We start from the raw sequence: 57671 nt of genomic DNA, 5'->3' as shown, positions 1-57671 counted from the left end.
TTGCTCGCCGGACCTGTCGGCCTCGATTGTCGACCGGGCGATGTTCCATGCCGACAATGCCTACTACCTGGGCGATGCGACCATCAACGGCCATCGCTGCAAGACCAACACCGCGTCGAACACCGCTTACCGTGGTTTCGGCGGGCCCCAAGGCATGGTCGCCATCGAAGAGGTGATGGATGCCATCGCCCGGCACCTGGGGCTCGACCCGCTGGCGGTGCGCAAGGCCAACTACTACGGCAAGACCGAGCGCAACGTCACGCACTACTACCAGACCGTCGAGCACAACATGCTCGAGGAAATGACCGCTGAACTGGAAGAAAGCAGCCAGTACGCCGAGCGCCGCGAAGCGATCCGCCGCTACAACGCAGGCAGCCCGATCCTCAAGAAGGGCCTGGCGCTGACGCCGGTGAAGTTCGGCATTTCCTTCACCGCCAGTTTCCTCAATCAGGCCGGGGCTCTGATCCACGTCTACACCGACGGCAGCATCCACCTGAACCACGGCGGCACGGAAATGGGCCAAGGGCTCAATACCAAAGTCGCCCAGGTGGTGGCCGAGGTGTTCCAAGTGGAAATGGACCGCGTGCACATCACCGCGACCAATACCGACAAGGTCCCGAACACCTCGCCCACCGCCGCGTCCAGCGGCGCCGACCTGAACGGCAAGGCCGCGCAGAATGCCGCCGAAACCATCAAGCAACGCCTGGTGGAGTTCGCCGCGCGGCAATACAAGGTCAGCGAAGAAGACGTGGAATTCCACAACGGCCACGTGCGGATGCGCGATCACATCCTGACCTTCGAAGCGCTGGTACAACAGGCCTACTTCGCCCAGGTCTCGCTGTCGAGCACCGGGTTCTACAAGACCCCGAAAATCTACTACGACCGCAGCCAGGCCCGTGGCCGGCCGTTCTATTACTACGCCTTCGGCGCCGCGTGTGCCGAGGTGATCGTCGACACCCTCACCGGCGAATACAAGATGCTGCGCACCGACATCCTCCACGACGTTGGCGCCTCGCTGAACCCGGCCATCGACATCGGCCAGGTCGAGGGCGGTTTCATCCAGGGCATGGGCTGGCTGACCATGGAAGAACTGGTGTGGAACGACAAGGGCAAGCTGATGACCAATGGCCCGGCCAGCTACAAGATCCCGGCCGTGGCCGACATGCCGTTGGACCTGCGGGTGCGACTGGTGGAAAACCGCAAGAACCCCGAAGACACGGTGTTCCATTCCAAGGCCGTGGGCGAGCCGCCGTTCATGCTCGGCATCGCCGCGTGGTGCGCCATCAAGGACGCCGTGGCGAGCCTGGGGGATTATCGGCAGCAACCGAGAATCGACGCGCCGGCGACGCCGGAGCGGGTGTTGTGGGGATGTGAGCAGATGCGCCAGTCAAAGGCTGTGAAGCCTGCGGCAGCCGAGGCTGAGCTGGCTCCGCTTTAGACCGCGACGCGGCCTTCGCGAGCAGGCTCGCTCCCACAATGGATCGGTGTTCACAAATCCCTGTGGGAGCGAGCCTGCTCGCGAAAGCGGCCTGACAGACAACAAAGATGTCGAGGTGAATATGTACAACTGGATCAGCGCCCTCGCCGACCTGCAAACCCGCGGCGAACCCTGCGTGCTGGTGACGATCATCGAGGAGCTCGGCTCCACCCCACGCAATGCCGGCTCGAAGATGGTCATCAGCGCCCGCCAGACATTCGACACCATTGGCGGCGGTCATCTGGAATACAAGGCGATGGAGATTGCCCGGCAGAAGCTTGCCAGCGGCCAGCAGAACACCCATCTCGAGCGCTTCAGCCTCGGCGCCAGCCTGGGCCAGTGCTGCGGTGGCGTTACCGTGTTGCTGTTCGAACCCATGGGCCAGGTCCAGGCGCAGATTGCCGTGTTCGGTGCCGGTCATGTCGGCCGCGCCCTGGTGCCGCTACTGGCGAGCCTGCCTTGCCGGGTGCGCTGGATCGACTCGCGGGAAGCGGAATTTCCTGAGCAGTTGCCCCACGGCGTACAGAAAATCGTGACTGAAGACCCGCTGGACGAAGTCGATGAGCTGCCCGCCGGCAGCTACTGCATCGTCATGACTCACAATCACCAGCTCGATCTGGAACTGAGCGCCGCGATCCTCAAGCGCAACGACTTTGCCTACTTCGGCCTGATCGGCTCGAAGACCAAACGCGTCAAGTTCGAACATCGCCTGCGTGATCGCGGCTTCGACAGTGGCGCCCTGCAACGCATGCGCTGCCCGATGGGCATCGGCGAAGTCAAAGGCAAGCTGCCCGTGGAAATCGCCATCTCCATCGCCGGCGAAATCATCGCCACCTACAACGCAGATTTCGGCCAGCACACCTCCCGCGCCGAACCCATTGCCAGGTTGCTGCCGGTTTCGCGCCGCAGCCAGCGTTAACCCTGTTATCGAGAATTCCCATGCCCCTGACACGCAAAGCCTACCGCGCCGCCCTGCTCCACAGCCTCGCCGATCCGGCCGAAGTCGGTATCGAGGCGTCCTATGAGTATTTCGAGGATGGCCTGCTGGTAGTGGAAAATGGCCTGATCAGCGCTATCGGCCACGCCAGCGATCTGTTGCCGACCCTTCCGGCGGATATCGAGATCACGCACTACCAGGACGCCTTGATCACTCCCGGCTTCATCGACACCCATATCCACCTGCCGCAGACCGGCATGGTGGGCGCCTATGGCGAGCAGTTGCTGGATTGGCTCAACACCTACACGTTCCCCTGCGAAAGCCAGTTCGCCGACCCGGCCCACGCTGAGGCGGTGGCGGACATTTTCGTCAAGGAATTGCTGCGCAACGGCACCACCACAGCCCTGGTATTCGGCAGTGTGCACCCGCAATCGGTGAACGCATTTTTTGAGGTTGCCGAGAAACTCGACCTGCGGATGATCGCCGGCAAGGTCATGATGGACCGCAACGCGCCGGACTACCTGGTCGACACCGCCGAATCCAGCTACACCGAGAGCAAGGCGCTGATCGAACGCTGGCATGGCAAGGGTCGCCTGCATTACGCCGTGACCCCGCGCTTCGCGCCGACCAGCACGCCGGAGCAGCTGACCCTGGCTGGCCAGTTACTCGGCGAATACCCGGACCTGTACATGCAGACGCACATCAGCGAGAACCTGCAGGAAGTGCAATGGGTCAAGGAGCTGTTCCCCGAGCGCAAAGGCTACCTGGACGTCTACGACCACTACCAATTGCTCGGCGAGCGCTCGGTGTTCGCCCATGGCGTGCATCTGTGCGACGAAGAATGCGCACGCCTGGCGCAAACCGGCTCGGCCATCGCGTTCTGCCCGACCTCGAACCTGTTCCTGGGCAGCGGCCTGTTCAACCTGCCGATGGCCGAGAAACACAAAGTCAACGTGGGCCTTGGCACCGACGTGGGCGGCGGAACCAGTTTTTCGCTGCTGCAAACCCTGAACGAAGCCTACAAGGTCATGCAGTTGCAAGGTGCGCGACTGAGCCCGTTCAAATCGCTGTACCTGGCCACCCTTGGCGGCGCCCGCGCCTTGCGCCTGGAAGACCGGATCGGCACGTTGCAGCCGGGCACGGACGCGGATTTCCTGGTGCTGGACTACAATGCCACGCCGCTGTTGAGCTATCGCCTGAAGCAGGCCAAGGACATGGCCGAGCGGTTGTTCGTACTGATGACCCTGGGGGATGACCGGACGGTGGCGCAGACTTATGCGGCAGGCCGGTTGGTGCACCAGCGCTAACTTTCAGCGCCTGCCAGACCGCTTTCGCGAGCAGGCTCGCTCCCACAGGGTTGCCTGACCCCAGAAGCCAGATTGGTGTCCAACTTTTTGGAGACAGTCCAGGATCAGTGTGACCAACACAAATCCACTGTGGGAGCGAGCCTGCTCGCGATGGGCGCGCCTCGGCATCGCTGACTCAACTCAATCAGAGCTTGGCCGTCGACCGCCCCGGCTTCTTGCTCTGCAACAAATGCGAGAACACTGCATGCAGATCATCCGACGCGCTTTCTTCGTCGAGGTTGAGCTTGCTGTCGATGTGATCCATGTGATGCATCATCAGGTTCACCGCCAGGGCTGCGTCACGGGCCTCGATGGCGTCGATCAGCTGGGTGTGTTCGTCATAGGAACAGTGGGAACGGTTACCGCTTTCGTACTGGGCGATGATCAACGAAGTCTGTGATACCAGGCTGCGCTGAAAGCTGATCAGCGGCGCGTTTTTTGCCGCCTCGGCCAGCTTGAGGTGAAACTCGCCCGACAACCGGATGCCGGCGCCACGGTCCCCCCGGGAAAAACTGTCGCGCTCGTCGCTGACCATTTGCCGCAGCTCGGCAAGCTGTTCGGCGCTGGCGTGCTGTACCGCCAGCTCAGTGATTGCCTTCTCCACCATGCGCCGGGCAAAGAATACCTGGCGTGCCTCTTCGACACTCGGGCTGGCGACCACCGCACCGCGATTCGGGCGCAGCAGCACCACGCCTTCATGGGCCAGGCGCGACAGCGCGCGACGAATGATGGTGCGACTCACCCCGAAAATCTCCCCAAGCGCCTCTTCGCTCAACTTCGTGCCAGGCGCCAGACGCTGTTCGAGGATGGCCTCGAAAATGTGCGCGTAGACAATATCGTCCTGGGTTCCGCTGCGGCCGGCTTTGCCTGCTCGCGGTTGTTTCTTGAGGGGTTGCAACTGTTCGTTCATGGGCACTCGAGTCGGGAGAACTGCGGCGATTTAACCGTGACTGTAATACGGCACAGCGGGTCGCTGGCAAGTATCGCGTAATAAACACGGCGATTGTACACAACCTCTGATGGCAACACGACTGTACGGCTCTTTGCGGGCATGGCTGTATTGCAATCGACAACTGCGTTGAGTTTAGGCTTGATCCGGCAATCCGTGGCTCCGCCAGTCCAGCCAATCTACAACAAGGACAACCGCTCACCATGACCGAAATCAGCACCGCGCCACTTCGCCCCCTGGCCGATACCTCGCCCTCGGCCATCGTCGCCGGTTTCATCGCCATGATGACCGGCTACACCAGCTCACTGGTACTGATGTTCCAGGCCGGGCAGGCGGCGGGGCTGACCAGCGGGCAGATTTCATCCTGGATCTGGGCCATCTCCATCGGCATGGCGGTGTGCTCCATCGGCTTGTCGCTGCGCTACCGCACGCCAATCACCATCGCCTGGTCAACACCCGGCGCAGCCTTGCTGATCACCAGCCTGGGCGGCGTGAGTTATGGCGAAGCCATCGGCGCGTACATCACCTGTGCGGTGCTGGTGACGATCTGTGGCCTGACCGGCAGCTTCGAGCGCCTGGTCAAACGCATTCCGGCTTCGCTGGCGGCCGCGCTGCTGGCGGGAATCCTGTTCAAGATCGGCAGCGAAATATTTGTCGCCGCGCAACATCGCACCGGCCTGGTGCTGGGGATGTTCTTTACCTATCTGATCGTCAAGCGCCTGTCACCCCGCTATGCGGTATTGGCCGCGCTGCTGGTCGGCACCGCCTTGTCGGGCTTGCTCGGGCTTCTCGACTTCAGCGGTTTCGCCCTGGAAGTGGCGACACCGGTCTGGACCACGCCAGAATTTTCCCTGGGGGCCACCATCAGCATCGGTATCCCGCTGTTCGTGGTGGCGATGACCTCGCAGAACATGCCTGGCATCGCCGTGCTGCGCGCCGACGGCTACAACGTACCGGCCTCGCCATTGATCACCAGCACCGGCGTTGCGTCGCTGTTGCTGGCGCCATTCGGTTCCCATGGTATCAACCTCGCCGCCATCAGCGCGGCGATCTGCACCGGGCCACATGCCCATGAAGATCGCGACAAGCGCTACACGGCGGCCGTCTGGTGCGGGATTTTCTACGGCTTTGCCGGGGTTTTCGGCGCAACGCTGGCGGCGCTGTTCGCTGCGCTACCCAAGGAGTTGGTGCTGTCCATCGCGGCATTGGCGCTGTTCGGCTCGATCATCAATGGCCTGAGCATCGCCATGAGCGAAGCGAAGGAACGGGAAGCGGCGTTGATCACCTTCATGGTTACGGCGTCGGGGTTGACGCTGTTTTCCATCGGCTCGGCGTTCTGGGGGATTGTCGCGGGGGTGGTGACTTTGCTCATCCTGAACTGGCGGAGTGCCTGAATCTTGAAAGCTTCGCGAGCAGGCTCGCTCCCACATTGGGTCGGTGTTCACACATCCCCGGTGGGAGCGAGCCTGCTCGCGAAAGCGACCTGAAGGACAACAATTACCCAACCGACAGGCACAAAAAAACCGGCACCCAAACGGGTTGCCGGTTTTTTTCAGACCATCAAGCCTTGTTGATCGGCTTTTCCGGATACCAGACATCCATCAGCGGGCTGACTTCAACACTGGTCAGCTCAGGACGGGCCTTGAGCCAGGCTTCAACGGCAGCGCGCTGCTCTTCGGTCACCGAGCCACGCTTTTGCAGGCAGACCAGACCATAGTCGTCACCGCCGACATAGCCCAGGCCATTGGCTTCCATGGCTTCTTTCAGGAAAGCGTCGAGGAAAGCGTCAATAGCCTCATCGGCCAGATCTTCTTTGAAATCCAGGTTCAGTTCGAAACCCAGCTCTTGAAATTCATCCACGCACAGCTTTTTGCGCAGACGCTGGGAACGGTTAGTCGCCATTGGAACAATCCTCATAAGTAATAACGGCCGGCACTTTACCAGTTTGGTGCGTCGATTGCCCGACTGATCGGGCAAGTCCGCCTACCGCCGGTAAAAAAATACCGCTTCGCTGGGCTTGGGCACGGCACAAGCCGTTGCGCCTTGGGGCATAATGCCGACACTTTCATGACCGTTGAGGGCGTTCATTTTCATGTCCTCGTTCTTTTCCCCCTCGCCTGCAGGGTTTTATTTCACATGATCAAATCTTTGCGCCCATTGCTTCTGGCCAGCCTTCTTCTTCCTTTGGCCCTGCCTGTCTCCACCCAAGCCGCCACCATCAACACCGCCCTGTCGCCGAATGTGCAAAAGGCCCTGAAGAACAGCAAACTGCAAGACAACGCCCTGTCCCTGGTGATGGTACCGCTCAACGGCCCCGGCACCCCGACGCTGTATAACGCCGATGTCTCGGTGAACCCGGCGTCCACCATGAAGCTGGTGACGACCTACGCAGCCCTGGAAATGCTCGGGCCGAACCATCAGTGGAAAACCGAGTTCTACACCGACGGCACCCTCAGCGGGGGCATTCTCAACGGCAACCTGTACCTCAAGGGCGGCGGCGATCCCAAGCTGAACATGGAAAAGCTCTGGCTGCTGATGCGTGACCTGCGGGCCAACGGCGTGCAGCAGATCACCGGCGACCTGGTGCTGGACCGCAGCTTCTTCATCCAGCCGCAATTGCCCGAGTTCAACGACGACGGCAATGACGAAAACAAACCCTTCCTGGTCAAGCCCGATTCGCTGCTGGTCAACCTCAAGGCGCTGCGCTTCGTGGCCCGCAATGACGCTGGCCGGGTGCTGATATCGGTCGAACCGCCCATCGCCAGCATCCGCATCGAGAACGTGGTCAAGGCCGCCAACTCCAAGCAATGCACCGGTGGCGTGCGCTACAACCCGGTGGCCCAGGCGGACGGCAGCATGACCGTGACCGTCAGTGGCCAACTCGGCGAGGGTTGCAGCTCCCAGACCTACCTGTCGCTGCTCGACCATGCCACCTACACCGCTGGCGCCGTGCGAGCGATCTGGAAGGAGCTGGGCGGCAGCATCCAGGGCAGCGACCGCCTGGCCGCGACGCCGAAGAACGCCAAACTGCTGGCCCGGGCGTTCTCCCCGGACCTGGCGGAGATCATCCGCGACATCAACAAATACAGTAACAACACCATGGCCCAGCAACTGTTCCTGAGCCTGGGCGCGGAGTTTCGCAACGAGGCCGACGGCGACGATGCCAAGGCTGCGCAGCGGGTGGTGCGCCAGTGGCTGGCCAAGAAAGGCATCACCGCGCCGCACCTGGTGATGGAAAACGGCTCCGGCCTGTCCCGCGCCGAACGGGTCAGCGCCCGGGAAATGGCGGCGATGCTGCAGGCGGCATGGCGCAGCCCGTATGCGGCGGAGTTCATCAGCTCGATGCCCATCGCCGGCACGGACGGCACCATGCGCAAACGCCTCAAGACCACCGCCATGGCCGGCGAAGCGCACGTCAAGACCGGTACGTTGAACACAGTCCGCGCCATTGCCGGCTATAGCCGCGACATCAATGGCAATACCTGGGCGGTCGTGGCGATCCTCAACGATCCGAAGCCATGGGGCGCCTCCTCCGTGCTCGACCAGGTGCTGCTGGACTTGTATCGCCAGCCGAAACTGCCGCAGACGGCGTCGGTGCTCTGAGCCAGCCCCAACACAAAACCAGATGTGGGAGCGAGCCTGCTCGCGAAAGCGCCGGAACATTCAGCCTCTTCATGGACTGAATCACCGCTTCGCGAGCAAGCTCGCTCCCACATCGTCTTGGGGTGAAGTAGCTATCCCAACTGCACCTCGACCCGATCCCGCCCGGCCTGCTTCGCCGCGTACACACCTGAGTCGGCGCGCAACAGCAGCGCGTCGGCACCTTCGCCGACGCGCCAGCTGGCGATGCCAAAACTGGCGGTGATGGTGCCGATGTCGTCGATCGGCGAACGCCGCAGGCCGTCCCATAACCCCAACGCCAGGGTGTAGGCACTTTCATTGTCCGTATCCGGGCAGAGCACCACGAACTCTTCGCCGCCCAACCGGCAGAATACGTCGGTGCGGCGCAGCCGTTGGGTGATGCGCTGGCAGACCGCCTGCAACACCCGATCACCCACCGCATGGCCATGCTGGTCGTTGATGCGCTTGAAGTGATCGATGTCGAGCATGATGACCGCCAGCTCGCCGGAGCCCCGTTCAACCCGGGCCATCTCCGAAGTCAGGCGCTCCTGGAAATAGCGTCGGTTGCGAATGCCGGTCAAGGCGTCGGTGATGGACAGTGCCCGCAGTTCTTCTTCCACGCGCTTGAGGTCGGAGATGTCCGAGACATAGCCGTGCCACAACACACCGCCGCCAGGCAATTGCTCGGGCGTGGCCTCTCCGCGTACCCAGCGCAGACCGCGCTGCGGAAGTTGCACCCGGTACTCTTCGCGCCACGGGCTCAATGTATCCGCCGAGATGCGGATCGAAGCACGCACCCGCGCGCTGTCCAGCGGATGGATGCGCGAAAACACCGCTTCGGCGTGCCGTACCAGCACGTCAGGCTCCAGTTCGTAGATGTCGCGGATGCCGTCGCTGGCATAGATCACGCTGAACTCACCGGTAAAGTCCATCTTGAACTGATAGATGCCGCCGGGGACATGGGCGCTGAGTTTTTTCAACAGCAGGTCCCGTGCGGCCAAGGCTTCGTGGACGCGCTTGCGTTCGGTGACGTCGATGCAGATTGCCAGGTGCCCGACCCACAACCCTTGGTCGTCGAGCACGGGCGTGGCCAGCATGTTGACCGTAAGGTGGCTGCCGTCGCGGCGCACCAGGGTCCACTCCCGAGCCTGTTGGCCGCCCTGCTCACCGCCTTCGAGCAGCATCGCATGGCACGTCGGGATTGGCTTGCCGAAACGCACGGCCAGCTGTGCGGCCCGATGCTGCAGCTCACGCGGAACGTGAAGACTTTCCAGGGTCATGCTCTGCAAGACATCGCAACTGCGGTAGCCGAGCATCTGCTCGGCGCCGGCATTGAAGGTGGTGATGACACCGCGCAGGTCGGTGGCGATGATCGCGACTTGCGTCGCGGCGTCGAGCACGCCCTTCAGTTGGCCGTGGGTGCCGCGCAGTTCCGATTCCCGGGCGTGCAGTTCCCGGGTGCGCTGTTCCACCAGCGCCAAGGCCCGCTGTCGCTGGCTGACCAACGTATACAGCAAGACGCTGAGCATCAGGCTGAGCAGCCCGCCCAACACCGTGACGCTCACGACGCTGGAATGATTGTTCGACAGGAACGCGAGACTGGGCCGCAACTCCACGCGGAAGTCATGATCGGCCAGGCGCAACATCCGGACCGCCGACAGCTCGCTTTTACCCGGTCGATTGGATGTTTCGAACAGGACTTCCCAAGGGGTATCGTGGGAGGAATCAATCACACGCATCGTCAGACTGTCATCCTCCGCCTCCGGCAGCCCATCGGCGACCAACTGGCGCATGCTGATGGCCGCCACCACGTAGCCGAACGGCTCGCTGGCCAGAGGCTTGAGAACGGGCGCCGCCAGCATCACACCTCGGGCAAAGGCCGGATCGCTCCCGATCAGATCAATGGGCTCGGAAACTACCAGGGCGTTACGCTGGCGCGCCCGTTCCAGCGTGGCACGGCGCAGTGGATGCGAAAGCAGATCCAGGCCCAGCGGCGCGCCATAGGATGGCTGGCTCTGGATATACAGCAGCGGCGCGTATTCATTCCGCTCAGCGGCCTGGCGCAGGATTCCGGCCTCGTCTCGTTCACGAACGGTAAAGGTAGTGGATACTTCGGCTCGTGCCTGTTGCTCGAATGCCTGGCGCTCCTCCCGCAGCACCCGTGGTGCCCAGGCAAAGGCCCGGGTACGCCGCAAGAGGGCTTCGGTATAGCCATGGAATTCGGCGCCAGACACTCCCGCGGAGTTGGCAAAAAACCGCCTCAGACTGTCGAGACGTTGCTCCTGGTCCTGGAAACGCTCGTCGAGGCGGCTATAGCGTTCTTCGGCGAGCAATTCGAAGCGCTGGCGCAATTGCTGGTTGAACTGCTTCAACGTGCCCCAGGCCAACAAACCGGTCAGCAGCAGGCCTGCCATCAGGACGACGCAAGCCACGAGCCATGCTGAAACATCTTCGCTGATAAAGCCCAGGATCCTGGGACGCACCTGATGTAATGCCATAAACATGACTCAGAAAGGACCAGGCATTGGTCCAGCCCCGGTCACACACTAAGTTATAGCTATTTGCCATTACTTTTGCCAGTCCCAAAAACGCCTGCAGGCCTTGAATTTCAAGGCCTGCATGGATCCAATCGACCGCCGGTCAGCGCGCCATGATTTTCCAGGCGCGGTGAATCTTGCTGTTTCGGACAAAATCCGGGTCGATGGTCCCGGCGGTGATTTCCTCCACGGCGTAACGCTCGCCCAGGTTGTCTTCGAGCTGGAACTTGCGGAAGTTGTTGGAAAAATACAGCACGCCACCCGGCGCCAGGCGCGCCATGGCCAGGTCCAACAGCTGGACGTGGTCGCGCTGCACGTCGAACACGCCTTCCATGCGCTTGGAGTTGGAGAACGTCGGCGGATCGATGAAGATCAGGTCGTACTCGTCGCGACTGGCTTCAAGCCAGGCCATGACATCGCCCTGCTCCAAGCGGTTCTTGTCGGAAAAACCGTTGAGCGACAGGTTGCGCCGCGCCCAGTCCAGATAGGTTTTCGACAAATCAACGCTGGTGGTGCTGCGCGCCCCGCCCTTGGCGGCATGGACGCTGGCGGTCGCGGTGTAGCAGAACAGGTTGAGGAAACGCTTGCCGGCGGCCTCTTTCTGGATCCGCAAGCGCATTGGCCGGTGATCGAGGAACAACCCGGTGTCGAGGTAGTCGGTGAGGTTGACCAGCAGCTTCACGCCGCCCTCGTTGACCTCGGTGAACTTGCCCTGGGCGCTCTGGCGCTCGTACTGCTTGGTGCCGCTCTGGCGCTCGCGACGCTTGATGACAACGCGGCTCTTGTCGACATTCAAGGCTTGGGGAATGGCGGCCAGCGCATCGAACAACCGGGCCGAGGCCTTTTCCGGGTCGATGGACTTCGGCGCGACGTATTCCTGGACGTGCACCCAATCGTGGTACAGGTCGATGGCCATGGAATATTCCGGCATGTCGGCATCATAGACCCGGTAGCAGTCGACGCCTTCACGCTTGGCCCACTTGCTCAGCAGCTTGAGATTTTTCTGCAGGCGATTGGCGAACATCTGCCCGCCTTCGCTCAACCGCGCCTGCTCGACCACAGGGGCTGGCGCCGGGGCCGGTTTGATCGGGTTGCCATTCTTGTTGTACTGGCGCTCTTGCGGTACTTCAGGGGTTTGATCGTAGACAGCCTGTTCACGCTCGGCCTGGCGTTGTTCCGGGGTGCGACGCTCGCCAGTGACGAACTGATCCGGGAGCACCTTGATCAGCAGCAACTTGCACGGCAAGGCGCCGTTCCAGAACGAATACTGCTTGTGGCTGCGAATACCCATGCGCTTGCCCAGGTCCGGCGCGCCAGTGAACACCGCGGCCTCCCAGTTCAGGCAGGCCTGGCGCAGGCGTTCACCGAGATTCTGGTACAGATAGAGCAGGCTGGCTTCGTCGCCCAAACGCTCGCCGTACGGCGGGTTGCAGATCACCAGGCCCTTCTGGTTCTGGTCCGGGCGCGGCTCGAAGGTGGCGACTTCGCCCTGATAGATCTTGATCCACTCGCTCAGGCCCGCACGCTCGACGTTGTTGCGGCCCGGCTGGATCAGCCGTGGATCAGCTTCGTAGCCGCGAATCCACAACGGTGGCTTGGCCAGCCCGGCGGCGGCGCGCTCGCTGGCTTCTTCGTGGAGTTTTTTCCATAACGCCGGCACGTGGCCGAGCCAGGCGGTAAAGCCCCATTGCTGGCGACGCAGGTTCGGCGCCATGTCGGCGGCGATCATTCCGGCTTCCACCAGGAACGTGCCGACGCCGCACATCGGGTCCGCCAGTGCCCCGCCTTCGGCGGCAATGCGTGGCCAACCGGCGCGAATCAGGATGGCGGCGGCGAGGTTTTCCTTCAGCGGGGCGGCGCCCTGCTGCAAGCGATAACCACGTTGGTGCAGGCTATGGCCCGAAAGGTCGAGGGACAGGATTGCTTCGCCACGGTCCAGGCGCAGGTGGATGCGCAGGTCCGGGTTGAGCTTGTCGATGGATGGCCGCTCGCCCGACGGCGTGCGCAGCTTGTCGACAATGGCATCCTTGACCTTCAAGGCGCCGAAATGCGTGTTGTCGATGCCCGAGCCGTGACCGCTGAACTCGACCGCCAAGGTACCATCGGCGAGCATGTGGTCTTGCCAGTCGACGTCCAGCACCCCGTGGTACAGGTCTTCAGCGTCTTTCATCGCGAAGCGCTTGAGCACCAGCAATACGCGGTTCGCCAGGCGCGACCACAGGCACAGGCGATAGGCCGTTTCCATGTCGGCGATGCCGCGAACGGCCGAGGTGTGCTCGCGCGCCTCTTCAAGGCCAAGCCCGACGGCTTCCTCGAGAAGCAGGCCTTCGAGGCCCTTGGGGCAAGTGAGGAAGAGTTCGAAACGATCGGACATGGGATTCAGAGCCTTTGGCTAAGTGGGCCGGGCAACGCATTGCCGGGCCGGGTTCAATCAGGTGCTTTTCTCAAGAGCACCCGCGTGGCACGAACGTGTGCCGTTCCGTACTCGCCGCTCAGGTTCAAAGAGCTTAGATGCGAGGACAGATAAAAAATTCTGTGCAACAAATTGTGAAAAGTTGTCCCTTTCGTCGAATAGTACCCGAGTGCAACGGGGGGACATTCTCATTCGATATCGGCGACCGCCCTTCGGCGCAGGGCTGATCATACAGGGGTCTGACGCAAAAGCGGGCGCCGAACATGATGTTACTTATCGCACTAACATCTTTCTTGTTACGTGCTTATGACAAAACGATCATTCCATCCATGTGACGCTTTGGTTAGAACTCACCACAGGTTGGCGTCGCAACGGCGTCAACACCCTTGGCTCGTCACGCCGGCAACGAGCCACCAACGGCAGAATGATTCTGCCCCGGCCTCGATAGAGGTCGACGCTAAGCAACAGTCAACAAGTGAGGGCAACACCCTATGAGAAGACTTAAGCGTGATCCGTTGGAAAGAGCATTTTTACGCGGTTACCAATATGGCGTTGGTGGTAAATCCCGTGAGCTTTGCCCCTTTACTCTACCGTCGGTACGTCAAGCCTGGATCAACGGCTGGCGAGAAGGACGCGGCGACAACTGGGACGGTATGACCGGCACTGCGGGTATCCACAGACTCAACGAACTTCACGCCGTCGGCTGACACAGGGCCCTGATAATCAAAAACCCGACAATCTGACATTCAAATCGTTTTAACCACGCACGTCCCATCCGGGCGGCGGGCTACGGCCCAGAGGGCTCCCTTGAGGAGCCCTTTTTAATGGGCATGACAAAACCCATGGGATCTGCTCAGTGACCAGCCTTGGGAATCAACCCAACGCGGCAATCGCATCCACCGACTCGCGAATCAACGTCGGGCCCTTGTAGATGAACCCGGAATAAACCTGCACCAGGCTCGCCCCTGCCGTGATTTTCTCGGCGGCATGCCGGCCTTCGGTAATACCGCCCGCCGCGATGATCGGCAAGCGTCCCGCCAATTCGCCGGCCAGCACTTTCACCGTGTGGGTGCTCTTGTCGCGCACCGGAGCGCCGGACAGGCCGCCCGCCTCGTCACCATGCTCCAGGCCTTCTACACCTTCGCGGCCCAGCGTGGTGTTGGTGGCGATCACCGCATCCATGCCGGTCTCGATCAAGGCCTGGGCCACTTGGACGGTTTCTTCGTCGCTCATGTCCGGGGCAATCTTGATGGCCAGCGGCACATGCCTGCCGTGCGTCACCGCCAGTTCCGCGCGACGTCGCGCCAGGTCGGCCAGCAATTGCTTGAGCGAATCGCCGAACTGCAGGCTGCGCAGCCCTGGCGTGTTCGGCGAACTGACGTTGACGGTCACATAACTGGCGTGAGCGTAGACCTTGTCCAGGCAGATCAGGTAATCGTCGACGGCGCGCTCCACCGGCGTATCGAAGTTCTTGCCGATGTTGATCCCCAGCACACCCTTGTACTTGGCAGCAGCCACACGGGCCAGCAGATGATCGACGCCCAGGTTGTTGAAGCCCATGCGGTTGATGATTGCCTCGGCCTGCGGCAAACGGAACAGCCGTGGTTTGGGATTGCCCGGCTGCGGACGCGGCGTCACGGTGCCGATTTCAACGAAGCCGAACCCCAGCTGGGCGAACCCGTCGATGGCCGCGCCATTCTTGTCCAGGCCGGCGGCCAGGCCGACCGGGTTGGGAAATTCCAGGCCCATGACTGTCACCGGCAATTTTGCCGGGGCCTTGCACAGCAACCCGTTGAGCCCCAAACGTCCACCCGCGCCGATCAGGTCCAGGGACAGATCATGGGAAGTTTCCGGGGAAAGTTTGAACAGCAGTTCACGGGCCAGGGTGTACATGGGCGGCTTTGACTCGGGCGACGAAATGAGGCGGCGATTATAGCCGGGCAACGGCAACGCAAGCGAGGCGCCCGCACAAAACAATAGCGCTGGCATATGCCTTGCACCCTTTTGGTCATCAGCGCCCATGCCAGTGACGGAATGAGCGCCACACTGATTTAAGGGACAACGGCGTCGTCGTCCGGCTTCCTCGGCCCGGAAGCGGCGCTTTTTTATGCGGAAGGTGATGCGCGATGAACGAAATTCCAGCCACCCCCCTGGCTTGGGTCAATGGCAGCGATGCCCCGGAAAAGAGCGCGGTCAACCTCGGCTTCATGGCCCTGAGCGACTGCGCCCCGGTGGTCGTGGCCGCCACCCAGGGCTTCGCCCAGCCCTACGGCTTGACGCTGAACCTCAAGCGCCAGGCCTCCTGGGCCAACCTGAGGGACAAGCTGGTCAGCGGTGAAATCGACGCGGCCCACAGCCTGTACGGCCTGATTTATGCCGTGCACCTGGGGATCGGCGGCGTCGCGCCGACCGACATGGCCGTGCTGATGGGGCTGAACCAGAACGGCCAGAGCATCAACCTGTCCCATGGTTTGCAGGCGCAAGGCGTGACCAGTCCTGAGGCACTGGAGCAGCATGTGCACCAAACTCGCCCGAAACTGACCTTCGCCCAGACCTTTCCCACCGGCACCCATGCCATGTGGCTCTATTACTGGCTCGCCGCCCAGGGCATCCATCCGTTGTCGGATGTCGACAGCGTAGTGGTGCCACCGCCGCAGATGATCGCGCACCTGCAAGCCGGGCGCATCGATGGTTTCTGCGTCGGCGAGCCCTGGTGCGCCAGCGCCGTGAAGCAGAACCTCGGTTTTACCCTGGCGACTACCCAGACCATCTGGCCCGACCACCCGGAGAAAGTCCTGGGTTGTACCCGCGCGTTTGTCGAGCAATACCCCAACACTGCCCGCGCACTGGTGATGGCCATCCTCGAAGCCAGCCGCTTCATCGAACAAAGCACTGAAAACCGCCGCAGTACCGCGCAATTGTTGAGCGCCCCGGAATACCTGGACGCTCCGCTCGATTGCATCGAGCCGCGCCTGCTCGGGATTTATGCCGACGGCCTGGGCAACAGCTGGCAGGATCCCCACGCCATGCGCTTTCATGGGGACGGCGAGGTGAACCTGCCGTACCTGTCCGACGGGATGTGGTTCATGACCCAGTTCCGGCGCTGGGGTCTGCTGCGCGAAGACCCGGACTACCTGGCCGTGGCCCGCCAGGTCCAACAGCTCAAGCTGTATCGTGAAGCCTGCGCGGCGCTGGGCGTGACGTCGCCTCGCCAGGACATGCGCAGCAGTCAACTGATCGACGGCACGACCTGGGACGGCTCGGACCCGGTCGGGTATGCCCGCAGCTTCAAACTGCACGCCTTGAGCGATGCGGCTCCCCTTCTCGCCAGCCGCTGACAGGAGCCTCGATTATGCTGCGTATCCTGCTGATCAACGACACCGCGAAAAAAGTCGGGCGTCTCAAGGCGGCCCTGATTGAAGCCGGATTCGAGGTGATCGACGAATCCGGTTTGACCATCGACCTGCCGGCGCGCGTCGAAACGGTGCGTCCGGACGTGATCCTGATCGATACCGAGTCACCCGGGCGCGACGTCATGGAGCAAGTGGTGCTGGTCAGTCGTGACCAGCCACGACCGATCGTCATGTTTACCGACGAGCACGACCCGGATGTGATGCGCCAGGCGATCAAGTCAGGCGTCAGCGCCTACATCGTCGAAGGCATCCATGCCGCACGCCTGCAACCGATCCTCGACGTGGCCATGGCCCGCTTCGAAAGCGACCAGGCCCTGCGCGCGCAACTCCTGGCCCGGGACCAGCAACTGGCCGAACGCAAGCGCATCGAACTGGCCAAGGGCATGCTGATGAAGATGAAGGACTGCAACGAGGAACAGGCCTACACACTGATGCGCCGCCAGGCCATGAGCCGCCAGCAGAAGCTGATCCAGGTGGCGGAGCAGATCATTGCCATGAACGAGTTGCTCGGCTGAAAGCCTTGTAGCGCCTGGCCAGCCGCCTTCGCGAGCAGGCTCGCTCCCACAGTTCCGGGCACACCTCAGGTCCCTGTGGGAGCGGGCTTGCTCGCGAAAGCGGTCTTACTTCCAACATTGATATGACTGACCCACCGTCTTCGCGAGCAAGCCCGCTCCCACAGGGTTTGCGGGGTGAGCACGACATTTGCGAACAACCACAATCCCTGTGGGAGCGAGCCTGCTCGCGATAGGCCTCCCCCCAATCTCCCGGGTTGGCACAGATCTCGCTTAAGCAACCCCACAGGTAACCAACGGCGGTTGCCCCACCTACGACAAAGACGTCGCACACCCTCCTCGCCTCTCTGGCGATCCGGGTTGCGGCGTTTTTTTGTTTTGGCCCCGCGGGGCCGGTGGTGCGACCACAGACGGCGCACTGCTCAAAGCACTGACTCATTTCTCGAGACTTTTACAGCTGAGGTGCGCGATGAATTCAAGCTTCTGGAAATCCGGCCACACCCCGACATTGTTCGCGGCCTTCCTCTATTTCGACCTGAGCTTCATGGTCTGGTACCTGCTCGGCCCATTGGCGGTACAGATCTCCGCCGACCTGCACCTGACCACCCAGCAACGCGGCCTGATGGTCGCGACGCCAATCCTCGCCGGCGCCGTGCTGCGCCTGTTCATGGGCCTGCTGGCCGACCGCATTTCACCGAAGACCGCCGGCATGGTCGGCCAGGTGATCGTGATCGGCGCGCTGTTCTGCGCCTGGAAGCTGGGCATCCACAGCTACGAACAAGCCTTGCTGCTGGGCCTGTTTCTGGGCGTGGCCGGCGCTTCGTTCGCCGTGGCCCTGCCGCTGGCTTCCCAGTGGTATCCACCACAGCACCAGGGCAAGGCCATGGGCATCGCCGGTGCCGGTAACTCGGGCACCGTGCTTGCCGCGTTGATCGCTCCGGTGATGGCGGTGGCCTTCGGCTGGACCAACGTGTTCGGCTTCGCGGTGATCCCGCTGGTGATTACCCTGGTCCTGTTCGCCTGGCTGGCCAAGAACGCACCGGAGCGGCCCAAGGCCAAATCCATGGCTGACTACCTCAAGGCCCTCGGTGACCGCGACAGCTGGTGGTTCATGTTCTTCTACAGCGTGACCTTCGGCGGCTTCATCGGCCTGGCCAGCGCCCTGCCCGGCTACTTCAACGACCAGTATGGCCTGAGCCCGGTGACCGCCGGCTACTACACCGCGGCCTGCGTCTTCGGTGGCAGCCTGATGCGGCCCTTGGGTGGCGCGCTGGCGGACCGTTTCGGCGGCATCCGCACCTTGCTGGGCATGTACACCGTGGCGGCTGTCTGCATCGCCGCGGTCGGCTTCAACCTGCCGAGTTCCTACGCGGCGCTGGCCCTGTTCGTCTGCACCATGCTCGGCCTGGGTGCGGGCAACGGCGCGGTGTTCCAACTGGTGCCACAACGTTTCCGTCGCGAGATCGGCGTGATGACCGGGCTGATCGGCATGGCCGGCGGCATCGGCGGCTTCGCCCTGGCGGCGGGCATGGGCGCGATCAAGCAGAGCACCGGCAGCTACCAACTGGCGCTGTGGTTGTTCGCCAGCCTCGGTGTCCTGGCCTGGTTCGGCCTGCACGGGGTCAAGCGTCGCTGGAGGACCACCTGGGGTTCGGCAGCGGTCACCGCGGCTCGGGTATAACCTGCAACCATGAGCCTGCAACTGAGTTTTGCCGAAGCCAGCGCCACCGGTCCCCGAGAGGAAAACCAGGACGCCCTGCGCCTGGTCACTCCCGCCCCGGCCCTGGCCGCCAGCAAGGGTTACCTGTTCGCCATCGCCGACGGCGTGAGCCAATGCGCCGATGGCGGATTGGCCGCGCGTTCGACCTTGCAGGCACTCGCCTTGGACTATTACTCCACGCCGCAGACCTGGGGCGTGGCCCAGGCGCTGGACCGGCTGCTGCTGGCGCAGAATCGCTGGCTGCAAGCCAACGGCGGCGGCCAACCGCTGCTGACCACGGTCAGCGCGCTGGTCCTGCGGGGGCGGCGCTTCACCCTGGCGCACGTCGGCGATTGCCGGGTCTACCGGTGGCACGCCGACTATTTGCAACGGGTCAGCGAAGATCACGTCTGGGAACAACAGGGCATGCAACATGTGCTCAAGCGTGCCTTGGGGCTGGATCAGCATCTGATACTCGATTTCCTCGACGGTGAGCTGCGTGAAGATGAAACCTTCGTGCTGCTCAGCGATGGCGTCTGGGCGGTATTGGGAGACACGGCCATTGCCGGCATCCTGCGCGACCAGCCAGACCTGGATCGCGCGGCGCAGACGCTGGTCAACGCCGCGCACCTGGCCGGTAGCCAGGACAACGCCAGCGCGCTGTTGGTGCGGGTCGATGCGGTGGGCGAAGCGAGCATCGGCGACGCGCTGATCCAACTGCAACAGTGGCCGCTGCCCCCTTCACTGAAGGCGGGCCAGGCGTTCGAAGGCTGGCAGATCGAAAGCCTGCTCGGCCAGAGCCAGCAATCGTTGCTCTACCGGGTACACGATGGTCAGGGCCAACCCTGGCTGTTGAAAACCTTGCCCGTGCAGCTACGGGACGACACCCGCGCCGGCCAGGCGCTGTTGTCGGAGGAATGGTTTCTCAAGCGGGTCGCGGGTCGGCAGTTTCCGGAGGTGCATGGCGTCCCCCAGCGCCAACATCTGTACTACGTGATGCGTGAATACTCGGGCGTGACCCTGGCCGAGCTGTTCAACCAAAGCGGTCCGTTGCCCCTGGCTCAATGGCTGGAGCTGGCGCAGCGACTGGTGCGCGCGGTGGGCCTGTTGCATCGAAGGCAGATCTACCACCGCGACATCAAGCCGGAAAACCTGCACCAGGGCAACGATGGGGAGTTGCGCTTGCTGGATTTTGGCCTGGCGTACTGCCCCGGTTTGTCCGAAGACCAGGCCAACGTCTTGCCTGGCACCCCCAGCTACATAGCGCCGGAAGCCTTCGGCGGCGCCGCGCCGACGGCGCAACAGGACTTATATGCGGTCGGCGTGACCTTGTATTTCCTGCTGACCGGGCATTACCCCTACGGCGAAATCGAAGCGTTCCAGCGACCGCGCTTTGGTGTGCCCGTGAGCGCCAATCGTTATCGACCGGACCTGCCCGAATGGCTCGGGCAGAGCCTGGAACGCGCCGTGGCGGCAGACCCTGCGCAGCGCTTTGAAACGGCTGAAGAATGGCTGTTGCAGCTGGAACAGGGCGAGCGGCGAAGCTTGAGCGTCAGGCCCCGGCCATTGCTTGAGCGGGAGCCGCTGAAGGTCTGGCGGACGTTGGCGCTGGTGTCGTTGGTGGTGAATGTTGTGTTGTTGTTCCTGGTGTTTCACTCATAACCACCGTGGCGAGGGAGCTTGCTCCCGCTCGAGCGCGCAGCGGTCGCCGTTTTTTTGAGTCTGCTTCGCAGCCCAGCGGGAGCAAGCTCCCTCGCCACAAGAGCCTTCTCGCCAGCCCTGCCACGCTCCATTACCGGGCAACACGCTTTGATTCGGTGCAATAAATCCCCCCGCAACGCGGCCAATCCGCGCCTCCTCCAGTAAATCCAAGCCCTCGCGCCACTTGGCACAACCACTGCATAACCTCTTCCACCATACATAAAGCAACGCCTCCAACGATGAAGGCGGTGCTTCCCGAGAGAACGGGACCAGGACAAAGGCGTCCTCGCTAGTTTGCTAGCGAGACGCCTTTTTTTGTTTTCGAAAAAATTGCCGAGCCAGCCCGACCGCCGTGATGAAACGTGACGAAACCGGTCTGGGCTTGCGGAGAACCCTGATGAAAAAACTCAAACTGGTAATGATCGGCAACGGCATGGCCGGGGTTCGCACCCTCGAGGAACTGCTCAAACTGAGCAACGAGCTCTACGACATCACGGTCTTCGGCGCCGAGCCCCACACCAACTACAACCGCATCCTGCTCTCGCCGGTGCTGGCCGGAGAACAGACGTTCGAAGAAATCGTGCTCAACGACCTGAGCTGGTACCTGGATAACAACATCAAGCTGCTGCTCAACCGCAAGGTGGTAGAGATCGACCGGGTCAAGCGCCGGGTCATCGCCGAAGACGGCAGCGAAGCCGAATACGATCGCCTGCTCATCGCCACCGGCTCCACGCCGTTCATCCTGCCGATCCCTGGCAACACTCTGGATGGCGTGATCGGCTATCGCGACATCGCCGACACCCAGGCCATGATCAATACGGCCAAGACCCACAAACACGCGGTGGTCATCGGTGGCGGCCTGCTCGGCCTGGAAGCCGCCAATGGCTTGAAACTGCGCGGCATGGACGTGACCGTGGTGCACATCGGCGAATGGCTGCTGGAACGCCAACTGGACAAGACCAGCGGCCTGCTGCTGCAAACCGCCCTGGAAAACCGTGGCCTGAAATTCCGCCTCAGCGAGCAGACCCAGGCCTTGCACGACGCCGGCAACGGCCGGGTCGGCTCGGTCCAGTTCAAGAACGGCGACATCATTCCCGCCGACCTGGTGGTGATGGCTGCCGGTATCCGGCCCAATACCGAACTGGCGGAAAAATCCGGCATTCCGTGCAATCGCGGAATCCTCGTCAACGACACGATGCAAACCTATGACCCGCGCATCTACGCCATCGGCGAGTGCGCCAACCATCGCGGCACCGCCTATGGCCTGGTGGCGCCGCTGTTCGAGCAAGCCAAGGTCTGCGCCAATCACCTCGCGCAACTGGGCTTCGCCACTTACAAGGGTTCGGTGACGTCGACCAAGTTGAAAGTCACCGGCATCGACCTGTTTTCCGCCGGCGACTTCATGGGCGGCGAAGGCACCGAGACCATCACCCTTTCCGATCCGATTGGCGGCGTCTACAAGAAATTGGTGATCAAGGACGACGTGTTGGTCGGCGCCTGCCTGTACGGCGATACCGCAGACGGCGGCTGGTATTTCCGTCAGATCCGTGAGAACCACGGCATCAGCGAGATCCGCGATCACCTGATGTTTGGGGAAAACGCTTTAGGCGACGTCGGCCACCAAGGCCAGGACAAAGCCATGAGCATGGCCGACACCGCCGAAGTCTGCGGCTGCAATGGCGTGTGCAAGGGCACCATCGTCAAGGCGATCCAGGAACACGGCCTGTTCAGCGTCGATGACGTGAAAAAGCACACCAAGGCCGCGAGCTCCTGCGGCTCCTGCGCCGGCCTGGTGGAACAGATCCTGATCAACACCGTCGGCGGCGCGGCGGACGTGAAGCCGAAAAGCGAAAAAGCCATCTGCGGTTGCAGCGACCTCAACCATGGGCAGATCCGCCAGGCGATCCGCGACCAGCACCTGCTGACCATCGCCGGGACCATGGGTTACTTGAACTGGCGCACCCCGAACGGCTGCGCCACCTGCCGTCCGGCCCTGAACTACTACCTGATTTCCACCTGGCCCGGCGAAGCCCAGGATGACCCGCAGTCGCGCCTGATCAACGAACGCGCCCACGCCAACATCCAGAAAGACGGCACCTACTCGGTGGTCCCACGGATGTGGGGCGGCGTGACCAACCCATCCGAGCTGCGCCGCATCGCCGACGTGGCCGACAAATACAACGTGCCCATGGTCAAGGTCACCGGCGGCCAGCGTATCGACCTGCTGGGCATCAGGAAGCAAGACCTGCCCGGCGTCTGGAAAGACCTCGACATGCCGTCCGGCCACGCCTATGGCAAATCCATTCGCACCGTGAAGACTTGCGTGGGCAGCGAGTTCTGCCGCTTCGGCACGCAGAACTCCACCCAATTGGGCATCGAGCTGGAGCACGACCTGTTCAACATGTGGTCGCCGCACAAGGTGAAGCTGGCGGTCTCCGGTTGCCCACGCAACTGCTCGGAAGCGGGCATCAAGGACGTCGGCATCATCGGCGTAGATTCCGGCTGGGAGATGTACATCGGTGGCAACGGCGGGATCAAGACCGAAGTCGCCGAGTTTTTCGTCAAGCTCAAGACCGCCGAAGAAGTGCGCGAATACAACGGCGCCTTCCTGCAGCTGTACCGCGAAGAAGCCTTCTACCTCGAACGCACCGTGCACTACATGCAGCGCGTCGGCATGGAACACATCAAGAAAGCCGTGCTGGAAGACCCCGAGCGGCGCAAGGCCCTGCACGAGCGCTTGAAGTTTTCCCTGTCGCTGGAGCAGGACCCCTGGAAACAACGGCTGGAACAACCGCAGCTGAAAAAAGAGTTCGAGGTCATCCCCGTGAAGAACCTGGAGGTACTGGCATGAACTGGCTGGATATCTGCGCGCTGGAAGACATCAACGCCTTGGGCTCACGCATCATCAACGGGCCGAAAGGCGATATCGCGATTTTTCGCACCAGCGACGATGAAGTATTCGCACTCGACGACCGTTGCCCACACAAGGGCGGCCCGCTGTCCCAAGGCCTGATCTATGGCAAGCGCGTGGCCTGCCCGCTGCACAATTGGCAGATCGACCTGGAAACCGGCCAGGCCCAGGCCCCGGACGTGGGCTGCGCCCATCATCATTCGGCCCGCGTCGAGAACGGCCGGGTGATGCTGGCCCTGCGGGACGCAAGCTGATGAACCGCCAGACGACTGCCTCGACCTGCTGTTATTGCGGGGTCGGTTGCGGCGTGCTGATCGAACATGACGGCGAGCTCATTCTCGGCGTCAGTGGCGATCCCACCCATCCGGCCAACTTCGGCAAACTGTGCAGCAAGGGCTCGACCCTGCACTTGACCGGCGACCTCGCCGCGCGCGCCCTCTATCCCGAACTGCGGCTGGGCAAAGGCCTGGCCCGTGGCCGTACCGATTGGGACAGCGCCCTGGACCATGCCGCCAACGTCTTCGCCGACACGATTGCCGAGCACGGACCGGACAGCGTGGCCTTCTACATCTCCGGCCAACTGCTGACCGAGGATTACTACGCCTTCAACAAACTCGCCCGGGCGCTGGTCGGTACCAACAACATCGACAGTAATTCCCGGCTGTGCATGTCTTCCGCCGTGGTGGGCTACAAGCGCAGCCTGGGCGCCGACGCGCCACCGTGCAGCTATGAGGATCTGGAGCTGAGCGACTGCGTGATGATCGTCGGCAGTAACATGGCCTACGCCCATCCCATCCTGTTTCGTCGGCTCGAAGAAGCCAAATCCCGCCGGCCGCAGATGAAAGTCATCGTCATCGACCCTCGGCGCACCGACACCTGCGACCTGGCAGACCTGCACCTGGCGATCCTGCCTGGCACCGATGTCGCCTTGTTCCACGGGATCTTGCATCTGCTGCTGTGGGAAGACTGGGTCGACCGCAGCTTCATCAAGGCCCACACCGAAGGCCTGGCGGACCTGAAGAACCTGGTGCGCGACTACACCCCCGCCATGGTTGCCCAGCTGTGCGGGATCAGCGTCGAGCAACTGCACCAATGCGCCGAGTGGGTCGGCACCTCGCCAAGTTTCCTCTCGTTGTGGTGCATGGGCTTGAACCAGTCCACTGCCGGCAGCGCAAAAAACAGCGCCCTGATCAATCTGCACCTGGCCACCGGCCAGATCGGCCGACCGGGCGCGGGACCGTTCTCGCTGACCGGCCAGCCCAACGCCATGGGCGGCCGGGAAACCGGCAGCCTGTCCAACCTGCTGCCGGGCCATCGCGAAGCCGGCAATCCGGAGCATCGCGCCGAGGTCGCCAGCTATTGGGGCGTTGAGCAATTGCCGAGCACCACAGGCTTGAGCGCTATCGAATTGTTCGAGCAGGTTCGCAGCGGCAAGATCAAGGCCCTGTGGATCGCCTGCACCAACCCGGCCCAGTCGATGCCGAACCAGGCCTCTGTGCGCGAAGCCCTGCAAGCCTGCCCGTTCGTGGTATTGCAAGAGGCCTTCCGGACCACCGAAACCGCCGCCTTTGCCGACCTGCTGCTGCCGGCGGCCAGTTGGGGCGAAAAAGAAGGCTCGGTCACCAACTCCGAACGACGCATTTCCCACGTTCGCCGGGCGATAAACGCACCGGGGGAAGCACGGCCGGATTGGGCGATCACGGTAGATTTCGCGCAACGACTGGAGAAACGCATGCGCCCCGGCCAGCCCAGCCTGTTCGCCTTTGAAACCCCAGCCCATTTGTTCGATGAATACAAGCAACTGACCCGTGGCCGCGACCTGGACCTGTCCGGCATCAGCCATGACGTGATCGACCGCCTCGGCCCTCAGCAATGGCCCTTCCCGGAGGGCGCCACGGTCGGAACGGCGCGCTTGTACGGGGACGGGATTTTCCCGACTGACAGCGGCCGCGCCCGATTCGTGGCCGACCCTTATCGCGCCGCCAAGGAATTGCGCGACGCACGCTACCCCCTGACGCTGAACACCGGTCGGCTGCGCGACCAGTGGCACGGGATGAGCCGTACCGGTACCGCCGCGCAGTTGTTCGGCCATGTGAACGAAGCGGTGCTCAGCCTGCATCCCGACGAATTGCTTCGGCATCGCCTGCAGTCCGGCGACCTGGTCAGTCTGAAGAGCCGTCGCGGCAGCGTGATCGTGGCCGTGGACAGCGACGACAGCGTGCGCCCCGGCCAGGCCTTCCTGCCCATGCACTGGGGCGACCGGTTTCTCAAGGGCGGGGTCAACACCCTGACTCAACCGGCATTCGACCCGTTGTCGAAACAGCCGGAACTCAAGCACAGCGGCGTACGCCTGGAACCGGTGAACCTGCCCTGGCAGCTTTTCGCCCTGGTTGAAGGCAACGTTCAACAGCATCTGGAGGCGTTGCGTCCGCTGTGTGAGGCGTTTGCCTACGTCAGCCTTAGCCTCACCGGCCGCGACCGTCCAGCGTTGCTGATACGCGCTGCCAGCGCCGTGGCGCCCGAACCGCAGCTTTTGCAGGCGATCGACGAACAGCTGGGGCTGATCGAAGGCCCGGTCCTGGCCTATGACGACCCGCGCCGCGCCATTGGCAAGCGGGTACGGATCGAAAACAGCCGCATCACCGCCATTCGCCTGGCCGGCGAAACCCTGGCCCGGCATTGGTTGCAAAACCTCTGGTTGGAAGGGCGCGCCGACGACCAGTTGCGGCGCTGGCTGCTGGCCCCCTTGAGCGCACCGCCGGGTAACACCGGCGCCGCCACGGCTGGTGGGAAGACTCTGTGCAATTGCATGAATGTCAGCCAGCGTGCGGTTTGCGCGGGCATCGAGCGCGGCCTGGATTTGCAGGGCCTGAAAAGAGAACTGGGCTGCGGCACGCAGTGCGGTTCCTGCGTACCGGAAATCAAGCGCCTGCTGGTTGCCACCGCGCAACCGGTCGCCGCGATCTCGTGAGGAAAACACTATGAACGCAAAAGTCTGGCTGGTAGGTGCGGGTCCTGGCGACCCTGAATTGCTGACCCTCAAAGCCGTGCGCGCCCTGGGCGAGGCCGACGTGGTGTTGATCGACGACCTGGTCAACGACGCGGTGCTGGAGCATTGCCCCAGTGCGCGCATCATCGCCGTCGGCAAGCGCGGCGGCTGCCGCTCCACTCCCCAGGCGTTCATCCACCGGCTGATGTTGCGTTATGCCCGCCAAGGCAAATGCGTGGTGCGCCTCAAAGGCGGCGACCCGTGCATCTTCGGCCGGGGCGGTGAAGAAGCACAGTGGCTGCGCGAGCACGGCGTCGAGGTGGAGCTGGTCAATGGCATCACCGCCGGTCTTGCGGGCGCGACCCAGTGCGACATCCCACTGACCCTGCGCGGGGTTGCCCGGGGCGTGACCCTGGTAACGGCTCACACCCAGGACGGCAGCAGCCTGAACTGGCAAGCCCTGGCGCAAAGTGCGCACGACCCTGGTGGTGTACATGGGCGTGGCGAAACTGAGCGAGATCCGCGAGCAACTGCTGGCCGGCGGACTGGCAGCGGACACGCCGGTAGCGATGATCGAAAACGCCTCCCTGCCCCATCAACGTGACTGCCGCAGCGACCTGGCCTCGATGGAGACCGATGCCGTCGCGTTTCAACTCAAGAGCCCGGCGATCCTGGTGATTGGCGCGGTGGCCGGTGCAGCCGAACTGGCTGCCTCCCCGCCGGTCTTCGCCCAGGCATCAGCCATCTGACAGCCCTGCACAATGTGGGAGCGAGCCTGCTCGCGATGCAATGTATCAGCAACCTCACTGGTGACTGATTTACCGCATTCGCGAGCAGGCTCGCTCCCACAATGGGATTGGGATACGACTGGGAGAGATAGGCCGACTGTCAGGCCGTCTTCGCGAGCAGGCTCGCTCCCACAATGGGATTGAGGTACGACTGGGAGAGATAGGCCGACTGTCAGGCCGCCTTCGCGAGCAGGCTCGCTCCCACAGGGAAACGCGGATCCACCCAAAACCAGGTCGGCTATAAGGCCGCCTCGCGGTGGACGTTGATTTCGGCGCCCCGTTAACCACGCTGGCCGAACGCAGGCAGTGCGCAGTGGGCATCCCGGCATGGATGCCGGGATAGCCGCGCTGGGCCAGGGACGGCCCTTCGCGGCGGGCCCACGGAGCAATGCCGGAGTGAGGGCACACCGAGCCTGAGCGAGGTGCCGAGTGGTGGGGCACAGGCGTTTTGCTTACTTTTGACTGGGCCGGCTTCCGGGCCTCTTAAAAGTGAGCCGCTGTAAAAGCGGAACCATAAGCCGCCGTTACCGCAGCAACGGATACGTACCCAGTCAACAAAATCCTGGCCGACTGTCAGGCCGCCATCGCGAGCAAGCTCGCTCCCACAATAGAATCGGAGTACGACCGGTAAAGATATGCCGGTTGAAAAGCCGCATTCGCGAGCAGGCTCGCTCCCACAGGTTCCTGGTTTTTCCAGCCGGCCACTAATCCACCAAATCGCAGGCAAAGAAAAGCCCGGCCTGAGCCGGGCTTTTCCAAAGCTTTGGGCTAATTACTTAGCTTGGGCTTCAACCTGCGCTTCTACGCGACGGTTAACTGCACGACCAGCTTCAGTGGCGTTGTCAGCAACTGGGCGGGATTCGCCGTAGCCAACAGACTGAACGCGGGACGATTCAACACCGTACTGGTTGGTCAGAACCTGCTTGACGGCGTTTGCACGACGCTCGGACAGCTTCTGGTTGTAAGCGTCAGGACCGACGGAGTCAGTGTGACCTTCAACAGTGGTGCTGGTGGATGGGTACTGCTTCATGAAATCAGCCAGGTTCTTGATGTCGCCGTAGCTGTTTTCTTTAACGACCGACTTGTCGAAGTCGAACTTGACGTCCAGCTCAACACGTACGACTTCAGCAACAGCTGGGCAGCCATCAGCGTCAACGGTTACGTTGGCTGGGGTGTCAGGGCACTTGTCGACGTTGTCGCACACGCCATCGTTGTCGCTGTCGGAGCAGACTTCAGCAGGTGCTGGAACTGGAGCAGCGGCTGGCTTGGAACCGCCACCGAAGTTCACACCGATACCAACGCTAGGCGCCCACTCGGTGTCGCCCTGGTCGATGTTGTACTGAGCTTCAACGCCGGCACGGGCGTAGAAGTTGTCAGTGAAATACAGCTTGGCGCCGCCACCAACGTTGGCGAAGGTAGAACGGTTACGACCGTTGCTGCCATTCTGGTCGATGCTCTGGTCCGAGAAACCGGCAGAGACGTAAGGACGCAGCATGTCGCCTGGGTTGTTGAAGTGGTACAGAGCGTCCAGAGCGGTGTTGGCGCCCTTGACGTTAGTGCCGTCGTCGGTACGTGCGTTGTGCACTTCGTCGTAGGCCAGACGCAGTTCAACGTCGTCGGTCAGGAAGTAACCAACCGAACCGCCAAACAGGTTGCCGTTGTTCTTGAAATCACGAGCGCTGTCGAACATTTCTTTCTTGGCGAAGCCTTCGATTTCAACTGCGCCTTGGCCTTGTGCCAGAGCGCCGAACGAAGTGGCAGCAATCAAAGAACCAATGGCAAAGCCCAAGGTGTTTTTCAGTTTCATCCGTTAAATCCCCATCTGGTGATTGTGAAGCAGTCCCGCAAACCGGGGGACAACTCGGCGGCAAGTCTATCAGAACTTGCCTACACGTAAGAGATATTTGCGCCGAACTAAGTTTCGGCAATGCCTGCAAATTTCTCACGCAGCTTATCGAGCGCGCGCTTGTAACGCATTTTTGTCGCGCTCAAACCCATATGCATTATGTCTGCGATCTCCTGGAATTCCAGTTCTGCGACAAATCGTAGCACCAGAATCTCCCGATCGATCGGGTTCACATAAACCAGCCAGCGGTCGAGCCCACCCTTTTCCTCGGGCTTGGGCGCCTTTTCTTCAGACGCTTCCTCGAGGGGGTCCAGGCTCAAAGCGTCCATCAAGCGACGCTTTCGCCGTTCCTTTCGATACTGCGTGATGCATTCGTTGTAGGTGATGCTGTACAGCCAGGTCTTGAACTTCGATTTCCCCTCGAAGTTCTTCAACCCGTAAAGCACCTTCAACATCACCTCCTGACAGACATCATCAGCATCGCGATCGTTCCCAAGATATCGTGCACAAACGTTAAATAAAGTTCTCTGGTAACGGCGCATCAACTCTTCATAGGCGCGCGTGACGTGGAACAGCTCCGTATGCGCGCGCGCGACCAACTCCTCATCAGAGAGATCACGGGGGTCGTAGCGCGTGGATAGCGATTGGGGTTTGTTCAAAACAAGTCGGGCCGACAGTCTAGGTCAATGTGCGCCGCAACCCGCCGTGGCGGGCATTTTGCGGCGGCATACATTAGCAGGATTTGCCGGGTTAGCGGCTACTCACATGCTGCTCCAGCAGGATCCGATTAGACAGCGATACCAGTTCCCCCTCCTCGGTCAGCAATGTGGTTTTCACCGTGCCGATCTCTTCGATCTGGCCTTCGACCTCGCCAACACGCACTTGTTGCCCAACCTCATACAATTCACGCACATAGATTCCCGCAAGAATCTGACCGGCGATTTCCCGGCTCCCCAACCCCATTGCCAGCGCGACTGCCAGACCAACGGTAATCAGGACGATCACGATCACGTGGTTGAGCAGGTCCGTCTTGACCTCCAACTGGCTGATCGCAACCGAAATACTGATGATGATCACCAGGCCCTGGGCGATACGCCCAACGCCCGAGGCATAGTCCAGCCCGACGCCCTCGGCCGCGCCACGCACCAGCCCGTTGGCCAGTTGCGCCAGCAGTACGCCCACCAGCAGCACCAACGCCGCACCGAAGACCTTTGGCAGATAGAGCGCAAGCATGTCGAGCGTAGCCGAGACCCGCTCCAGCCCCAGGGACTCAGCCGCCGAAACCAGGAAAATAAGCAGGACGAACCAGTAGACAATCTTGCCCACCAGCGTCGAGATCGGAACCTGGATGCCACCCCGCGACAGCAACTTGGTCAGGCCGGTACCGCCCATCAGGCGGTCGAGGCCAAGTTTGGCGAGCAATTTGGAGAGCAGCGTGTCGAGGAGCTTGGCCACCACGAAACCCAGCAACAGCACCACCAGGGCGCCAAAGAGGTTGGGGATGAAGTTAGCCACCTTGGTCCACAACGCAGTCATTGCCGTGACGAGGCTCTGGGTCCAGAGATCAAGTTCCATATTCAGTCAGCCTTATCAGCGGTGCGAGTAACGGGTTTGCGACGGGAAACCGGCGAGACATGGGCCGACCCGTTGTTCAGGGCGATCATCAGCGCGGGCAGCCAGCGGCCCAGCAGGCTGAAAAGATCACCGGCGCCAACCTGACGGTTGGCGGTTTTGAGTACGCGTCCCAGGCATGCGTCGTCGTCCCGGCTGGACGGCGAAGCCTTGAGCATGTCGCGCAGAGACTGTTCAAACGGATCGTGCATACGCGCACCTCTCGTGATGTCTGTGGAAGACGCGATCAGATTTCGTCGGGTCACATGAAGCCTCGTCACACCCAGCGCAAACGGCGAAACAGCCACCACTGCCCCAGGGCCACGCACAGCATCAACAGGCAGGCAACGAGGAAACCGTAGGGGCTTTCCGAAAACGGAATGCCGCCGACATTGATCCCCAGCAGCCCGGTGAGAAAGCTCATCGGCAGGAAGATGCCGGTGATGATCCCGAAGCGATACATCGTACGGTTCATGCGCACCGAAAGACGCCGGTCCTCGGCCTCCAGCACAAGCCCCACGCGCTCCCGGGTCAATTCCAGCTCTTCCAGGTAACGGGTGAGGCTGTTGTTCAATTCATTCCAGTAGTCGCCGTCGTCCTCGACGAACCAGGGCAATTTGATCCGTGACATCTGGCCGAAGATATCCCGCTGCGGGGCCAGGAACCGCTTCAGTCCGGCCGCCCTTCGACGGATATGCAAAATGGCGTCGTGCTCGGGAGTGTACCGTTCGTCGGTATCGAGTTTTTCTTCCTCGCCGTCGACGATTTCCGAGAGACAGGTGACCAGGTCCTGGACTTTGTTGGTCAGGTATTGCGCCATATAAAGGATGAGTTCCGAAGCCGTCTTCGGCCCCTTGCCCTCGGCCAGTTCCGCCAGCAACTCATCGGTGGCGCGCAACGGGCGCAACCGCAGGGAAATCACCCGCTGGGCCGAGGCGAAGATGCGCACCGAGACCATGTCTTCCGGTTCCGCGCCCGGGTTGAGGTTGATCCCGCGAAGAAACAGCAGCAGCTCGGCATTGGGCAGCGGCAGCAGGCGCGGCCGGGTGTTCTCTTCCAGCAACAGGTCGCAATTGAATTCGCTCAGGCCGCTGGATTTGCGCAACCAAGTGTGGGTTTGCGGATGACTGCGGTCCCAATGCAGCCACAGGCTTTCATGAGCCTGCAACTGCAAGTCGTCCAGTTCGGTCCGGGCTATCGAACGCGCGCCGCCTTTACCATCCAGCACCAGGGCATGCACCAATCCCCACTGCGCGTTTTCTTCCTCGAACATCCTCATCCCTTATGGCTGTAGCGCTTCATTCAGGCATTTTCAGCGGGCTCGGCGAAACAATCACGCCGTTGTTGTCCGCATAGACATACTCGCCCGGGCGAAACGTCACGCCAGCGAAGGTCACCGGTACATTAAGATCACCAATGCCGCGCTTGTCGGTTTTCATCGGGTGGCTGGCCAGGGCCTGGACCCCGAGGTCGGTCTGGGCAATGACGTCGACATCGCGGATGCAGCCGTAGATCACCAGCCCTTCCCAGCCATTCTTCGCCGCTTTCTCGGCCAGCATGTCACCCAACAGGGCCCGCCGCAGCGAGCCGCCACCATCGACGACCAGCACTTTGCCCTTGCCTTCGAGTTCAACCTGTTCCTTGACCAGTGAGTTGTCTTCGAAGCACTTGATGGTCACGATTTCACCACCAAAGGAGTCGCGGCCACCGAAATTGCTGAACATCGGTTCCAACACCTGCACCAGGTCCGGGTAGGTATCGCACAGGTCGGGCGTGAGGTAATGGTTCATCGGGCAGCTCCTGCAAGGGTTGGACGTCTGGCTGAATGAATAACCGTTTGTGACCGAAACAACGTAGCGCGTCATATCTTAGCCGCAAGCCGACCAGAGCGGAATGCCCTTGTCAGAGCCTTCCCCTCAAACCGCTTCGGCCAGGCGAGGCTGTTCTGCCGACAGCGGCGCGCGCTGATCTTCCAGCCAGCGCGCCACCAGCGGCCAGACCTCGGCTTGCGCGGCTTTGCTGACAAGCATTTCGACATGGCCGTAATCATCACCGAAGCCCTGCGCCCGGCCCAGGCAGACAAACTGCTTGCGCTCGGAACCGATCTGCTCGAAAAGTTTTCGACACGCCCAGGTCGGATCCTGCTGATCGCCGGCAGCACTCACCGCCAGTACCGGCACTTGCACGTCCGCCAGGCCGGCCCACCAGTTCTTCTCGGCATCGCCGAAACGCCCGAACAGGCCATACCAGCGCATGCTCTCCAGGGCCAGGCCGATAGGCTCGTCTTCCGGGCCGCGCTTGAGCCTTGGGCCGGACAATTGGGAAAAACGCTTGAGAATGAAGCGCCCGCTCCACTCCACCGGGGGGATTTTCAAGGGCCAGTAAGTGCGGCTGACCTGAGTGCCGAAAAACGCCGCCGACGCCACGGCGGGCTCGCCCAGGTAATGGCCGCCCAACGCTGCCGCCAGGGTGATGCCACCCAGCGAATGGCCAATCCAGTGGGGCACTTGCCCGCTTTGCTCGCGCACAAAAGCGCCGATGGCTGGCAAGTCGTAACGGGCATAGTCCGCGACCCGGTTATTGCGGTAGCCCTGGTTGCGCTGGGATAACCCATGGCCACGCATCTCGGGAATCCAGACATCGAACCCCAGGCGCACCAGGTACGCTCCCAGCCCCAGGCCCTTGGGCGAATACCAGAAGCGCCGGTTGGAAAAACTGCCGTGGAGCAGGATCACCGGAACACCACGGACCTCGCCGGCATCGGCCATGCCCAGGCGGGTAACGGCCACTTCGACGCTGTAGTCCGGGCTGTTGCCAGGTTTCAGGCGATACACATCTTCGCTCAGATCACCGCGCCGCTCGGCGCTGATCAGGGCGACAGGAAATAGGTTGCTGCTGCTTTGCATGATCTTCTTGCACAAAAAAGGGCGGCGTCCTGGTGGAGCCCGCCCTGCTTCAAATCAAAAGGGACTGGGAGACTGGTCGCCCGCGCACCTGTGGGAGCGAGCCTGCTCGCGAAGACGATGGGTCAGTAAAACCCGTATCGGCTGACACTCCGCAATCGCGAGCAGGCTCGCTCCCACAAGGCATTCCTCGGTTTACATCACCAGCGAAGCCCCTTCACTCAATCAGACCGCAGCCTGACCCTCAGCCAGGAAGAACCAGGTTTCCAGCACGGAGTCCGGGTTCAACGAAACGCTCTCGATGCCCTGCTCCATCAGCCACTTGGCCAGATCCGGGTGGTCGGAAGGGCCCTGGCCGCAGATGCCGATGTATTTACCGGCCTTGTTACAGGCGGCAATCGCATTGGCCAGCAGCTTCTTGACCGCCGGGTTACGCTCGTCGAACAGGTGGGCGATGATCCCGGAGTCGCGGTCCAGGCCCAGGGTCAACTGGGTCAGGTCGTTGGAACCAATGGAGAAGCCGTCGAAGAACTCAAGGAACTCTTCGGCCAGGATCGCGTTGGATGGCAGCTCGCACATCATGATCACGCGCAAGCCGTTTTCGCCACGGGCCAGGCCGTTTTCCGCCAGCAGGTCGACCACCTGGCTCGCTTCGCCGAGGGTGCGCACGAACGGCACCATGATCTCGACGTTGGTCAGGCCCATCTCGTTACGCACGCGCTTCAGAGCCCGGCATTCGAGCTCGAAGCAGTCACGGAACGACTCGCTGATGTAGCGCGAAGCTCCGCGGAAGCCCAGCATCGGGTTCTCTTCTTCCGGCTCGTAGAGCTTGCCGCCGATCAGGTTGGCGTACTCGTTGGACTTGAAGTCCGACAGGCGCACGATGACTTTTTTCGGCGAGAACGCCGCCGCCAGGGTGCTGATGCCTTCCACCAGCTTCTCGACGTAGAAACCGACCGGATCGTCATAGCCTGCAATGCGCTTGTCGACGCTGTCCTTGATTTCCTGCGGCAGGCCGTCGTAGTTCAGCAGCGCCTTGGGGTGCACGCCGATCATGCGGTTGATGATGAATTCCAGGCGGGCCAGGCCCACACCGGCATTCGGCAACTGCGCGAAGTCGAAGGCGCGGTCCGGGTTGCCGACGTTCATCATGATCTTGAACGGCAGCTCCGGCATCGCGTCCACGGAGTTCTTCTTGATGTCGAAGCCCAGCTCGCCTTCGAAGATGTAGCCGGTATCGCCTTCGGCGCAGGAAACGGTGACGCCCTGGCCGTCCTTGAGCAATTGGGTGGCGTTGCCGCAACCGACCACGGCCGGGATGCCCAGCTCACGGGCGATGATCGCCGCGTGGCAGGTACGCCCGCCGCGATTGGTGACGATGGCGCTGGCGCGCTTCATGACCGGTTCCCAGTCCGGGTCGGTCATGTCGGAAACCAGTACGTCGCCGGCCTGGACCTTGTCCATCTCCGAGACGTCCTTGATGATCCGCACCTTGCCCGCGCCGATGCGCTGGCCGATGGCCCGGCCTTCCACCAGCACGGTGCCGGTTTCCTTGAGCAGGTAGCGCTCCATGACGTTGGCCTGGGTGCGGCTCTTCACGGTTTCCGGGCGGGCCTGGACGATGTACAGCTTGCCGTCGTCACCGTCCTTGGCCCACTCGATGTCCATCGGGCACTTGTAGTGTTTCTCGATGGTCATCGCCTGCTTGGCCAGTTCACTGACTTCGGCGTCGGTCAGGCAGAAGCGCGCGCGATCAGCCTTGTCCACCTCGACGGTCTTGACCGAGCGACCGGCCTTGGCCTCGTCGCCGTAGATCATCTTGATCGCCTTGCTGCCGAGGTTGCGACGCAGGATGGCGGGGCGGCCGGCTTCCAGGGTGCCTTTGTGGACATAAAATTCGTCCGGGTTCACCGCGCCCTGCACGACGGTTTCACCCAGGCCGTAGGCGCCGGTGATGAACACCACGTCACGAAAGCCCGACTCGGTGTCGAGGGTGAACATCACACCGGCGGTGCCGGTTTCGGAGCGGACCATGCGCTGCACGCCGGCGGACAGGGCGACCAGCTTGTGGTCGAAGCCCTGGTGCACGCGGTAGGAAATGGCGCGGTCGTTGAAGAGGGAGGCGAAGACTTCCTTGGCGGCCCGGATGACGTTTTCCACGCCACGGATGTTCAGGAAGGTCTCCTGCTGACCGGCGAACGAGGCGTCAGGCAGGTCTTCAGCGGTGGCCGAGGAGCGGACGGCGACGGCGATGTCGGGATTGCCTTCGGACAGCTTGGCGAAAGCAGTACGGATCTCGGCGTTGAGTTTCTCGGGGAACTCGGCTTCCATGATCCATTGGCGGATCTGGGCGCCGGTCCTGGCCAGGGCATTGACGTCATCGACGTCGAGGGCGTCGAGCGCATCGTGGATCTGCTGGTTCAGGCCGCTCAGTTCCAGGAAATCACGATATGCCTGGGCGGTCGTGGCGAAGCCACCTGGCACCGAGACACCGGCGCCGGCGAGGTTACTGATCATCTCGCCCAGGGATGCGTTCTTGCCCCCCACATGCTCTACATCATGGACGCCGAGCTTATCGAGGGAAACTACGTACTCTACCAAGGTGATCTCTCCACTGACTGTGTTGGAAAAGCTCAAGTACCGGCAGCTCCAGGGAGCAATCGCCGGCGATATGGCCTGGACCTGGAAAATAAGTGAGAATGCGGGCCATGGGCGGCCGGCAAATCGCGCCTATCATATCCAAGAATCGTTACTAGCTCACTAGCTTAAGGCCCAAGGCGCAAATGAAACGATCCGCTTTCTTTATCTCCGACGGCACCGGCATCACGGCCGAAACGCTGGGCCAGAGCTTGTTGGCGCAGTTCGAAAACATAACCTTCACCAAGCTGACACGGCCGTATATAGACAGCGTCGACAAGGCGCGGGCCATGGTACAGCAAATCAATAAAGCCGCCGAAACCGACGGTTTTCGCCCGATCATCTTCGATACCATCGTCAATCAGGACATCCGTGAGATTCTCGCAACGTCCAATGGTTTCATGATCGACATTTTTTCCACGTTCCTGGCGCCCCTGGAGCAGGAACTGAGCGAACACTCCTCCTACTCGGTCGGCAAGTCCCATTCCATTGGCCACAACTCCAACTACATGGAGCGGATCGAGGCGGTCAACTTCGCCCTGGACAACGACGACGGCGCCCGCACGCATTATTACGACAAGGCCGACCTGATCCTAGTGGGTGTGTCGCGCTGTGGTAAGACGCCGACGTGTCTGTACATGGCGATGCAATTTGGGATCCGCGCTGCCAACTATCCGCTGACCGAAGACGACATGGAGCGGCTGCAACTGCCCAACGCCTTGCGCGCCCATCAGCACAAGCTGTTCGGCCTGACCATCGACCCGGACCGGCTCACCGCGATTCGCAACGAGCGCAAGCCCAACAGCCGCTATTCGAGCTATGCCCAGTGCGAATTCGAAGTGCGCGAAGTGGAAAACCTGTTCCGGCGGGAGAATATTCCCCACATCAACTCCACGCATTTTTCCGTGGAGGAGATTTCGGCGAAGATCCTGGTGGAGAAAGGGGTGGAGCGGCGGTTCAAGTAATCTAGACGCCCAAAACCAAAACCTGTGGGAGCGAGCTTGCTCGCGATAGCGGTGGATCAGCAACATTAATGCCGGCTGACTCTCCGCTATCGCGAGCAAGCTCGCTCCCACAGGGGTGTTCTCAGAACTTCTGTATCAATGGGCCACAGTCGCCTGCTCTTCCATCTTCTTGCGCAAGCTCAACGGGCGCATGTCGGTCCAGACCTCTTCGATGTAGGCCAGGCACTCCTTCTTGAAGCCGCTCTTGCCCACGGTCCGCCAACCTTCCGGAACGGCCTTGTAGTCCGGCCAGATCGAATACTGCTCTTCGTGGTTGACCACGACCTGGAAGAGGATGTCCTCGCGGTCGAATACTGAAGTCATGGTGTTTCTCCGTCGTTGCTCAAGGTTCGCCGCGCCATGGGCGCAGCCAAGGTATGAAAAGGAACGTACCGGGCCGGATGAAAATTAGGCGTCGGCCACGGCAGCCTCCAGGGCGCGCCGGAACAGCTCGGCCACACGGTCGATTTCCACCGCCGTAATGATCAGTGGCGGCAGGAAACGCACCACGCCACCCTGCCGTCCACCCAGCTCCAGGATCAGGCCGCGCTTGAGGCATTCACGCTGCAACCGCGGCGCCAGCCGTGCGTCCACCGGAGGATGGCCCAAAGCGTCCGGCTTGCCGGCCGGGTCCACCAGCTCGACGCCGAGCATCAGGCCGCGACCGCGGATGTCGCCCAATTGCGGAAAATCCCTCTGCAGGATATGCAGGTGCTCGCTCAAGCGCTCGCCCATGGCGGCGGCGTGGGCCGGCAGGTTGTGTTCGACCAGGTAGCGCATCACCGCGCTGCCCGCCGCCATCGCCATCTGGTTACCGCGGAAGGTCCCGGCATGGGCGCCCGGCAACCAGGTGTCGAGCCAATCGCGATACACCACCACGGCCAGTGGCAGGCTGCCGCCAATGGCCTTGGACAGCACAACCACATCCGGAATGATGCCGGCGTGCTCGAACGCGAACATCTTGCCGGTGCGACCGAAACCACTCTGGATTTCATCGACGATCAGCGCCACCCCGGCCTGCTCGGTGATTCGCCGCAAGCCGCGCAGCCAATCAAGATCGGCCGGTATGACCCCGCCCTCGCCCTGCACCACCTCGACGATCACCGCCGCCGGTAACTGCACCCCGGCCTCGGGATCGTTCAGCAGGTTTTCCAGGTAATGCAGATTGGCCTTGACCCCCTCGACGCCACCAAGCCCGAACGGGCAGCGATAATCGTAGGGGTATGGCATGAACTGCACGCCGTTGCTGAGCAATGCCCCCAAGGGCTTCTTCGGCCCCAGGCTGCCCATCAGGCTCAGCGCGCCCTGGCTCATGCCGTGATATCCGCCCTGGAACGACAGTACGGTGCTACGCCCGGTGGCGGTGCGCACCAATTTGAGTGCCGCCTCCACCGCGTCGGTCCCCGTGGGGCCGCAGAACTGGATCTTCGCCTCGGCGGCGAGGCTCGCCGGCAACAGGCCGAACAGGTCCTGGACAAACCGGTCCTTGACCGGCGTGGTCAGGTCCAGGGTATGCAGGGGCAACTCGTCGGCGAGCACCTGCCGGATCGCCTCGATCACGACCGGGTGGTTGTGCCCGAGGGCCAGCGTGCCGGCGCCGGCCAGGCAATCGATGAAGGTCCGGCCTTCGACATCCTCGACGTAAAGGCCCTTGGCGCGCTTGAGGGCCAGGGGAATCCGCCGTGGATAGCTGCGGGCATTGGATTCCTGCCGGCTCTGGCGGGCCAGCAACGGTGATTCGTTGAATTGATAGAGCGTCTCGCCCGACGCGGGGCTGACCCGCGCTGGCGCTGCTTCGACAGAAGGATTGGCGACTGACATTTCTCGACCCCGCGATGAGTGACCAAACGGCACACCGGACAGGTGCGCATTCAAGGCGCACATGCAGGTTTCCTGTTGTGGAAACGCATCAGCGAGGCAAGGATTTACTATCACCCTATCCCGTGGCGAGGGAGCTTGCTCCCGCTGGGCTGCGCAGCAGCCCTCTCAAGCCAGAGCACGCGGTAGATCAGATTGACCGAGGTGAAAAGTTTGGGCCCGCTGCGCGGTCCAGCGGGAGCAAGCTCCCTCGCCACGAGATCTACTGGCCCGAAGAGACTTGCACTGGCACGGTCAGTTCGACCCGCAGCCCATCCGGGCGGCTGTCGAAATGCAGGCCGCAGCCGCAACGCTGGACGATCGCCTGGACGATCGCCAGGCCCAGACCGCAGCCGGTGCTGTGGCCGTTGCGCCAGAAGCGCTGGGTCAGGTGCTGGATATCGTCGGCGGCAATTCCGTCGCCATGATCACGCACCAGGAAACGCACGCGCTGGCCGATCATCTCCAGGCTCAGCTCAATGTCGGTATCGGCCGGGGTGTGGCGCAAGGCGTTCTCCAGCAGGTTGCGCAACGCGGCGATGGCCAGTACCGCCGGCATCTGCACCGGCGCATCGGACAGCGGCGGCGATACGTGCAGCCTGATCCGCTGGGGCGCGCCACCGGCCGCATCCTGGATTGCCAGCCGGGCGACCTGCTCGGCGTTGCATTGCACGCCATCATCAAACGAAAGGCTGCCCTCGACCCGCGCCAGCAGCAACAGTTGCTCAAGGGTGCGGTGCAAGCGGTCGGCGCCCTCCTCCGCACGGGCCAGGGACTGATCGCGCGCTACCCCCTCGGTCATGCGTGCCACTTGCAGGTGGGTCTTGATGGCGGTCAACGGGCTGCGCAATTCATGGGCGGCGTCACCGGTCAACCGGCGCTCGCGCTCGATGGTCTTGCCGATACGCTGGAACAGCTGGTTCTGGGTTTCCAGCAAGGGCCGCAGCTCGCTGGGCAGCGGATGGATCTGCAGGGGTTCGAGGGAGTCCGCGTTACGGCGCATCAACGCATCACGCATGCGATTGAGCGGCGCCAGGCCCTGTCCGATGCCCAGCCACAACAGGCACAGGCAACCGAGCAACGCCACGCCGACCGGCACCGACGCCGCCAGCAGCACCGACAGGTTCAACGCTTCGCGTTCGATCTGGCGATCGGCCGTGGTAATGCGCAAATCGCCTCGAACCAGGGTAAAGCTGCGCCATGGCGCACCGTCGATCATCTGGTCATGGAAGCCTGTCTTCTCGGCTTCCAGGGCCTGTTCCGGGTTACCGTGGCTGCGTGCCAGGATCTCGCCGCGCAAGGAACTGACCTGGCAGGCCATGCCGCCCGGGATGCTCAACTGCTCCGAGCTCAAGTGCGTGCCTTCACCTTTGCTGGGCACCGGTGGCAACTGCTCCAGCAACCCGGCGACCATCCGCGCCGAAGCCACCAGGCGCTGGTCGAGGGAAAACATCATCTGGTTGCGCAGGTCGCTGAGCATCCAGGCCGCGGCCAGGGCCCAGATCAAGGTAAAGGCCGCGCCGAGCGTCAGGCTCAGCCGTAGCCGCAGGCTCATCACTTGGAGGATTCCCCGCCATCGGCCGGCCCCAGCCGATACCCCAGGCCACGCACGGTCTCGACAATGCCGTTGCCCAGCTTGCGGCGCAGATGGTGGATATGCACGTTCAAGGCGTTGCTTTCCAGCTCGTCACTGAATCCATAGACACTGTCCTTGAGTTGCTCGGTGGACAACACACGACCGCGACTGTGCAGCAGCGCCTGCAACAGCGACTGCTCGCGGCGCGAGAGGTCCACCGGCTGGCCGCCCAGGGTGGTTTCGCGGCTGCTGGGGTCATAGGTCAGGCGACCGTGCTCGATCAGGTTGACGCTGCGCCCCGCCACGCGCCGCAGCAAGGTGTGCAGGCGTGCCGCCAGTTCCCGCAGATCGAAGGGTTTGAGCAGATAATCATCGGCCCCGGCCTGCAGGCCGTCGACCCGATCGGTCACCGAGTCCCGCGCGGTGAGGATCAACACCGGCGTCTCCAGGCCTTGCTGGCGCAATTGCTTGAGCAGCTTGAGACCATCTTCATCGGGCAGGCCAAGATCGAGCACCATGACATCGAATTCGGCGACACCCAGCATCGCCCGCGCCGCCGAGGCGGTGGCGACATGTTCGACGGTCAGGCCTTGAGCCGTGAGCCCGGCGACAATGCCGCTGGCGATCAACTCGTCGTCTTCGCAGACCAGTACGCGCATGGTAAGCCCCGTGGAAAAAGGTACATTAGGCCGCCGGCCGATTAAGTCGACATTATGCGACGAGTACGCCAGGCATGGGGGATCTTCGCTGTAAACCGGCCGTCGCCGGGTTAATCGACGGTTAATCGCCAGCCACCAATGTGCATTCCACTTGCTTCGTTCTAAGGCTTTATCCATGCGTCGATTGTTTTTGCTGTGTCTACTGCTGGTCTCGGGTCTGGCCCACGCCGCCAATCCCTTCGAGACCAAACCCGACTTCCTGCCGGTGGAAAAGGCCTTCGTCTTCACCTCCGAACGCCTGGACTCGGGTGAGACCCAGTTGTTCTGGCAGATCGCCGACGGTTACTACCTGTATCAGCAACGGCTCAAGTTCGACGGCCTGGCCGACGCGCAGAAGCCCAGGCTGCCCGAGGGCGAAGCTCACAGCGATGAGTTCTTCGGCGACCAGCAAGTCTATCGCCAGGCACTGGAGCTGAAGATTCCCGCCGGGGCCACCGGCAAGATCAAGGTCGGTTTCCAGGGTTGTGCCGACGCGGGCCTCTGCTATCCGCCCCAGACCCAGGTGGTCGACCTGGGCGGCGACGCACCGGCCACGGCCAGTGGCGAGGCGCAGGACCAGGCCCTGGCCAGCGGCCTGCAACAGCGCGCGCTGGGCTGGAGCCTGCTGGTGTTCTTCGGCCTGGGGCTGCTGCTGGCGTTTACCCCGTGCTCGCTGCCGATGCTGCCGATCCTGGCGGGGCTGGTGGTGGGCAGCGGCGCCGGGCCCCGGCGCGGCCTGGCACTGGCCGGCAGTTATGTCATCAGCATGGCGCTGGTGTACGCCGCCATGGGCGTGCTTGCTGCGCTGTTGGGCGCCAATCTTCAGGCATTGCTCCAGCAACCCTGGCTGCTGGGCACTTTCGCCGCGGTATTCGTGGTGTTGGCGCTGCCGATGTTCGGTTTCTTCGAACTGCAACTGCCGGCCGCTCTGCGTGATCGATTGGAAAATGCCGGCCGCCAGCGCCGCGGCGGCAGCCTGGTGGGCGCGGGCATTCTCGGGGCGTTGTCCGGCCTGCTGGTCGGCCCCTGCATGACCGCGCCCCTGGCCGGCGCGCTGCTGTACATCGCCCAGAGCGGCAACGCGCTGCATGGCGGGTTGATCCTGTTCACCATGGGTGTCGGCATGGGTCTGCCGCTGCTGTTGCTGGTGACCGTCGGCAATCGCTTCCTGCCCAAGCCCGGCGCCTGGATGAACCTGCTCAAGGGCGTGTTCGGTTTCCTGTTCCTGGGCACCGCGCTGCTGATGCTCCGCCCGGTCATTGATGGCTCATTGTGGATCGGACTGTGGGGCGCGTTACTGGTTGTCGCCGCCTATTGCGCCTGGCGCCAGACCCAGGGCTTCGGTCGCGCCGCCTATCTGTGGGGCAGCGTATCGCTGCTGTTCGGCCTGTGGGGTAGCGTGCTGGTGATCGGCGCCGCGGGCGGCAGCGACGATCTGTTCCGGCCGCTGCAGGTCTACAGCGGCGCCAGGGGCAGCGCCACCGTCAGCGCCCACGATGCCTTCGTCACGGTCAGCGAGCCCGCCGCCCTGCAGCGCGAACTGGACGCCGCCAAGGCGCAGGGCCAATGGGTGTTGCTCGATTACTACGCCGACTGGTGCGTGTCCTGCAAGATCATGGAAAAACAGGTGTTCGGCCGCGCCGAAGTGCTCGACGCCCTGAAAGGCGTGCGCCTGCTACGCCTGGACGTCACCGCTGACAACGCCGCCAGCCGTGAGCTGCTGGGTCGCTACAAAGTGCCGGGGCCGCCGAGCCTGTTGTGGATCGGTGCCGAGGGTGAAGAGCGCCGCAGCCAGCGGATAACCGGAGAAGTGGACGCCGAGGCGTTCCTGGAACGTTGGAACATGACCCGGAACGCACGCTGATGCTGACGTTTACCCTGGGCACCTTTGCCATCGCCCTCAATCATCTGCTGCTGATCAGCGCACTGGCCTTGGCGACTTTCGTCGGCTGGCGCGTGGCCAAGCGCGGCGGCGAGAACCCCGAGTCGGTGCTGTTCGGGCTGTTCCTGCTGGGACTGCTTGCCGCGAGAATCGGCTTCGTCGCCGCGTACTGGAACCATTACCGGGACGACCCGTGGCAGATCGTCGATTTACGCGACGGCGGATTCCTGGCCTGGCCTGGCATCATCGCCCTGCTGGTCGCCGCGCTGCTCTGGGCGCGTCGCCGACCCGCCCTGCGCCGGCCCCTGGGCTTCAGCGTCGGCAGCGGTCTGCTGTTCTGGCTGGTGGCGACGATGTCGCTGACGATCTACGAGCAAGGCACCCGGCTGCCGGAGATCGAGCTGCGCAACGCTGAAGGCGAAACCGTGAACCTCGCCGACTACCAGGGCGGCCCCTTGGTGATCAACCTGTGGGCCACCTGGTGCCCGCCTTGCCGACGGGAAATGCCGGTCCTGGAAGAGGCGCAAAAACAGCGCCCGGACCTGACGTTCCTGTTCGTCAATCAGGCCGAAAGCATGCAAAGCGTCAGCACCTACCTCGCTACCCAGGGCCTGAGCCTGACCAACGTGCTGTTCGACGGCAGTGGACGCCTCGGCCAGGCCGTCGGCTCCATGGCCCTGCCGACGACCCTGTTCTACAGCGCCGAGGGTCGCCTGCTGGGCAGCCACCTGGGCGAACTGTCGGAAGCGAGCCTGGCCCGCGCCCTGGAAAATTTCGAAACGCCGGGTTCCACCACGGCGATCCACCCCGCGACAAGGAAATTGCCATGCCCCGCCTCCACCACCTGCTGACCCTGGCATTCGCCGGCGCACTGCTACAAGCGCCGCTGCTTCAGGCCGAAGAGCTGCCCGCGGCGATCAGGAAGATCGAAGCCAAGGGCGCAAAGATCGTCGGCACCTTCGACGCACCGAACGGCTTGCGCGGCTACGCGGCGCAGTACCAGAGCCGCGGCATGACGCTCTACCTGACGCCGGACGGCCAGCATGTGCTGCTGGGCAACCTGTACAACGCCGATGGCAAGGACCTGAGCCTCGAACCCCTGAAAAAGCTGGTCTACGATCCGATGTCGAAGGAGATCTGGGCGAAGATGCAAGCCAGCAGCTGGATCGCCGACGGCAGCAAGGACGCACCGCGCACCGTGTACCTGTTCAGCGACCCGAACTGCCCGTACTGCAACATGTTCTGGGAGCAGGCGCGGCCGTGGGTCAATGCCGGCAAGGTGCAGTTGCGCCACATCATGGTGGGCATCATCCGCGAAGACAGCCCGGGGAAATCAGCCGCATTGCTAGCCGCCAAAGAGCCGGAAAAAGCCCTGGCGGACCACGAAAAGGCCGGCAAGGGCAGCCCGCTGAAACCGCTGAAAGAAATACCGCCGGCGATCCAGGCCAAACTGGACGCCAACCAGCAGTTGATGGATGAACTGGAGCTGTCCGCGACCCCGGCGATTTTCTACCTGGACGACCAGGGCGACCTGCAACAGCAGCAAGGCGCGCCCTCGCCGGACAAACTGGTGAAAATTCTCGGGCCGAAATAAAACCCCGGCCACCTGTGGCGAGGGAGCTTGCTCCCGCTGGGTTGCGCAGCAGCCCCAAAAAAGCATAGGCAATCAATCTGAAGAACCGCAGCAAGAGAACCAGGGGCTGCTGCGCAGCCCAGCGGGAGCAAGCTCCCTCGCCACGGGTTTGAGCAGCAATCAATGCCTGTGTTTCAGGAACCCCAGCAACGCCTCGGTCACAAACGCCGGGTTCTCCAGGTTGGAAATATGCCCCGCCTCGGGAATCAACACATGCTCGCAGCCGATCAATTCAGCCATCTCCAGCGCCTCGGACGGTGGCCGTGGCTTGTCCTGGTCACCACACATCACCAACGTGCGCTCGGCGTTCAACTCACGCAATTGCCCCAGGATGTCGTCCCGACCAAAGATGATCCGCCCCAGCGGCACGATACTGTCGCGCAGACGCTCGGCTGGCAACGCCGCCAAGGTGGCGCGAAACTGCTGGTAAAGCGCTGATTGCGGGTCGATGCCGGGCCGGAAGAAAATCGGCACGACGATGTCCAGCAACGGCTCAGGGATGCTACCGCTGGCCTCGATCTTGTCGAACAGCGAAAAGTAGTACAGACGGGTCGGCTCCGGTTCGACGCCCACATAGGTGTCCATCAATACCAGCGATTGCACGCGTTTGGGCGCCGCCAGCGCCAGGCGCGCGCCCCACATGCCGCCCACCGACAGCCCCACCAGGCTGAAGCAATCGATGCCCAGCTGATCGAGCAACGCCAATGCCTGGCGAGCCAGATCGTTCAGCGAGGACGTATTCTCGGGCAAACGTCCGGACTGGCCGTGGCCCCACAGTTCAGGGACGATGACCCGATAGTGCCTCGACAAGGCGTCAATCTGCGGCGCCCACATGCTGTGGTCCCACAAATAGCTGCTGCCAAGCAGCACCACCGGGCCCTGGCCCTGGTCGAGGTAATGGAGCGGTTGTCCGTCGATCGTTGCAAAGGGCATGAGTGAATTCCTTGATTGAGTCCGGAAAAACCTTCGGGAGACTGGGCCGCGATGAGCGGGTCGTCAACTTTGGGTTTTGCGTTGTTCATGCAGACGCCTTCGCGAGCAGGCTCGCTCCCACATGGATCATGTCCACCAATCCACTGTGGGAGCGAGCCTGCTCGCGAAAGGGTCCTTATAGACGCCGCAAAACTACATTCCTTCCAATTCCGCCATCAAATCATTCAGTCGATCGACTTTCTCCTCGGTGATTTCACTGGCCCCCAGCCCTGCGATGTATTCGGCCAGTTCCTGCACCGTGCTGCACTCGAACATGGCCCGGAGCGGCACGTTGCGCTGCAAGGCTTTTTGCACGCGCGAGGCGATCTGTGTGGCCAGCAATGAGTGTCCGCCCAGCTCGAAGAAGTTGTCGCGCACGCCCACCCGCTCGACCTTCAGCACCTCGGCCCAGATGTCCGCCAGGGTCTGTTCCAGCTCATTGGCCGGGGCCTGGTAATCCTGGCTTTGCAACTGGCCGATCTCCAGGGCCGGCAAGGCCTTGCGAACGAGCTTGCCGTTGGCGTTCAGGGGCAGGCGGTCGAGCCACAGCCAGTGCAGCGGCACCATGTATTCCGGCAATTCGCTGCGCAGGCGCTGCTTGATGCGATCCAGCCGCTCGGTCGGGCTCAGCGTCGCGTCGGCGGCGACCAGATAACCCACCAGATGTCTGCCATTGGCGCCTTCCTGCACGCCCACTGCCGCATCGCGTACTTCGGGCTGTTCATGCAGCCGCGCTTCGATTTCCCCCAGTTCGATGCGATAGCCGCGAATCTTCACCTGGTGGTCGATCCGCCCGACATATTCCAACACCCCATCGCTGCGGCGGCGCGCCAGGTCACCGGTGCGGTACAGCCGGTCGCCCGGCGCCCCGAACGGATCGGGCACGAACACCGGCGCAGTGCGCAGCGGATCGCCGACATAACCGCGCCCGACCCCGATGCCGGCGACGCACAACTCGCCCACCGCACCCAGCGGCACCAGCTCCAGCGCACCGTCGAGCAGGTACAGGCGGTTATTGTCGGTCGGCGTGCCGATGGGCAGGTAGCTGCCGCGCGTCGAAGCCAGGTCGACCCGGAAGAACGCCACGTCATCGGAACATTCGGCCGGACCGTAGGCATTCACCAGGCCGATGTCCGGATAACGCAACAACCATTGATGGGCCAGTTCCGGCGGCATTGCCTCGCCGGTCGGAAGCATCCAGCGCAGGCCTTCCAAGCCGATGCGTTCCTCGGCGAGCATGCCCTGGATCAACGATGGCACGCTCTCCAGCACGCTGATGCCCTGGCGTTTTACGTGCTCCAGCAGCCCTTGCGGATCGTGGGCGATGGCATTGGGCACGATGTCCACCCGAGCACCGAACAGCGGTGCGGCAAGGAACTGCCACACGGAAATGTCGAAGCTCTGCGACGCCGTCTGGGCGATCACATCCGTCTCGTCCAGCGCCAGGTATGGCACCTTGCTGAGCTGGTTATTGAGCATGCCCCGCTGTTGCACCATGACGCCCTTGGGCAAGCCGGTGGAACCGGAGGTATAGATCACGTAGGCCAGGTTGTCCGGCCCGCTGTAGAGGCGCGGATTGTCCCGCGACACATCGCTGGCCTGAACGGTTTCCCAGACCAGCAGCTTTGGCCGGCCGGCGCAGGCGAACTCTTCCAGCAAGGCCAGCGCCTGTTCATGACAGGCCTGGGTGCAGACCAGCAACGGCGTGCGGCTCAGTTCGATGATGCGGCTCAGGCGCTGGCTCGGCAGGCCCGGATCAAGCGGCAGGTAACCGCCGCCGGCCTTGAAGCTGCCGATGATCATGCCCAACAGGTCGAGATCGCGTTCGGCCAGCAGCGCCACCGGTTGGTCGAGCCCGACGCCAGCGGCGACCAACGCGTGGCCGAGGCGATTGCTGCGCTCGTTCAGCTCGGTGTAAGTGCAGCGGTCCTCCAGGCAACTGGCGGCGATGCGTTGCGGATGGGCCGCCACCTGGGCCTCGAACAGCTCGACGTAACTGCGCTCCAGCGGATAGGCGCGCTCGCTCTGGTTGCAGCCTTCGATCAGGAAGTCCTGTTCCGCGCTGCCAATCAGCGGCAGCTCGGCCACGTCACCGTGAAAACCTTCCATCAAGGCCAGCAGCAATCGCTTGAACTCGCCCAGCAGGCCCTGGACGGTGGACTCATCGAAATAGCGCTGGTCGTAAGACAGGTGCAGGCCCAGGTCATCGCCCGGATAGCAGACCGCCGTCAGCGGGAAGTTGGTGTGGGTGCGGCCCGAGTCCGAGGTGGCATTGAGACTCTGGGCACGATCCAGCACCGAGACTTCCACCGGTGCGTTCTCGAACACGAAGAGGCTGTCGAACAGCGGCTGGCCCTTGGGCAGTTCGCTGACTTCCTGGATGCTCACCAGCGGCAGGTATTCGTATTCGCGCAATTGCATGTTGCTGTCCAGCAAGCCGTTGAGCCACTGACGCACGCTGCAACGCTGTTCATCGCCCGGAATCTGCACCCGCAGAGCGACGCTGTTGATGAACAAGCCCACGGTGCGTTGCATCTGCGGCAATTCCACCGGGCGCCCGGCCACGGTGACGCCGAAGAGTACGTCCCGATCGCCGCTGACCCGGCGCAGCACCAGGGCCCATGCGGCCTGGGCGAACGTGTTCACGGTCAGCTGATGGGCCTGGGCTAGTTCTCGCAGTCGCGCGCCGTCCCGAGCGTCAAGCCGGGTGTAGCAGTCACCGACGACCATGCCGCCACTGTCACCGGCGTGTTCGCGCAGGAACGGGCGATCGGCGGGGATCGGCGTGGTCCGCTCGAAGCCTTGCAGGTTCTGCTTCCACCATTGCCGGGCTTCAGCCAGGCCCTGGCGTTGCAACCAGCCGATGTAGTCGCGATAGCGCGGCGGCACGGCCAGCCGGGGCTCGCGATATTCACCGAGGGCGGTGTAGATCTCGAAGAAATCATCCATCAACAGTGAACGGCACCATGCATCGATCAGGATGTGGTGGTTGCTCATCATGAACCAGTAGCGCGCCGCGCCGACCCGGATCAATCGCAGGTGGAACGGTGCCTCGTTGAGCAGATCGAAACCGGCCTCGCGCTCGCGCTTGAGCAGCGCCTGGAGCTTGGGCTCCTGATCGTTCTCAGGCACGTGCAGCCAGTCGAGGTATTCCACCGGCGTGCGCCCGGGCTTGTGGATGATCTGCAGCATGTCTTCGCCGACGTTCCAGCAGAACGAAGCGCGCAAGGCTTCGTGGCGGGCAATCACCGCCTGCCAGGCCTGGGCGAAACGCTGTGGGTCCAGCTCGCTGTTGATGCGGTAGCGGTCCTGCATGTAGTACAGGCCCGTGCCCGGTTCGAGCAGGGTGTGCAGCAACATGCCTTCCTGCATCGGCGTCAGCGGGTAGACATCCTCGATCTGCCCGGCCGGCACCGGCAGGTTGTCCAACTGTGCCTGGGTCAGTTTTGCCAGCGGGAAATCCGACGGCGTCAGGCCGCCCGCCTCGTCCGCCAGGCAATGTTCGATCAGCCGCTGCAACTCGTCGAGATAGGCCTCGGCCAGCGCGACGATGCTTTCACGGTCATGCCGCTCGGCGCTGAAGGTCCAGCGCAACAGCAGTTCGCCGCCGCTGACCTGACCGTCGACGCTCAGCTCGTTCGGCAGTGGCGCGTCAGGGTCATGAATGGCGCCAAGAGGCGCATCCAGCGGTTGGAACAACGCGTCCTGGCCGAGCGTATGGTCAAGCTGACCGAGGTAATTAAAAGTGATCGCCGCTTGCGGCAAACCGGCCATCGCCTGGCGTGTGCCGGCGTCCGCCAGATAACGCAGCACGCCGTAGCCGAGGCCCTTGTGGGGCACCGCGCGCAGTTGCTCCTTGATGGCTTTGATCGACGCGCCGACATCATTGGCCGCTGGGCTCAGGCGCAGCGGATAGACACTGGTGAACCAGCCCACGGTGCGCGTCAGGTCGACGTCATCAAACAGCGCCTCGCGGCCATGGCCTTCGAGCTGGATCAGCGCCGATTGCTGATTGCCTTGGCGGCACAGCACGCGGGCGAGCGCCGTGAGCAGCAGGTCGTTGACCTGGGTGCGATAGGCGCTCGGTGCCTGCTGCAACAGTTGCCGGGTACGCTCGGCGTCCAGGCGCACGCTGACGCTTGCGGCGTGTCGCTCCTGCCGCCCGCCGCCAGGGTTCGCGCAAGGCAGCGTAACGTCCGGCCCGCTCAGTTGGTCGCGCCACCAGTTCAATTCCTCGCGCAGGGATTCGCTGCCGGCGTAGGCCTGCAACCGCGCAGCCCAGTCACGCAACGGGCTGGTCTTGGCCGGTAACCGCAGCGGCTGCCCGCCGGCAGATTGGCGGTAAGCCGTCTGCAGATCGTCCATCAACACCCGCCATGAAACTCCGTCCACCACCAGGTGATGGATGGCGATCAGCAGGCGCTGCCGACCGTCCGGCAAGTCCGCCAGCACGGCGCGCAGCAACGGCCCGCTCGACAGCTGGAAGCCAAGCTGCGCCTGGGCAAACAGCGCTTCGCAGGCTTGTGTGGACTGCCCCGAAAGATGCTGCAGCAACGCCCCATCGAACAAGGGCTGGTGCTCGGCGCGCCAATGCCCGGTGGTATTGGCGAAGCCAAGGCGCAAGGCATCATGCTGCTGGAAAACAGCCTGCAGCGCCTGCTCCAGAAGCTGCGGTTCGAGCAGCGTGGTCGGCTCCAGCAGCAACGCCTGGTTCCAGTGGTGACGGTTGGGTATCTCGCTGGCAAAGAACCAATGCTGGATCGGCGTAAGCCCCGACTCACCGCTCAACAGCCCCTGCTCGACACTCACCTGCTCGCTGCGGGTGGCGATGGCGGCCAAGGCCTGCACGGTCTGGTGCTGAAACAGGTCTCGCGGCGTGAAGTGGATGCCCTGCTGCCGGGCACGGCTGACAACCTGGATCGACAGGATCGAATCGCCGCCCAACTCGAAGAAGTTGTCGTTGAGGCCAACCTGTTTGACGTTCAGCACGTCGCACCAGATCGCTGCCAGCGCTTGCTCCAAGGCATTGCTCGGCGCCACGTATTGCTGGCGATTGAGCTCCGGATCGGGCATCGGCAAGGCGCGGCGATCGAGTTTGCCGTTGGCGGTCAGCGGCATGCTCGCCAGCAGGATCAGGTGAGTCGGCACCATGTACTCCGGCAGTTGCGCCTTGAGGTGCTGCTTCAGCGCTTCGCGCAGGGCCACTTGTGCCATGGCGTCCTGCTCGGCGATGTCGCTGGCCAGATAAGCGGCCAACTGCTTGCCGCCCGGCATGTCGAGGGCCAGGACCACCGCTTCGCGCACGGCAGCGTGCTCCAGCAGGCGGTTTTCGATTTCCCCCAGTTCGATGCGGAAACCGCGAATCTTCACTTGATGATCGATTCGTCCCAGGTACTCCACTTGGCCGTCGGCACGCTGGCACACCAGGTCGCCGGTGCGGTACAGCCGACCGCCATCAGCGGCAAACGGATCGGCGACGAAGCGCTCGGCGGTCATGCCCGGACGCTGGTGATAACCCTGGGCCAGGCCGGCACCACCAACGTACAGCTCACCCGTCGCGCCTGGCGGCACCAACGCCAGGTCCGCGTCGAGAATGTAGGCCCGCCGGGCGCCGATCACGCTGCCGATCGGTACGCTGCCCGCGCCCTCCTCCAGTTGTTCCGGCGCCAGGCTCGCCAGCGGCATCACCACCGTCTCGGTCGGACCATAGGCGTTGAAAAACAGGCTCGGGCTGAACGCGGCGCGGATGCGCTGCAGGTGTTCGCCGGTCAACGCTTCGCCACCGGTGATGCACATGCGCACCGGCAACGTTTGCCCTTGGGTCGCCAGCCATTGCGCCAACTGGCTGCCATAACTCGGGGTAAAGCCAAGAATATTGATGCGGTGCTCACGGATCAGCCCGCAAATTTCCTGAGCATCCCACTGGCCCTGGGCGCGCAGCACCAACTGAGCGCCGCTGAGCAACGGCACCAGCAGGCGCTCGGTGGCCGCGTCGAAATTGATCGAATAGAAATGCAGCTCGCAGTCGTCCGGACGCATGCCGAAACGGCGGATCACCGCCTGGCAATGCATGGCGATTTCACCGTGGGACACGACCACGCCCTTGGGCTTGCCGGTGGAGCCGGAGGTGTAGATCAGGTATGCCTGGTGCTGCGGCAGATTGATTAGCGATGGCGACTGGTCCGGGTACTGCGCCAACGCCTCGCTGTCGTCCTCCAGGCACCAGCGCTGCACGCCCGGCGGCAATGGGCCGAGGGCCTGGAACATGGTCCGGTCGCTGAGCAGCAGACCGACGCCACTGTCTTCGATCATGTAGTGCAAACGGTCCAGCGGGTATTCCGGATCCAGCGGCACGTAGGCGCCACCGGCCTTGAGGATCGCCAGCAGGCCGATGACCATTTCCAGCGAGCGCTCCAGCGCCAGGCCCACCCGTACCTGCGGCCCGACGCCGCGCTCGCGCAGCATCCAGGCCAGGCGATTGGCGCGGCGTTCGAGTTCGGCATAGCTCAGGGTCTGCCCGGCGAACGTCAGCGCGGCTGCGTCGGGACGCGTCCGGGCCTGTTCTTCGAACAGCACGTGGAGGCATTGATCGAGGCGATGCTCACCGGGCTCGACGCCCAGGCTGTCGAGCATTTGCTGCTGCTCGCCGACGCCAAGCAACGGCAGTTCGCTCAGCCGCCGAGCCGGATCAACCAGCAACGCCTCCAACAGGTTGCGCCAATGACCGGCCATGCGGGCGATGCGCGGCTCATCGAACAGATCGGTGCTGTAGGTCAGGCAGCAACCCAGGCGCTGGTCGAGGTCGGTGACTTCCAGGTTGAGGTCGAACTTGGTGGCGCGGGCGTCGTTGACCAAGTAGTCGACGCTCATGCCGGCCAACGTGCGGCTCTGTTGGAATTCCCAGCGCTGGACGTTGCACATCACCTGGAACAGCGGGTTGTATGCGGCACTGCGCGGTGGTTGCAGGGCCTCGACCAGATGATCGAAGGGCAAGTCCTGGTGGGACTGGCCTTCGATCACGGTGTGGCGCACCTGCTCGAACAGTTCGCCCACCGACATTTGCCCATCGAGCTGACAACGCAGCACCTGGGTATTGAGGAACGCGCCGATCAGCCCTTCGCTTTCCGGGCGTATGCGGTTGGCCACCGGCGCGCCGATGCGCAGGTCGGTCTGGCCGCTGTAGCGATAGAGCAGCACGGCCAGGGCGGCGATCATGGTCATGAACAGGGTCAGGCCACGTTCGGCATTGAAGGCGCGGACCCGCGCGGCCAACTCATCGCTGAGGTCGAAACGGAACAGTTCGCCACGATGACTTTGCACCGGCGGACGCAGGCGATCGGCGGGCAGCTCCAGCAAGGGATGTTCGCGGCCCAGTTGGGCGGTCCAGTAGTCCAGCTGACGCTGGCGCTCGCCGGATTCCAGCCATTGGCGCTGCCAGACGCTGTAGTCGAGGTATTGCACCGGCAACGGCTCCAGCGGCGACTCGCGATCATCGACGAAGGCTTCATACAGCGCGCTCAGCTCACGGGCGAAAATATCCATCGCCCACCCTTCGGTGACGATGTGGTGCAAGGTCAGCACAAAGTAATGCTCATGCTCGGCGGTCTTGACCAGGCAGGCCCGCAGCAGCGGCCCGGCTTCCAGGTCGAAGGGTTCGTGGGCCTCGCTGTCGGCCAGTTGCCGGACCCGTTGCTGGCGCATGTCGGCGTCCAGCATCGAGAAATCCTTCCAGCCCATGCGCAGGCCCGTCTCGCCGTGTACCTGTTGGCGAGGCACGCCATCAATGCTCGGGAACGTTGTGCGCAGGGTTTCGTGGCGCAGGATCAGGGCCTGCAACGCCGCTTCAAAGCGTCCGACATCCAGCACCCCGCGCAACCGCGCCATGCCGCCGACGTTGTAGGCTGGGCTATCCGGCTCCATTTGCCAGAGGAACCACATACGCTGTTGGGAATAGGACAGCGGCACCGGTTGGCTGCGGTCGACTTTCTCGATCGGCGGCTGGCGGTTGGTCTGGCCGCTGGCCTGGATCAACCGCACCTGCTCAGCGAAGGCGCCCAGCTCACTGGCTTCGAACAACGCGCGCAGCGGTAGCTCGACATCGCAGGCCTGGCGGGTGCGGGAAATGATCTGGGTCGCCAGCAACGAATGGCCGCCCAAGGCGAAAAAGTCATCGCGCAAGCCAACGCGCTCCAGACCCAGCACGTCGCGCCAGATGCCGGCGACCCGCTGTTCAAGGGCGCTGACCGGCTCGACGTGCTCGCGCACTTGCCACTGCGGCTCGGGCAAGGCGCGACGGTCGAGCTTGCCGCTCGGACTAAGGGGCATGACGTCCAGGCGCAGCAATTGCGCAGGCACCATGTAGTCGGGCAATTCACCGACGAGGGCGTTTTTCAGGCGAGCAGCCTGGACGGTTTCATCTTCATCGACATCGACCGCGGTGTAGTAGCCGATCAATTGCGCACCGGCCGCGGTGTCACGCACCAGCACCGCCGCCTGGGCGACGCCCTGTTGGGCGAGCAGTCGCGCTTCGATTTCCTGCGGCTCGACCCGGAAGCCGCGTAGCTTGACCTGCTGGTCGAGGCGGCCGAGGTATTCGATGACGCCGTCAGCGCCCCAGCGCGCCCGGTCGCCGGTGCGGTACAGCCGCGCGCCGGCCGAACCCAGCGGGTCGGCGACAAACCGCTCGGCCGTCAGCCCTGGTCGCCCCAGGTAACCCCGGGCCAGGCCGAGGCCACCGATGCACAATTCACCCGGCACACCGACCGGCACCGGATTGAGGTCACTGTCGAGGATGCGGCAGAGCACATTGGCCAGCGGACGACCGATCGGCGAGCGCTCGCCATCGGCCTCGCTGCAGTGCCAGTGCGTGACGTTGATAGCGGTTTCGGTCGGGCCGTAGCGGTTGTGCAGCTGCACCGCCGGCAGTTGCGCCAGCACCCGGTTGCGCAACTCGGCCGGCAACGCTTCGCCGCCGGAAAAGATCCGCCGCAAGCTCGTGCAGCGGGCGCTCAACGGCTCCTCGAGGAACAGGCTGAGCAGCGGCGGTACAAAATGCAGCGTGGTCACGCCAAACCGCTCGACCAACTGCGCGATGCGGTGCGGGTCGCGGTGCTCGCCGGGGCCGGCCAGTACCAGTTGGCAGCCGTTGATCAGCGGCCAGAAGCACTCCCACACTGACACGTCGAAACTGATCGGCGCCTTTTGCATGAGCACGTCGGTTTCATTCAGCCCATAGGCGGCCTGCATCCATTGCAGGCGCTCGGCCAGGGCGGCATGGGTGTTGCCGACGCCCTTCGGCTGACCGGTCGAACCGGAGGTGTAGATCACGTACGCCAGATGCTCGCCATGCAAATGCAGCCCCGGCGGGTTGCTCGGCCACTGTTCCAGGTGCAGGGCGTCCATGGCGATGACGCTGACGCCTGCGCAGGCCGGCAAGCGGTCCAGCAAGGCGGTTTGGGTCAGCAGCAGATCGACGCCGCTGTCACCCAACATGTAGGCCAGGCGCTCGGCCGGATAATCGACATCCAGCGGCACATAGGCGCCCCCCGCCTTGATGATCGCCAACACGCCGATCAGCAACTGCGGCGAACGCTCGGCGGCAATCGCCACGCAGACGTCCGGGCCGACGCCTTTGTCCCGCAGGTAATGGGCCAGGCGATTGGCCTGGGTGTGCAGCTCGGCATAGTCCAGCGCACCACCGTCCCACTGCAACGCGGTACGTTGCGGGGTGCGGCGGGCCTGTTCGTTGAGCAGTTCCGGCAGCCACTGGCTGGCCGGCTCGCAAGGCGCCGAGCCCCATGGCAGCTGTTGGGCGGATTCAGCGTCGCTCAACAGCTGCACGTCGCCGATCGCCTGCTGCGGGTTGCTGCAAACCGCCCGAAGCAGGCTGCAAAAGTGTTCGGCCAAGCGGGTGATAGTCGTGGCCTCGAACAGCTCGTCAGCGTAATCGAACGACAGCGCCAACCGTCCGTTGCGGTCCTCTTCGCTATGCAACTGCAAGTCGAGCTTGGCTTCGCGGCTGTGCCAGGGCAACTCATCGGCCAACAGCCCCGGCAGGCGCCGCAACGCGCCGAGGTCGCGCTGCTGATGGTTGAACATGACCTGGAACAGACCTTGTTCCCGCGCCTGTGGGTACGCTTCCAGCAGTTGTTCGAAAGGCAGGTCCTGATGCGCCTGGGCGCCCAGCGTGGCTTCCCGGGCCTGGGCCAGCAGCGCGGCGAATGGCTGGCGCGAATCGATTTGCGCGCGCAGCACCTGGGTGTTGATGAAGAAGCCGATCAGGCCCTGGGTTTCCCGGCGCGGGCGGTTGGCGTTGGGCACGCCGATGCGGATGTCGGACTGGCCGGTGTAGCGCTGCAGCAACGCCTGGAATGCCGCCAGCAAGAATATGAACGGCGTGGCGTCATGAGCCAGGGCCGTCCGGCGCAGGGCATCGCCGAGGTCCTTGTCCAGGCGCAGGCTGTGGCGCGCGGCGCTGCGCTGATGCAGGGCGCTGCGCGGATGATCGGTGCTCAGTGCCAGGGTCGGATGCTCATCGCCCAGTTGCTGTTTCCAATAGGCCAGCTGGCGCTCAGCTTCACCTTGCCCGAGCCATCGGCGCTGCCAACTGCCGTAGTCGGCGTAGTGCAACGGCAACGGCGCCAACTCGGCGACCTGCCCCTGGGACGCCGCGGCGTAGAGCCGTGAGAACTCCTCGATCAGGACGTTCATCGACCAGCCATCGGCGATGATGTGGTGCATCGTCACCAACAGTTGATGGTCGTCCTGATCCAGGCGCAACAAGGTGACCCACAGCAGCGGACCCTTTTCCAGATCGAACTGGGTGGCGGCTTCGTCTTCGCGGATCTGCCGCGCCCGCGCTTCGCGCTGGTCAGCAGGCATGTCGCAAAGATCGATCACCTGAAGATTGAACTCGCCGGCCGGATCGATTTGCTGCAAGGCCACCCCATCGCGTTCCAGGAACCGCGTGCGCAGGGACTCATGGCGCTCGATCAATTGCTGGAAGCTGGCGCGCAAGGCGTTTTCGTCCAGCTCGCCGCGCAGGCGGATGGCGCCGGGAATATTGTAGGCACGGCTTGCCGGATCCAGCTGCCAGGTCAGCCACAAGCGGTTTTGCGCCAACGATTGCGGCAGCGGCTCGTGGCGTGGCAACTGGCTGATGGCGCCCTGGGCCTGGCCGCCGTCCTGCTGCAGGTTCGCCACCGCCGCGGCAAAAGCGCCGAGCGTTGGGGCTTCGAAGAGCAGGCGCAGGTTGAGTTCCAGGCCGAGGGTTTCGCTCAGCCGCGCAATGACTTGGGTGGCGGCGATGGAGTTGCCGCCTAGCAGGAAGAAATGATCGTCGCCCTGGACCTGGTCGACCTGTAACTGCTCGCACCAGATCTGGCCAATCAGCGTATGCAGCTGTGATGAAGCGCGCGCCTCATGGGTTTGCTCCACCTCGACCGAAGGGAACAGCGCATAGCTGTCGAGGCTGCCGTCAGCCAGTCGTGCCCGGCAGGCCGAGCGCTGCAGCTTGCCGCTCGAAGTCTTCGGCAAGGCTCCCGGATTGAGCAGCACCACCACGCTCGGGGCTTGCTGGCAGGCATCGGCCACGGCCTGGCGAATCGCTTTGATCAAGGCCTCGGCCGGGAGGATTTTCTGCACACTGCGGCTGATTTCCGCGGCAATCCCGATCCCCTCTTCGCCGCCGTTGTCGACCGCGAATGCAGCGACCCGTCCCTTGCGCACCACCTCGACCTCGCGTTCTACGGCTTGCTCGA

The 57671-nt window shown here is 63.0% G+C and carries 36 protein-coding genes and 1 pseudogene (2 of these 37 running past the window's edge); 18 read left to right on the top strand and 19 right to left on the bottom strand.

Features of this window, described 5'->3' with window-relative positions; translation table 11 throughout:
* The 3 genes from xdhB to guaD form a co-directional block, all read left to right on the top strand.
* A protein-coding gene (gene xdhB / locus J3P89_RS08650) for a xanthine dehydrogenase molybdopterin binding subunit (protein ID WP_434697269.1) crosses the window boundary here: on the top strand, positions 1 to 1438 show its 3' portion. It extends 962 nt beyond the left edge of the window; only the last 1438 of its 2400 coding nucleotides appear in the window; its start codon lies beyond the left edge, outside the window; the stop codon is at positions 1436 to 1438.
* Between the two features lie 121 nt (positions 1439 to 1559).
* Positions 1560 to 2396, top strand: coding sequence for a xanthine dehydrogenase accessory protein XdhC (gene xdhC / locus J3P89_RS08645; RefSeq protein WP_434697268.1), 837 nt, complete (start codon positions 1560 to 1562; stop codon positions 2394 to 2396).
* 20 nt (positions 2397 to 2416) lie between these two features.
* A complete protein-coding gene (gene guaD / locus J3P89_RS08640) occupies positions 2417 to 3721 on the top strand; it encodes a guanine deaminase (protein ID WP_434672447.1) in 1305 nt (434 codons plus the stop codon).
* 184 nt (positions 3722 to 3905) lie between these two features.
* Here guaD and J3P89_RS08635 read toward each other — a convergent pair whose 3' ends face one another.
* A complete protein-coding gene (locus J3P89_RS08635) occupies positions 3906 to 4670 on the bottom strand; it encodes a GntR family transcriptional regulator (protein WP_305499918.1) in 765 nt (254 codons plus the stop codon).
* Positions 4671 to 4912: 242 nt separating this feature from the next.
* On the opposite strand from J3P89_RS08635, the gene J3P89_RS08630 reads away from it, so the two are divergent.
* Complete coding sequence (locus J3P89_RS08630) at positions 4913 to 6103, top strand: benzoate/H(+) symporter BenE family transporter (protein WP_434697267.1); 1191 nt, start codon at positions 4913 to 4915, stop codon at positions 6101 to 6103.
* A gap of 166 nt (positions 6104 to 6269) precedes the next feature.
* Here J3P89_RS08630 and J3P89_RS08625 read toward each other — a convergent pair whose 3' ends face one another.
* Positions 6270 to 6611, bottom strand: a complete 342-nt coding sequence (locus J3P89_RS08625; protein ID WP_434572947.1) for a YggL family protein — start codon at positions 6609 to 6611, stop codon at positions 6270 to 6272.
* Between the two features lie 234 nt (positions 6612 to 6845).
* Here J3P89_RS08625 and dacB point away from each other — a divergent pair, with 234 nt between their 5' ends.
* Positions 6846 to 8312 (top strand): D-alanyl-D-alanine carboxypeptidase/D-alanyl-D-alanine endopeptidase, encoded by a 1467-nt coding sequence (gene dacB, locus J3P89_RS08620; protein ID WP_434697266.1) that lies wholly within the window; start codon positions 6846 to 6848, stop codon positions 8310 to 8312.
* A 131-nt stretch (positions 8313 to 8443) separates the two neighbouring features.
* Here the strand turns inward: dacB and J3P89_RS08615 are convergent, their stop codons facing one another.
* Positions 8444 to 10828, bottom strand: coding sequence for a sensor domain-containing diguanylate cyclase (locus tag J3P89_RS08615; protein ID WP_434697265.1), 2385 nt, complete (start codon positions 10826 to 10828; stop codon positions 8444 to 8446).
* Between the two features lie 142 nt (positions 10829 to 10970).
* Positions 10971 to 13241 carry a bifunctional 23S rRNA (guanine(2069)-N(7))-methyltransferase RlmK/23S rRNA (guanine(2445)-N(2))-methyltransferase RlmL gene (gene rlmKL, locus J3P89_RS08610; protein ID WP_434697264.1) on the bottom strand — a complete coding sequence of 757 codons (2271 nt, stop codon included), beginning with the start codon at positions 13239 to 13241 and terminating at the stop codon, positions 10971 to 10973.
* Between the two features lie 530 nt (positions 13242 to 13771).
* Here rlmKL and rmf point away from each other — a divergent pair.
* Complete coding sequence (rmf, locus tag J3P89_RS08605; RefSeq protein WP_003223300.1) at positions 13772 to 13987, top strand: ribosome modulation factor; 216 nt, start codon at positions 13772 to 13774, stop codon at positions 13985 to 13987.
* Between the two features lie 166 nt (positions 13988 to 14153).
* Here the strand turns inward: rmf and J3P89_RS08600 are convergent, their stop codons facing one another.
* A complete protein-coding gene (locus tag J3P89_RS08600) occupies positions 14154 to 15173 on the bottom strand; it encodes a quinone-dependent dihydroorotate dehydrogenase (RefSeq protein ID WP_434697263.1) in 1020 nt (339 codons plus the stop codon).
* Between the two features lie 233 nt (positions 15174 to 15406).
* Between J3P89_RS08600 and J3P89_RS08595 the strand changes: the two genes are divergently transcribed.
* The 8 genes and pseudogenes from J3P89_RS08595 to cobA all read left to right on the top strand — a co-directional run bounded on the left by J3P89_RS08595 (position 15407) and on the right by cobA (position 27254).
* Positions 15407 to 16618, top strand: coding sequence for a CmpA/NrtA family ABC transporter substrate-binding protein (locus J3P89_RS08595; protein ID WP_434697262.1), 1212 nt, complete (start codon positions 15407 to 15409; stop codon positions 16616 to 16618).
* 14 nt (positions 16619 to 16632) lie between these two features.
* Entirely contained in the window at positions 16633 to 17208 is a 576-nt protein-coding gene (locus tag J3P89_RS08590; RefSeq protein ID WP_047737436.1) for an ANTAR domain-containing response regulator, read from the top strand.
* A 466-nt stretch (positions 17209 to 17674) separates the two neighbouring features.
* Positions 17675 to 18886, top strand: coding sequence for a nitrate/nitrite transporter (locus J3P89_RS08585; protein ID WP_305499861.1), 1212 nt, complete (start codon positions 17675 to 17677; stop codon positions 18884 to 18886).
* A 9-nt stretch (positions 18887 to 18895) separates the two neighbouring features.
* Positions 18896 to 20566, top strand: a complete 1671-nt coding sequence (locus J3P89_RS08580; protein WP_434697261.1) for a protein kinase domain-containing protein — start codon at positions 18896 to 18898, stop codon at positions 20564 to 20566.
* A 436-nt stretch (positions 20567 to 21002) separates the two neighbouring features.
* Positions 21003 to 23456, top strand: coding sequence for a nitrite reductase large subunit NirB (gene nirB / locus J3P89_RS08575; RefSeq protein WP_434697260.1), 2454 nt, complete (start codon positions 21003 to 21005; stop codon positions 23454 to 23456).
* Entirely contained in the window at positions 23453 to 23770 is a 318-nt protein-coding gene (nirD, locus tag J3P89_RS08570) for a nitrite reductase small subunit NirD (protein ID WP_434697259.1), read from the top strand. The genes nirB and nirD overlap by 4 nt, the downstream gene beginning before the upstream one ends.
* Positions 23770 to 26487 (top strand): nitrate reductase, encoded by a 2718-nt coding sequence (locus J3P89_RS08565; RefSeq protein ID WP_434697258.1) that lies wholly within the window; start codon positions 23770 to 23772, stop codon positions 26485 to 26487. Before nirD ends, J3P89_RS08565 begins: the two co-directional genes overlap by 1 nt.
* Before the next feature lie 10 nt (positions 26488 to 26497).
* Positions 26498 to 27254: pseudogene (gene cobA / locus J3P89_RS08560) on the top strand (uroporphyrinogen-III C-methyltransferase).
* Between the two features lie 811 nt (positions 27255 to 28065).
* Here cobA and J3P89_RS08555 read toward each other — a convergent pair.
* From J3P89_RS08555 to ppsA, 8 genes are all read right to left on the bottom strand, one after another.
* A complete protein-coding gene (locus J3P89_RS08555) occupies positions 28066 to 29100 on the bottom strand; it encodes an OmpA family protein (protein ID WP_058542369.1) in 1035 nt (344 codons plus the stop codon).
* A gap of 107 nt (positions 29101 to 29207) precedes the next feature.
* Positions 29208 to 29798: an RNA polymerase sigma factor SigX gene (gene sigX, locus J3P89_RS08550; RefSeq protein ID WP_025212681.1), complete on the bottom strand. Its 591-nt coding sequence runs from the start codon at positions 29796 to 29798 to the stop codon at positions 29208 to 29210.
* 91 nt (positions 29799 to 29889) lie between these two features.
* Positions 29890 to 30714: a mechanosensitive ion channel family protein gene (locus J3P89_RS08545; protein ID WP_305499852.1), complete on the bottom strand. Its 825-nt coding sequence runs from the start codon at positions 30712 to 30714 to the stop codon at positions 29890 to 29892.
* 2 nt (positions 30715 to 30716) lie between these two features.
* A complete protein-coding gene (locus J3P89_RS08540; RefSeq protein WP_014337331.1) occupies positions 30717 to 30962 on the bottom strand; it encodes a hypothetical protein in 246 nt (81 codons plus the stop codon).
* A 65-nt stretch (positions 30963 to 31027) separates the two neighbouring features.
* A complete protein-coding gene (locus J3P89_RS08535) occupies positions 31028 to 32023 on the bottom strand; it encodes a zinc transporter ZntB (protein ID WP_434572885.1) in 996 nt (331 codons plus the stop codon).
* 25 nt (positions 32024 to 32048) lie between these two features.
* Positions 32049 to 32540 carry a ribonuclease E activity regulator RraA gene (gene rraA, locus J3P89_RS08530; protein ID WP_305499847.1) on the bottom strand — a complete coding sequence of 164 codons (492 nt, stop codon included), beginning with the start codon at positions 32538 to 32540 and terminating at the stop codon, positions 32049 to 32051.
* 126 nt (positions 32541 to 32666) lie between these two features.
* The gene (locus tag J3P89_RS08525) at positions 32667 to 33656 is read right to left on the bottom strand and encodes an alpha/beta fold hydrolase (RefSeq protein ID WP_434697257.1); all 990 of its coding nucleotides are present in this window, start codon (positions 33654 to 33656) and stop codon (positions 32667 to 32669) included.
* A gap of 222 nt (positions 33657 to 33878) precedes the next feature.
* Positions 33879 to 36254 carry a phosphoenolpyruvate synthase gene (gene ppsA, locus J3P89_RS08520; RefSeq protein WP_434629532.1) on the bottom strand — a complete coding sequence of 792 codons (2376 nt, stop codon included), beginning with the start codon at positions 36252 to 36254 and terminating at the stop codon, positions 33879 to 33881.
* A gap of 182 nt (positions 36255 to 36436) precedes the next feature.
* On the opposite strand from ppsA, the gene ppsR reads away from it, so the two are divergent.
* Positions 36437 to 37255, top strand: coding sequence for a posphoenolpyruvate synthetase regulatory kinase/phosphorylase PpsR (gene ppsR / locus J3P89_RS08515; protein ID WP_434572879.1), 819 nt, complete (start codon positions 36437 to 36439; stop codon positions 37253 to 37255).
* Between the two features lie 135 nt (positions 37256 to 37390).
* Here ppsR and J3P89_RS08510 read toward each other — a convergent pair whose 3' ends face one another.
* The 4 genes from J3P89_RS08510 to J3P89_RS08495 all read right to left on the bottom strand — a co-directional run bounded on the left by J3P89_RS08510 (position 37391) and on the right by J3P89_RS08495 (position 41386).
* A complete protein-coding gene (locus tag J3P89_RS08510; RefSeq protein WP_305499843.1) occupies positions 37391 to 37618 on the bottom strand; it encodes an MbtH family protein in 228 nt (75 codons plus the stop codon).
* A gap of 84 nt (positions 37619 to 37702) precedes the next feature.
* The gene (locus J3P89_RS08505) at positions 37703 to 39115 is read right to left on the bottom strand and encodes an aspartate aminotransferase family protein (protein ID WP_434697968.1); all 1413 of its coding nucleotides are present in this window, start codon (positions 39113 to 39115) and stop codon (positions 37703 to 37705) included.
* A gap of 259 nt (positions 39116 to 39374) precedes the next feature.
* Positions 39375 to 40709: an ATP-binding protein gene (locus J3P89_RS08500; protein WP_434697256.1), complete on the bottom strand. Its 1335-nt coding sequence runs from the start codon at positions 40707 to 40709 to the stop codon at positions 39375 to 39377.
* Complete coding sequence (locus J3P89_RS08495) at positions 40706 to 41386, bottom strand: response regulator (RefSeq protein ID WP_305499838.1); 681 nt, start codon at positions 41384 to 41386, stop codon at positions 40706 to 40708. Before J3P89_RS08495 ends, J3P89_RS08500 begins: the two co-directional genes overlap by 4 nt.
* 175 nt (positions 41387 to 41561) lie before the next feature.
* Between J3P89_RS08495 and dsbD the strand changes: the two genes are divergently transcribed.
* The 3 genes from dsbD to dsbG are packed head-to-tail and all read left to right on the top strand — an operon-like array spanning position 41562 to position 44901.
* On the top strand, positions 41562 to 43289 hold the full coding sequence (dsbD, locus tag J3P89_RS08490) for a protein-disulfide reductase DsbD (RefSeq protein ID WP_434697255.1): 1728 nt from the start codon (positions 41562 to 41564) through the stop codon (positions 43287 to 43289).
* Positions 43289 to 44158, top strand: coding sequence for a TlpA family protein disulfide reductase (locus J3P89_RS08485; RefSeq protein ID WP_434629522.1), 870 nt, complete (start codon positions 43289 to 43291; stop codon positions 44156 to 44158). The genes dsbD and J3P89_RS08485 overlap by 1 nt, the downstream gene beginning before the upstream one ends.
* On the top strand, positions 44134 to 44901 hold the full coding sequence (gene dsbG, locus J3P89_RS08480) for a thiol:disulfide interchange protein DsbG (protein ID WP_434697254.1): 768 nt from the start codon (positions 44134 to 44136) through the stop codon (positions 44899 to 44901). Before J3P89_RS08485 ends, dsbG begins: the two co-directional genes overlap by 25 nt.
* 159 nt (positions 44902 to 45060) lie before the next feature.
* Here dsbG and J3P89_RS08475 read toward each other — a convergent pair whose 3' ends face one another.
* Positions 45061 to 45873, bottom strand: coding sequence for an alpha/beta fold hydrolase (locus J3P89_RS08475; RefSeq protein ID WP_434697253.1), 813 nt, complete (start codon positions 45871 to 45873; stop codon positions 45061 to 45063).
* A gap of 192 nt (positions 45874 to 46065) precedes the next feature.
* Positions 46066 to 57671: the 3' portion of a non-ribosomal peptide synthetase gene (locus J3P89_RS08470; protein ID WP_434697252.1), read on the bottom strand. It continues 1381 nt past the right edge of the window; 11606 of the gene's 12987 nt are visible here — the last part of the coding sequence; its start codon lies off the right edge, out of view; its stop codon occupies positions 46066 to 46068.

The organism is Pseudomonas sp. Z1-14, from assembly GCF_051132005.1.
Taxonomy (GTDB): Bacteria; Pseudomonadota; Gammaproteobacteria; order Pseudomonadales; family Pseudomonadaceae; genus Aquipseudomonas.
Note: the sequence above shows the minus strand (reverse complement) of the source record. Positions and strands in the feature narration are given on the sequence as shown.

Bases quoted from the DNA above. Each gene is read 5' to 3' on its own strand.
- dacB (WP_434697266.1), top strand. From the start codon at position 6,846: ATGATCAAATCTTTGCGCCCATTGCTTCTGGCCAGCCTTCTTCTTCCT.
- J3P89_RS08495 (WP_305499838.1), bottom strand. From the start codon at position 41,386: ATGCGCGTACTGGTCTGCGAAGACGACGAGTTGATCGCCAGCGGCATT.
- dsbG (WP_434697254.1), top strand. From the start codon at position 44,134: ATGCCCCGCCTCCACCACCTGCTGACCCTGGCATTCGCCGGCGCACTG.
- J3P89_RS08580 (WP_434697261.1), top strand. From the start codon at position 18,896: ATGAGCCTGCAACTGAGTTTTGCCGAAGCCAGCGCCACCGGTCCCCGA.
- J3P89_RS08615 (WP_434697265.1), bottom strand. From the start codon at position 10,828: ATGGCATTACATCAGGTGCGTCCCAGGATCCTGGGCTTTATCAGCGAA.
- J3P89_RS08630 (WP_434697267.1), top strand. From the start codon at position 4,913: ATGACCGAAATCAGCACCGCGCCACTTCGCCCCCTGGCCGATACCTCG.
- J3P89_RS08635 (WP_305499918.1), bottom strand. From the start codon at position 4,670: ATGAACGAACAGTTGCAACCCCTCAAGAAACAACCGCGAGCAGGCAAA.
- J3P89_RS08565 (WP_434697258.1), top strand. From the start codon at position 23,770: ATGAACCGCCAGACGACTGCCTCGACCTGCTGTTATTGCGGGGTCGGT.
- J3P89_RS08510 (WP_305499843.1), bottom strand. From the start codon at position 37,618: ATGACTTCAGTATTCGACCGCGAGGACATCCTCTTCCAGGTCGTGGTC.
- J3P89_RS08625 (WP_434572947.1), bottom strand. From the start codon at position 6,611: ATGGCGACTAACCGTTCCCAGCGTCTGCGCAAAAAGCTGTGCGTGGAT.
- J3P89_RS08585 (WP_305499861.1), top strand. From the start codon at position 17,675: ATGAATTCAAGCTTCTGGAAATCCGGCCACACCCCGACATTGTTCGCG.
- dsbD (WP_434697255.1), top strand. From the start codon at position 41,562: ATGCGTCGATTGTTTTTGCTGTGTCTACTGCTGGTCTCGGGTCTGGCC.
- nirB (WP_434697260.1), top strand. From the start codon at position 21,003: ATGAAAAAACTCAAACTGGTAATGATCGGCAACGGCATGGCCGGGGTT.
- J3P89_RS08595 (WP_434697262.1), top strand. From the start codon at position 15,407: ATGAACGAAATTCCAGCCACCCCCCTGGCTTGGGTCAATGGCAGCGAT.
- J3P89_RS08475 (WP_434697253.1), bottom strand. From the start codon at position 45,873: ATGCCCTTTGCAACGATCGACGGACAACCGCTCCATTACCTCGACCAG.
- xdhC (WP_434697268.1), top strand. From the start codon at position 1,560: ATGTACAACTGGATCAGCGCCCTCGCCGACCTGCAAACCCGCGGCGAA.
- nirD (WP_434697259.1), top strand. From the start codon at position 23,453: ATGAACTGGCTGGATATCTGCGCGCTGGAAGACATCAACGCCTTGGGC.
- guaD (WP_434672447.1), top strand. From the start codon at position 2,417: ATGCCCCTGACACGCAAAGCCTACCGCGCCGCCCTGCTCCACAGCCTC.
- J3P89_RS08535 (WP_434572885.1), bottom strand. From the start codon at position 32,023: ATGTTCGAGGAAGAAAACGCGCAGTGGGGATTGGTGCATGCCCTGGTG.
- J3P89_RS08505 (WP_434697968.1), bottom strand. From the start codon at position 39,115: ATGTCAGTCGCCAATCCTTCTGTCGAAGCAGCGCCAGCGCGGGTCAGC.
- J3P89_RS08540 (WP_014337331.1), bottom strand. From the start codon at position 30,962: ATGCACGATCCGTTTGAACAGTCTCTGCGCGACATGCTCAAGGCTTCG.
- rmf (WP_003223300.1), top strand. From the start codon at position 13,772: ATGAGAAGACTTAAGCGTGATCCGTTGGAAAGAGCATTTTTACGCGGT.
- rraA (WP_305499847.1), bottom strand. From the start codon at position 32,540: ATGAACCATTACCTCACGCCCGACCTGTGCGATACCTACCCGGACCTG.
- J3P89_RS08555 (WP_058542369.1), bottom strand. From the start codon at position 29,100: ATGAAACTGAAAAACACCTTGGGCTTTGCCATTGGTTCTTTGATTGCT.
- ppsR (WP_434572879.1), top strand. From the start codon at position 36,437: ATGAAACGATCCGCTTTCTTTATCTCCGACGGCACCGGCATCACGGCC.
- J3P89_RS08600 (WP_434697263.1), bottom strand. From the start codon at position 15,173: ATGTACACCCTGGCCCGTGAACTGCTGTTCAAACTTTCCCCGGAAACT.
- rlmKL (WP_434697264.1), bottom strand. From the start codon at position 13,241: ATGTCCGATCGTTTCGAACTCTTCCTCACTTGCCCCAAGGGCCTCGAA.
- J3P89_RS08525 (WP_434697257.1), bottom strand. From the start codon at position 33,656: ATGCAAAGCAGCAGCAACCTATTTCCTGTCGCCCTGATCAGCGCCGAG.
- J3P89_RS08590 (WP_047737436.1), top strand. From the start codon at position 16,633: ATGCTGCGTATCCTGCTGATCAACGACACCGCGAAAAAAGTCGGGCGT.
- J3P89_RS08485 (WP_434629522.1), top strand. From the start codon at position 43,289: ATGCTGACGTTTACCCTGGGCACCTTTGCCATCGCCCTCAATCATCTG.
- J3P89_RS08545 (WP_305499852.1), bottom strand. From the start codon at position 30,714: ATGGAACTTGATCTCTGGACCCAGAGCCTCGTCACGGCAATGACTGCG.